Annotated in this window: 56 protein-coding genes, 3 tRNA genes and 2 pseudogenes (2 of these 61 only partly in view); 30 read left to right on the forward strand and 31 right to left on the reverse strand. The window is 71.0% G+C overall.

All coding sequences use genetic code 11. The features are described 5' to 3' along the window. Window positions 1–21, reverse strand: a pseudogene (locus ACSLTV_RS03075) (IS5/IS1182 family transposase) (its annotated part extends 126 nt beyond the left edge of the window); the annotation flags it as partial. A 16-nt stretch (window positions 22–37) separates the two neighbouring features. Further along, window positions 38–907 carry a helix-turn-helix transcriptional regulator gene (locus ACSLTV_RS03080; protein WP_432155438.1) on the reverse strand — a complete coding sequence of 290 codons (870 nt, stop codon included), beginning with the start codon at window positions 905–907 and terminating at the stop codon, window positions 38–40. 77 nt (window positions 908–984) lie between these two features. Between ACSLTV_RS03080 and ACSLTV_RS03085 the strand changes: the two genes are divergently transcribed. The 3 genes from ACSLTV_RS03085 to ACSLTV_RS03095 all read left to right on the forward strand — a co-directional run bounded on the left by ACSLTV_RS03085 (window position 985) and on the right by ACSLTV_RS03095 (window position 2285). Beyond that, a complete protein-coding gene (locus ACSLTV_RS03085; protein ID WP_435611577.1) occupies window positions 985–1746 on the forward strand; it encodes an SDR family oxidoreductase in 762 nt (253 codons plus the stop codon). Further along, window positions 1743–1943: a hypothetical protein gene (locus tag ACSLTV_RS03090; RefSeq protein WP_435611578.1), complete on the forward strand. Its 201-nt coding sequence runs from the start codon at window positions 1743–1745 to the stop codon at window positions 1941–1943. The genes ACSLTV_RS03085 and ACSLTV_RS03090 overlap by 4 nt, the downstream gene beginning before the upstream one ends. A 132-nt stretch (window positions 1944–2075) precedes the next feature. Next, the gene (locus ACSLTV_RS03095; RefSeq protein ID WP_432155441.1) at window positions 2076–2285 is read left to right on the forward strand and encodes a 4-oxalocrotonate tautomerase family protein; all 210 of its coding nucleotides are present in this window, start codon (window positions 2076–2078) and stop codon (window positions 2283–2285) included. A gap of 165 nt (window positions 2286–2450) precedes the next feature. On the opposite strand, the gene ACSLTV_RS03100 is transcribed toward ACSLTV_RS03095, so the two are convergent. The 6 genes and pseudogenes from ACSLTV_RS03100 to ACSLTV_RS03125 all read right to left on the reverse strand — a co-directional run. After that, window positions 2451–3230, reverse strand: a complete 780-nt coding sequence (locus ACSLTV_RS03100) for a hypothetical protein (protein ID WP_435611579.1) — start codon at window positions 3228–3230, stop codon at window positions 2451–2453. 253 nt (window positions 3231–3483) lie between these two features. Then, the gene (gene tuf / locus ACSLTV_RS03105) at window positions 3484–4677 is read right to left on the reverse strand and encodes an elongation factor Tu (RefSeq protein ID WP_432155443.1); all 1194 of its coding nucleotides are present in this window, start codon (window positions 4675–4677) and stop codon (window positions 3484–3486) included. Window positions 4678–4834: 157 nt separating this feature from the next. Continuing rightward, complete coding sequence (gene fusA, locus ACSLTV_RS03110; protein WP_432155444.1) at window positions 4835–6961, reverse strand: elongation factor G; 2127 nt, start codon at window positions 6959–6961, stop codon at window positions 4835–4837. 39 nt (window positions 6962–7000) lie between these two features. Continuing rightward, window positions 7001–7471: a 30S ribosomal protein S7 gene (rpsG, locus tag ACSLTV_RS03115; RefSeq protein ID WP_264924788.1), complete on the reverse strand. Its 471-nt coding sequence runs from the start codon at window positions 7469–7471 to the stop codon at window positions 7001–7003. Window positions 7472–7473: 2 nt separating this feature from the next. After that, window positions 7474–7845, reverse strand: a complete 372-nt coding sequence (gene rpsL, locus ACSLTV_RS03120) for a 30S ribosomal protein S12 (RefSeq protein ID WP_003948652.1) — start codon at window positions 7843–7845, stop codon at window positions 7474–7476. Window positions 7846–8363: 518 nt separating this feature from the next. Next, a pseudogene (locus ACSLTV_RS03125) lies at window positions 8364–9308 on the reverse strand (glycosyltransferase family 2 protein); the annotation flags it as partial. Window positions 9309–9460: 152 nt separating this feature from the next. Between ACSLTV_RS03125 and ACSLTV_RS03130 the strand changes: the two are divergent. Further along, window positions 9461–10759: a glycosyltransferase family 39 protein gene (locus ACSLTV_RS03130; protein WP_432155500.1), complete on the forward strand. Its 1299-nt coding sequence runs from the start codon at window positions 9461–9463 to the stop codon at window positions 10757–10759. Window positions 10760–10861: 102 nt separating this feature from the next. Here ACSLTV_RS03130 and ACSLTV_RS03135 read toward each other — a convergent pair whose 3' ends face one another. From ACSLTV_RS03135 to ACSLTV_RS03145, 3 genes are all read right to left on the reverse strand, one after another. Continuing rightward, the gene (locus ACSLTV_RS03135; protein WP_432155501.1) at window positions 10862–11353 is read right to left on the reverse strand and encodes a DUF1707 and DUF4190 domain-containing protein; all 492 of its coding nucleotides are present in this window, start codon (window positions 11351–11353) and stop codon (window positions 10862–10864) included. Window positions 11354–11803: 450 nt separating this feature from the next. After that, window positions 11804–12478 (reverse strand): hypothetical protein, encoded by a 675-nt coding sequence (locus tag ACSLTV_RS03140; RefSeq protein ID WP_435611580.1) that lies wholly within the window; start codon window positions 12476–12478, stop codon window positions 11804–11806. Then, window positions 12471–12770 (reverse strand): WhiB family transcriptional regulator, encoded by a 300-nt coding sequence (locus ACSLTV_RS03145; RefSeq protein ID WP_432155446.1) that lies wholly within the window; start codon window positions 12768–12770, stop codon window positions 12471–12473. The genes ACSLTV_RS03140 and ACSLTV_RS03145 overlap by 8 nt, the downstream gene beginning before the upstream one ends. A 253-nt stretch (window positions 12771–13023) precedes the next feature. On the opposite strand from ACSLTV_RS03145, the gene ACSLTV_RS03150 reads away from it, so the two are divergent. The 5 genes from ACSLTV_RS03150 (at window position 13024) to ACSLTV_RS03170 (ending at window position 15937) form a co-directional block, all read left to right on the forward strand. Further along, on the forward strand, window positions 13024–13524 hold the full coding sequence (locus tag ACSLTV_RS03150) for a helix-turn-helix domain-containing protein (RefSeq protein WP_435611581.1): 501 nt from the start codon (window positions 13024–13026) through the stop codon (window positions 13522–13524). A 418-nt stretch (window positions 13525–13942) separates the two neighbouring features. Next, window positions 13943–14356 (forward strand): hypothetical protein, encoded by a 414-nt coding sequence (locus ACSLTV_RS03155; RefSeq protein ID WP_435611582.1) that lies wholly within the window; start codon window positions 13943–13945, stop codon window positions 14354–14356. Window positions 14357–14490: 134 nt separating this feature from the next. Then, window positions 14491–15102, forward strand: a complete 612-nt coding sequence (locus ACSLTV_RS03160) for a phage tail protein (RefSeq protein ID WP_432155449.1) — start codon at window positions 14491–14493, stop codon at window positions 15100–15102. Window positions 15103–15191: 89 nt separating this feature from the next. Continuing rightward, the gene (locus ACSLTV_RS03165; protein ID WP_432155450.1) at window positions 15192–15482 is read left to right on the forward strand and encodes a hypothetical protein; all 291 of its coding nucleotides are present in this window, start codon (window positions 15192–15194) and stop codon (window positions 15480–15482) included. A gap of 65 nt (window positions 15483–15547) precedes the next feature. Beyond that, complete coding sequence (locus tag ACSLTV_RS03170) at window positions 15548–15937, forward strand: hypothetical protein (RefSeq protein ID WP_432134404.1); 390 nt, start codon at window positions 15548–15550, stop codon at window positions 15935–15937. Window positions 15938–15991: 54 nt separating this feature from the next. Here the strand turns inward: ACSLTV_RS03170 and ACSLTV_RS03175 are convergent, their stop codons facing one another. Beyond that, the gene (locus tag ACSLTV_RS03175) at window positions 15992–16864 is read right to left on the reverse strand and encodes a hypothetical protein (RefSeq protein WP_435611583.1); all 873 of its coding nucleotides are present in this window, start codon (window positions 16862–16864) and stop codon (window positions 15992–15994) included. A 388-nt stretch (window positions 16865–17252) separates the two neighbouring features. Here ACSLTV_RS03175 and ACSLTV_RS03180 point away from each other — a divergent pair, with 388 nt between their 5' ends. Beyond that, window positions 17253–17462, forward strand: coding sequence for a hypothetical protein (locus ACSLTV_RS03180; protein ID WP_432134196.1), 210 nt, complete (start codon window positions 17253–17255; stop codon window positions 17460–17462). A gap of 86 nt (window positions 17463–17548) precedes the next feature. On the opposite strand, the gene ACSLTV_RS03185 is transcribed toward ACSLTV_RS03180, so the two are convergent. Further along, the gene (locus ACSLTV_RS03185; protein WP_432134197.1) at window positions 17549–18022 is read right to left on the reverse strand and encodes a hypothetical protein; all 474 of its coding nucleotides are present in this window, start codon (window positions 18020–18022) and stop codon (window positions 17549–17551) included. Between the two features lie 20 nt (window positions 18023–18042). On the opposite strand from ACSLTV_RS03185, the gene ACSLTV_RS03190 reads away from it, so the two are divergent. From ACSLTV_RS03190 to ACSLTV_RS03265, 16 genes are all read left to right on the forward strand, one after another. After that, a complete protein-coding gene (locus ACSLTV_RS03190) occupies window positions 18043–18798 on the forward strand; it encodes a hypothetical protein (protein ID WP_432155453.1) in 756 nt (251 codons plus the stop codon). A gap of 44 nt (window positions 18799–18842) precedes the next feature. Beyond that, window positions 18843–20039 (forward strand): phage tail protein, encoded by a 1197-nt coding sequence (locus tag ACSLTV_RS03195; protein WP_435611584.1) that lies wholly within the window; start codon window positions 18843–18845, stop codon window positions 20037–20039. A gap of 11 nt (window positions 20040–20050) precedes the next feature. Continuing rightward, the gene (locus tag ACSLTV_RS03200; RefSeq protein ID WP_432155455.1) at window positions 20051–21313 is read left to right on the forward strand and encodes a tape-measure protein; all 1263 of its coding nucleotides are present in this window, start codon (window positions 20051–20053) and stop codon (window positions 21311–21313) included. Window positions 21314–21439: 126 nt separating this feature from the next. Beyond that, a complete protein-coding gene (locus tag ACSLTV_RS03205; protein ID WP_432134201.1) occupies window positions 21440–22363 on the forward strand; it encodes a phage distal tail protein in 924 nt (307 codons plus the stop codon). Between the two features lie 42 nt (window positions 22364–22405). Continuing rightward, complete coding sequence (locus tag ACSLTV_RS03210) at window positions 22406–23602, forward strand: hypothetical protein (protein WP_432134202.1); 1197 nt, start codon at window positions 22406–22408, stop codon at window positions 23600–23602. Window positions 23603–23642: 40 nt separating this feature from the next. Further along, entirely contained in the window at window positions 23643–24860 is a 1218-nt protein-coding gene (locus ACSLTV_RS03215; RefSeq protein WP_432155458.1) for a hypothetical protein, read from the forward strand. Window positions 24861–24882: 22 nt separating this feature from the next. Continuing rightward, window positions 24883–26076, forward strand: a complete 1194-nt coding sequence (locus ACSLTV_RS03220; RefSeq protein ID WP_435611585.1) for a hypothetical protein — start codon at window positions 24883–24885, stop codon at window positions 26074–26076. Window positions 26077–26111: 35 nt separating this feature from the next. Then, the gene (locus tag ACSLTV_RS03225; protein ID WP_432134205.1) at window positions 26112–27215 is read left to right on the forward strand and encodes a hypothetical protein; all 1104 of its coding nucleotides are present in this window, start codon (window positions 26112–26114) and stop codon (window positions 27213–27215) included. Beyond that, window positions 27212–28345 carry a hypothetical protein gene (locus ACSLTV_RS03230; protein WP_432134206.1) on the forward strand — a complete coding sequence of 378 codons (1134 nt, stop codon included), beginning with the start codon at window positions 27212–27214 and terminating at the stop codon, window positions 28343–28345. Before ACSLTV_RS03225 ends, ACSLTV_RS03230 begins: the two co-directional genes overlap by 4 nt. After that, the gene (locus tag ACSLTV_RS03235) at window positions 28345–29064 is read left to right on the forward strand and encodes a hypothetical protein (RefSeq protein WP_432155460.1); all 720 of its coding nucleotides are present in this window, start codon (window positions 28345–28347) and stop codon (window positions 29062–29064) included. The genes ACSLTV_RS03230 and ACSLTV_RS03235 overlap by 1 nt, the downstream gene beginning before the upstream one ends. Window positions 29065–29080: 16 nt before the next feature. Next, the gene (locus tag ACSLTV_RS03240; RefSeq protein ID WP_432134208.1) at window positions 29081–29470 is read left to right on the forward strand and encodes an ATP-binding protein; all 390 of its coding nucleotides are present in this window, start codon (window positions 29081–29083) and stop codon (window positions 29468–29470) included. Between the two features lie 103 nt (window positions 29471–29573). Then, complete coding sequence (locus ACSLTV_RS03245) at window positions 29574–30467, forward strand: peptidoglycan-binding protein (protein WP_435611586.1); 894 nt, start codon at window positions 29574–29576, stop codon at window positions 30465–30467. A gap of 51 nt (window positions 30468–30518) precedes the next feature. Continuing rightward, window positions 30519–30794 (forward strand): hypothetical protein, encoded by a 276-nt coding sequence (locus ACSLTV_RS03250; RefSeq protein WP_432134210.1) that lies wholly within the window; start codon window positions 30519–30521, stop codon window positions 30792–30794. Further along, complete coding sequence (locus tag ACSLTV_RS03255; protein WP_432134211.1) at window positions 30791–31057, forward strand: hypothetical protein; 267 nt, start codon at window positions 30791–30793, stop codon at window positions 31055–31057. Before ACSLTV_RS03250 ends, ACSLTV_RS03255 begins: the two co-directional genes overlap by 4 nt. A 153-nt stretch (window positions 31058–31210) precedes the next feature. Next, window positions 31211–31477, forward strand: a complete 267-nt coding sequence (locus ACSLTV_RS03260; RefSeq protein WP_432134212.1) for a hypothetical protein — start codon at window positions 31211–31213, stop codon at window positions 31475–31477. 68 nt (window positions 31478–31545) lie between these two features. Next, entirely contained in the window at window positions 31546–32574 is a 1029-nt protein-coding gene (locus ACSLTV_RS03265; RefSeq protein ID WP_435611587.1) for a hypothetical protein, read from the forward strand. A 73-nt stretch (window positions 32575–32647) separates the two neighbouring features. Here ACSLTV_RS03265 and ACSLTV_RS03270 read toward each other — a convergent pair whose 3' ends face one another. The 10 genes from ACSLTV_RS03270 to ACSLTV_RS03315 form a co-directional block, all read right to left on the reverse strand. Continuing rightward, complete coding sequence (locus tag ACSLTV_RS03270; protein ID WP_432134214.1) at window positions 32648–36562, reverse strand: DNA-directed RNA polymerase subunit beta'; 3915 nt, start codon at window positions 36560–36562, stop codon at window positions 32648–32650. 98 nt (window positions 36563–36660) lie between these two features. Beyond that, a complete protein-coding gene (gene rpoB, locus ACSLTV_RS03275) occupies window positions 36661–40146 on the reverse strand; it encodes a DNA-directed RNA polymerase subunit beta (protein ID WP_432134215.1) in 3486 nt (1161 codons plus the stop codon). 542 nt (window positions 40147–40688) lie between these two features. Continuing rightward, on the reverse strand, window positions 40689–41075 hold the full coding sequence (rplL, locus tag ACSLTV_RS03280; protein ID WP_432134405.1) for a 50S ribosomal protein L7/L12: 387 nt from the start codon (window positions 41073–41075) through the stop codon (window positions 40689–40691). Between the two features lie 106 nt (window positions 41076–41181). After that, complete coding sequence (gene rplJ / locus ACSLTV_RS03285) at window positions 41182–41712, reverse strand: 50S ribosomal protein L10 (protein ID WP_432134216.1); 531 nt, start codon at window positions 41710–41712, stop codon at window positions 41182–41184. A gap of 305 nt (window positions 41713–42017) precedes the next feature. Next, window positions 42018–43040, reverse strand: a complete 1023-nt coding sequence (locus ACSLTV_RS03290; RefSeq protein WP_432134217.1) for a hypothetical protein — start codon at window positions 43038–43040, stop codon at window positions 42018–42020. A gap of 270 nt (window positions 43041–43310) precedes the next feature. Continuing rightward, window positions 43311–44036, reverse strand: coding sequence for a 50S ribosomal protein L1 (gene rplA, locus ACSLTV_RS03295; protein ID WP_432134218.1), 726 nt, complete (start codon window positions 44034–44036; stop codon window positions 43311–43313). Between the two features lie 95 nt (window positions 44037–44131). Next, window positions 44132–44566: a 50S ribosomal protein L11 gene (gene rplK, locus ACSLTV_RS03300; RefSeq protein ID WP_055493153.1), complete on the reverse strand. Its 435-nt coding sequence runs from the start codon at window positions 44564–44566 to the stop codon at window positions 44132–44134. A 199-nt stretch (window positions 44567–44765) separates the two neighbouring features. Next, window positions 44766–45626, reverse strand: coding sequence for a transcription termination/antitermination protein NusG (gene nusG / locus ACSLTV_RS03305; RefSeq protein ID WP_432134234.1), 861 nt, complete (start codon window positions 45624–45626; stop codon window positions 44766–44768). A gap of 80 nt (window positions 45627–45706) precedes the next feature. Then, entirely contained in the window at window positions 45707–45994 is a 288-nt protein-coding gene (gene secE / locus ACSLTV_RS03310) for a preprotein translocase subunit SecE (RefSeq protein WP_432134235.1), read from the reverse strand. Window positions 45995–46102: 108 nt separating this feature from the next. Next, window positions 46103–46175: transfer RNA gene (locus ACSLTV_RS03315), tRNA-Trp, on the reverse strand. A gap of 228 nt (window positions 46176–46403) precedes the next feature. On the opposite strand from ACSLTV_RS03315, the gene ACSLTV_RS03320 reads away from it, so the two are divergent. Further along, window positions 46404–47630 (forward strand): pyridoxal phosphate-dependent aminotransferase, encoded by a 1227-nt coding sequence (locus ACSLTV_RS03320; protein WP_432155465.1) that lies wholly within the window; start codon window positions 46404–46406, stop codon window positions 47628–47630. A 139-nt stretch (window positions 47631–47769) separates the two neighbouring features. Beyond that, window positions 47770–48801 carry an adenosine deaminase gene (locus ACSLTV_RS03325; RefSeq protein WP_432134237.1) on the forward strand — a complete coding sequence of 344 codons (1032 nt, stop codon included), beginning with the start codon at window positions 47770–47772 and terminating at the stop codon, window positions 48799–48801. A 10-nt stretch (window positions 48802–48811) separates the two neighbouring features. Here the strand turns inward: ACSLTV_RS03325 and ACSLTV_RS03330 are convergent, their stop codons facing one another. The 7 genes from ACSLTV_RS03330 to ACSLTV_RS03360 form a co-directional block, all read right to left on the reverse strand. Next, on the reverse strand, window positions 48812–49543 hold the full coding sequence (locus ACSLTV_RS03330) for a DsbA family protein (RefSeq protein WP_432134238.1): 732 nt from the start codon (window positions 49541–49543) through the stop codon (window positions 48812–48814). 137 nt (window positions 49544–49680) lie between these two features. Further along, the gene (locus tag ACSLTV_RS03335; protein ID WP_432134239.1) at window positions 49681–50736 is read right to left on the reverse strand and encodes a UDP-N-acetylmuramate dehydrogenase; all 1056 of its coding nucleotides are present in this window, start codon (window positions 50734–50736) and stop codon (window positions 49681–49683) included. A gap of 44 nt (window positions 50737–50780) precedes the next feature. Then, window positions 50781–51209, reverse strand: coding sequence for a MaoC family dehydratase (locus tag ACSLTV_RS03340; RefSeq protein ID WP_432134240.1), 429 nt, complete (start codon window positions 51207–51209; stop codon window positions 50781–50783). Window positions 51210–51214: 5 nt separating this feature from the next. Continuing rightward, window positions 51215–51667 (reverse strand): FAS1-like dehydratase domain-containing protein, encoded by a 453-nt coding sequence (locus ACSLTV_RS03345; protein WP_432134241.1) that lies wholly within the window; start codon window positions 51665–51667, stop codon window positions 51215–51217. Between the two features lie 120 nt (window positions 51668–51787). Next, complete coding sequence (gene rpmG, locus ACSLTV_RS03350; RefSeq protein WP_003948671.1) at window positions 51788–51952, reverse strand: 50S ribosomal protein L33; 165 nt, start codon at window positions 51950–51952, stop codon at window positions 51788–51790. 90 nt (window positions 51953–52042) lie between these two features. Then, window positions 52043–52115, reverse strand: a tRNA-Met gene (locus tag ACSLTV_RS03355). A 46-nt stretch (window positions 52116–52161) separates the two neighbouring features. Next, window positions 52162–52234 (reverse strand) — tRNA-Thr (locus ACSLTV_RS03360). A 353-nt stretch (window positions 52235–52587) separates the two neighbouring features. On the opposite strand from ACSLTV_RS03360, the gene ACSLTV_RS03365 reads away from it, so the two are divergent. Both ACSLTV_RS03365 and ACSLTV_RS03370 read left to right on the forward strand, forming a co-directional pair. Next, entirely contained in the window at window positions 52588–53883 is a 1296-nt protein-coding gene (locus tag ACSLTV_RS03365) for an amidohydrolase family protein (protein ID WP_432134242.1), read from the forward strand. Between the two features lie 97 nt (window positions 53884–53980). Further along, on the forward strand, window positions 53981–54637 hold the full coding sequence (locus ACSLTV_RS03370; RefSeq protein ID WP_432134243.1) for an SDR family oxidoreductase: 657 nt from the start codon (window positions 53981–53983) through the stop codon (window positions 54635–54637). Window positions 54638–54650: 13 nt separating this feature from the next. Here ACSLTV_RS03370 and ACSLTV_RS03375 read toward each other — a convergent pair whose 3' ends face one another. Further along, window positions 54651–54823 carry the 3' portion of a hypothetical protein gene (locus ACSLTV_RS03375; protein WP_432134244.1) on the reverse strand. 40 nt of this gene lie beyond the right edge of the window, so the window shows 173 of its 213 coding nt (coding positions 41–213); its start codon lies beyond the right edge, outside the window — the gene reads right to left on this strand; the stop codon is at window positions 54651–54653.

A 54823-nucleotide genomic window follows, 5' to 3' on the forward strand; every position in this document is an offset into this window, starting at 1 on the left:
TCCGGCGGAGCCGAGGCGCACGGCCGGGCCGAGCCCTTCAGCGAGTCGAGTCGGCGATGTCCTGGGTGCCGATGACCGTGAGCAGGTCGAGCAGGCCGGCGCTGTCCGTGCCCACGGCCGGGGTGAACCAGAGCAGTCGTTGCCGGCCGTCCTCGCTGAAGAGGTTGAGGCAGTTGACCTCGACCAGTCCGAGCGAGGGGTGGTTGAGGCGCTTCCGGTCGTCTCGCCGGAACGCCACGTCGTGGCGGGCCCACAGTGCGGCGAACTCCGAGGAGGCGTCGAGCAGCCCTCTGATCATCGAGCCGGCCTCGACGTCCTTCGCGTCCCGCCTGGCGGCGGCTGCCCGCAGATCGGCGACGAAGGCGCGGGACTGTGCCTCGTGGTCGGCTTCGGGGTAGAGCCGCCGGGCTTCGGGTTCGGTGAACCAGCGGTGGATGAAGCTGGCCCGGACGCCCCGGAAGCCGGACTGGTCTCCGAGCAGGGCCACCGCGAGGGGATTCTGCACGAGGGTGACGTGCAGGTCGGTGATGACCTGCGCCGGTGTCGAGGTGAGGCGTTGGAGGAGGTCGAGCATGCCGGGGTGGACATGGGAGGCGGCCCCGCCGTGCACGGGCACCGGGCGGTCGGCCAGGTGGTAGAGGTGGTCGCGTTCGTCGGCGCTGAGCCGGAGCGCCCTGGCCAGGGCGGCGATCATCTGCTCCGACGGCTGGGATCCGGCTCCGCGCTCCAGCTCGTTGTAGTAGTCCACCGACACCCCGGCGAGCTGGGCGACCTCCTCACGCCGCAGACCGGGGACCCGGCGGCGGGGCCCGGTGGGGAGGCCCACCTCGGCCGGGAGGATGCGTTCGCGCCGCGAACGCAGGAAGGATCCCAGCTCGGTGTATTTCGCAGCACCCATGCTGTCCATTCTGCGTTCGGCCGGGGCACGGACACAGGGGATGAGATCCCCTGGTTGCGCCGGCCGGCAGCAACCACCCTGGTGACATGAACGCAGATCCTTCCCTTCGGCCCCCATCGGCCACGCGGGTCGCCGTCGTCACCGGCGGATCACGCGGCATCGGCCGGGCGATCTCCCGGAAACTGGCGCAGGACGGTCTGGCCGTCGTGGTGAACTACGCCCGCGACGCGGGGGCCGCAGAGGAGACGGTGGCGGCCGTCACCGCCGACGGCGGGCGGGCGATCGCGGTCCAGGGCGATGTGGCCGACGAAGACGCGGTCGCCGCACTGTTCCACCGGGCGGAAGAGGAGTTCGGCGGCGTGGACGCCGTCGTCAACTCCGCGGGCAGACTCGCTCTGTCCCCCATCGCCGAGCTCGATCTGAAGGTCTTCGACGCCGTGCACCGCACCAATGTCCGGGGCGCTTTCGTGGTCGCCCGGCAGGCCGCGCGGCGGCTGCGGACAGGCGGCTCGTTCGTGGCGCTGTCGACCTCCGTGGTCGGTACGCAGTTCCCCTCCTACGGGGCGTACGCGGCGAGCAAGGGCGCTGTCGAGGCGATGACGATGATCCTCGCCCGCGAGCTGCGCGGTCGCGACATCACCGTGAACACCGTCGCCCCCGGACCCACGGCCACGGATCTGTTCCTGGAGGGCAAGACGGACGAGGAGATCGACCGGCTCGCCAAGATCCCGCCGCTGGAGAGACTGGGGAGCCCGGAGGACATCGCCGATGTGGTGGCCTTCCTCACCAGTCCGCAGGGCCACTGGGTGAACGGGCAGATCCTGCGCGCCAACGGCGGCCTGGTGTGACGGCACAGCCGAGCGTCGTCGTGACGGGTGCCTCCGGCGGCTTCGGGAGCGTCACCGTACGGGCCCTCGCCGAGGCCGGCCACACCCCGGCCGGCCGCGTCACCAACCCGTCGGGACAGCACACCTGGACCGGCATGCGCACCACCGCCGGCCGCAACGCCCCCGCCTTCGCGCCGCTCGCCGAGTTCAAGGACTAGCGCGGCGCCGGATCCTCCTCCACCCGCGGGGCCGTCCGCCCTTCCTGGCCTCCCTGCCCTTCCTGGCCTCCCTGGCCTCCCTCGAACAGGCACTTCCGGTCCACGGAAGAAGACAACCCAAGGAGAAGCACCGTGCCTTTCGCTCATTTCAAGGTTCCAGCCGGCACCCTCACCGTCGAGGACAAGAAGAAGATCGTCGAACGCACCACCGACCTGTACGCCGAGATCTACGGCGAGCGGGCCCGCCCCACCACCGTGGTCCTCGTCGACGAGGTCCCCGACGGCGGTTGGGGCGTCGCCGGCAACGTGCTGACCGCCGCCCTGCTCAACGGCGACGCCTGAGTCCCCCCGCCCTCGCTGGCGTTCTCCAACCGGTCCGCCGACTGCGGCCGTTGAGGATGCGGGACGGTGGGCACCTGCGGAGAAGCTCCTGGTGGGCGCGCGGATACCGAGTCCGCGCCGTCCTGCCGGGAGCTTCCGCGTGCCGGTCCGCCCAGCCCGCGAGCCTCAGCCCGGGAACCGCACCGACCCCAGTACCCGCCCCGTCTCCGGATGCCCCGTGTAGTCGAGGAAGAGGACCCGGGAGACCGGCAGGTACCAGGCCTGCGGGGAGAACCGGTAGCCGGAGGCGCAGGTGGCGGTCCAGCGGTCATAGGCCGCCTTGCGGTCGCCGACCGGGCGCAGGCCGGACTCGACGGGCGGGGACGAGGAGCCACCGGTGATGCCGTTCAGGGAGCCGTCCGCGCGGAGCCCGCCGACCGGGCAGGGCTGGACGTCGGTGGCGGCGTACCAGCCGCCGGGCTGCCGGGCCTCGTAGGGGCTGAGTTCGTTGCCGGGGATGGAGCCGGTCAGGACGGCGATCCCCGCGCAGCCGAACACCTTCGGCAGGCCGGCCCGGCTCACCGGCTCGAGGCAGGCGCCGTGTTCGCCGGACCGGGTCAGGGTCCAGCCCGGGGGTGTCTCGAAGGACAGCCGGGCGAAGGTGACCCGCGGCCAGGCCGGGCGGGTGGGAGACGCCGATGCGGGCGCGGACACGGACGGGGACGGCCTGGCCGACGAGGACGGTGCCCCGGACGGGGACGACGAGCCGGGTCGCGACGACGAGCCGGACGGGGACACCGGTGAGGTCGCCTCGGGTGTCGTCGAAGCATCGCCGGCCGCGGCGCTGCTCGGTCGCCCCGCCGCCCCGGTGTCCGCTTCGTCCTCCGGCCCGCAGCCCGCCACCAGCAGCAGGCTCGCCGCCCCCAGCAGTACCGGCACCACACCGCGTCTCAGACGCTTCTTCATGAACGTTCCCCTTCCCCGTCGGGAAGGAGTGTGCCAGCGCCGTGTAACGAAACCGCACCCGGCCGGACACAGACGGACACGGACGGAGACAGGCGGCGACAGGCGGCGACAGGCGGCGACAGGCGGACACCGCCGGAGAGAGACGGACACGGGCGGACACAGACGAAGAGGCCCGTACGACCGAAGTCGTACGGGCCCCTTCAGGTGCTCGCAGCTGGAGCTACCGGGTCAACAGACCCCAAGCAAGCGGAACTTACTTGACGATCTTGGTGACCTGGCCGGCGCCGACGGTCCGGCCACCCTCACGGATGGCGAACTTCAGGCCCTCCTCCATGGCGACGGGCTGGATCAGCTCGACGCGCATCTCGGTGTTGTCGCCCGGCATGACCATCTCGGTGCCCTCGGGGAGGTGCACGACGCCGGTCACGTCCGTGGTGCGGAAGTAGAACTGCGGGCGGTAGTTGTTGAAGAACGGCGTGTGGCGGCCACCCTCGTCCTTGGAGAGGATGTAGGCCTGCGCCTCGAACTCGGTGTGCGGGGTGACCGAGCCCGGCTTGATGATGACCTGGCCGCGCTCGACGTCCTCGCGCTTGATGCCGCGGAGCAGCAGACCGACGTTCTCACCGGCCTGGCCCTCGTCGAGCAGCTTGCGGAACATCTCGATGCCGGTGACCGTGGTGGTGGTCTTCTCGGTCTTGATGCCGATGATGTCGACGGTCTCGTTGACCTTCAGGACACCACGCTCGATACGGCCGGTGACGACCGTACCGCGACCGGTGATCGTGAAGACGTCCTCGATCGGCATGAGGAACGGCTTGTCGACGTCGCGCTCGGGCTCCGGGATCGACTCGTCGACGGCCTTCATCAGGTCGAGGACGGACTGGACGTACTCCGGCTCGCCCTCGAGGGCCTTGAGCGCGGAGACCTTGACGACCGGCAGGTCGTCGCCCGGGAACTCGTACTCGGAGAGCAGCTCGCGGACCTCGAGCTCGACGAGCTCCAGGATCTCCTCGTCGTCCACCATGTCGGCCTTGTTCAGGGCGACGACGATGTACGGAACGCCGACCTGGCGGGCCAGGAGCACGTGCTCCTTGGTCTGCGGCATCGGGCCGTCGGTGGCGGCGACCACGAGGATGGCGCCGTCCATCTGCGCCGCACCCGTGATCATGTTCTTGATGTAGTCCGCGTGACCCGGGCAGTCGACGTGGGCGTAGTGACGCGCCTCGGTCTGGTACTCGACGTGCGCGATGGAGATGGTGATACCGCGCTGGCGCTCCTCGGGCGCCTTGTCGATGTTGTCGAACGGGGTGGCCTCGTTCAGCTCCGGGTACGCGTCGTGCAGCACCTTGGTAATGGCGGCCGTGAGGGTCGTCTTACCGTGGTCGATGTGACCGATGGTGCCGATGTTGACGTGCGGCTTAGTCCGCTCGAACTTCGCCTTCGCCACTGGGGTCCTCCTGTGGAGTGGTTCTGGTACGCCTTACTTCATCGGCGCCAGGTGATCTTTGCTGTTAATGCCCGGAACCTGGGGCAAACGCCGACGATTGCGGACGTTTGCCCCGTGAGGCTCCGGAGTCAAGCCTACGGCGTGAGAACGCGGTGCGTTACTCGCCCTTGGCCTTCGCGATGATCTCCTCGGCGACGTTCCGCGGAACCTCGGCGTAGGAGTCGAACTGCATCGAGTAGCTTGCGCGACCCGACGTCTTGCTGCGGAGGTCGCCGACGTAGCCGAACATCTCCGACAGGGGCACGAGGCCCTTCACGACGCGGGCACCGGCCCGCTCCTCCATGGCCTGGATCTGGCCACGGCGGGAGTTGATGTCGCCGATGACGTCACCCATGTAGTCCTCGGGCGTGGTGACCTCGACGGCCATCATCGGCTCCAGGAGCACGGGCGAAGCCTTGCGCGCGGCCTCCTTGAAGGCCTGCGAACCGGCGATCTTGAAGGCGAGCTCGGAGGAGTCGACCTCGTGGTAGGCACCGTCGAGCAGGGTGACGCGGACGCCGGTCATCTCGTAACCGGCGAGGATGCCGAACTGCATGGCCTCCTGCGCACCGGCGTCCACCGAAGGGATGTACTCCTTCGGGATACGGCCACCGGTCACCTTGTTCACGAACTCGTACGAGGTGTCACCGCTCTCGATCGGCTCGATCGCGATGATGACCCTACCGAACTGACCGGTACCACCCGTCTGCTTCTTGTGGGTGTACTCGACCTTCTCGACGGCCTTGCGGATCGTCTCGCGGTACGCGACCTGCGGCTTGCCGACGTTGGCCTCGACCTTGAACTCGCGCTTCATGCGGTCCACGAGCACCTCGAGGTGAAGCTCGCCCATACCGCCGATGACGGTCTGGCCGGTCTCCTCGTTGGTGTGGACCTGGAAGGACGGGTCCTCCTCGGCCAGGCGCTGGATCGCGACGCCCAGCTTCTCCTGGTCGCCCTTCGACTTCGGCTCGATCGCGACCTCGATGACCGGCGCCGGGAAGTCCATGGACTCCAGGATCACCGGGCTCTTCTCGTCGCAGAGCGTCTCGCCGGTGGTGGTCTGCTTCAGACCCATGACGGCGACGATGTCGCCGGCACCCACCGACTCGATCTCCTCACGCTTGTTGGCGTGCATGCGGTAGATCTTGCCGATGCGCTCCTTGCGGCCCTTGACGGAGTTCAGCACGGCGGTGCCGGACTCCAGGCGGCCGGAGTACACGCGGACGAAGGTGAGCTTGCCGAGGTGCGGGTCGCTCATGATCTTGAACGCCAGCGCCGACAGCGGCTCGTCGTCGGACGGCTTGCGCTTGATGACCGTCTCGCCGTCCTTGACGTCGTGGCCCTCGATGGCCTCGATGTCGACGGGGGACGGCAGGTAGCGCACGACCGCGTCGAGCAGGGGCTGGACGCCCTTGTTCTTGAACGCGGTGCCGCAGAACACCGGGGTCACCGTGGTGCCGGTGCCCTTGCCGGAGGCGATGGTGATACGACGGATCGCGGCGTACAGCTGCTCCACGGTGGGCTCCTGGCCCTCCAGGTACAGCTCCATGATCTCTTCGTCGTTCTCGGCGACGGCCTCGACCAGCTTGCCGCGCCACTCCTCGGCGGCCTCGGCGTGGGTGTCCGGGATGTCGACGGTGTCGTACATCTCGCCCTTGGTGGCCTCGGCGGACCACACGAAGGCCTTCATCGTCACCAGGTCGACGACACCCTTGAAGTCCGCCTCAGCGCCGATCGGCAGCTGCATGACGAGCGGCTGGGCGCCCAGACGGTCGGTGATCATGTCGACGCAGCGGTGGAACTCGGCACCGGTGCGGTCGAGCTTGTTGACGAAGCAGATACGCGGAACGCCGTAGCGGTCCGCCTGACGCCACACCGTCTCGGACTGGGGCTCGACGCCGGCGACGCCGTCGAACACCGTCACGGCACCGTCGAGCACGCGCAGCGAACGCTCCACCTCGACGGTGAAGTCGACGTGGCCCGGCGTGTCGATGATGTTGATGGTGTGGTCGACGTCTTCCAGCGGCCAGTGGCAGGTGGTGGCAGCAGAGGTGATCGTGATGCCACGCTCCTGCTCCTGCTCCATCCAGTCCATGGTGGCAGCGCCGTCGTGGACCTCACCGATCTTGTAGGAAACGCCGGTGTAGAACAGGATCCGCTCGGTGGTGGTCGTCTTGCCCGCGTCGATGTGGGCCATGATGCCGATGTTGCGCACCTTGGCCAGGTCAAGCGAAGTGGTAGCCATAAGGCTTTCGTCTTCTCTCGGTTCTCGATGGGGTAGCGACTACCAGCGGTAGTGCGCGAAGGCCTTGTTGGACTCGGCCATCTTGTGCGTGTCCTCGCGCTTCTTCACAGCGGCGCCGAGGCCGTTGGACGCGTCGAGGAGCTCGTTCAGCAGACGCTCGGTCATCGTCTTCTCGCGACGGGCGCGGGAGTAGCCGACGAGCCAGCGCAGCGCCAGGGTGTTGGCACGGCCGGGCTTGACCTCGACCGGGACCTGGTAGGTGGCGCCACCGACACGGCGGGACTTGACCTCGATGGTCGGCTTGATGTTCTCGAGAGCGCGCTTCAGCGTGATGACCGGGTCGTTGCCGGTCTTCTCGCGCAGGCCCTCCATGGCGCCGTAGACGATGCGCTCGGCGGTGGAGCGCTTGCCGTTCAGCAGCACCTTGTTGATCAGGGAGGTCACCAGAGGAGAACCGTAGACCGGGTCGATGATGACCGGGCGCTTCGGGGCGGGGCCCTTACGAGGCATTCTTACTTCTCCTTCTTGGCGCCGTAACGGCTGCGGGCCTGCTTGCGGTTCTTGACACCCTGGGTGTCGAGGGAGCCACGGATGATCTTGTAGCGAACACCCGGCAGGTCCTTCACACGGCCGCCGCGCACGAGCACGATGGAGTGCTCCTGCAGGTTGTGTCCCTCACCCGGAATGTAAGCGGTGACCTCGATCCCGCTGGTCAGACGCACACGCGCGACCTTACGCAGGGCCGAGTTCGGCTTCTTCGGGGTGGTCGTGAACACACGCGTGCAGACGCCGCGACGCTGAGGGGAACCCTCGAGTGCGGGCGTCTTGTTCTTCTCGACCTTGTCCTGCCGGCCCTTGCGGACCAGCTGCTGGATCGTAGGCACTACTTCTCCGGTTTCTGTGTGCCGATGGGTACAGCTAACCTGGAACTTTGCCGACCCACGCGGTCGGGTGTGTCGAATCCGGCGCACTCCCGCCGCCAGGCGAAAGGGAACGCGGATTACGGTGGCCACTGCCGACTCGCCGTGCGGTCGAAGGCACGCACGGAAGCCAGGGCACACCCCAGGCACAAGGTCTGAGCGTAACCGGCCCACAGACTCCGGTCAAAACAAAAGCGACGCGCCCGGCCTCCTCCCGGGGCCCACTACCACACCGAACGGGGTTCCGCATCCGCCGGCGCCGCGTCCCCGGGCCGCTCCGTCCGGTCGGCCGCGGCCGCCGGAACCGCCGCCTCCGTGAGGGGCGCGGGGCCGGCCGGGGCGTCCGGGATCGCCGGGTCTGCCGGGGCGTCCGGGATCGCCGGGCCGGCCGGAGCCGCCGGTCCATCCGGGGCGGCCCGACCCGCCGCGCCCCCGCCGTCCGCCGCGCCCGGCCGAGTCGCCGCGTCCTCCCGAGTCGCCGTGCCTGCCCGGTCCGCCGAGTCGTGCCCGACGAAGTACGTCGGCCGGTTCTGTACCGCCGTGTAGATCCGCGCCACGTACTCCCCCAGCAGCCCGACGCAGATCAGCTGCACCGCCCCGATGAACAGCACCCCGGTGAACAGCGACGTCCACCCGGGGACCGTGCGGTCGAAGGCGTAGGCGCCCAGCGTGTACGCCATCAGCCCCAGGCACACCAGGAACGCGAAGCCGCCCAGCCAGGTGGCCAGCCGCAGCGGCGCCGCCGAGAAGCCGGTGATGCTGTCGACGGCGAGGCGGATCATCCGGCCGAGCGGGTACTTGCTGCGGCCGGCGGTGCGCGGAGCGCGCTCGTAGGTGACCCGGCCGCTCGGGAAGCCCAGCCACGGCACCAGCAGCCGGTAGACCCGCTGCTGGTCCGGCAGGGCCTTCAGCGCGTCGACGGCGGCCCGGCTGAGCAGCCGGAAGTCCCCCGCCTGAGCGGGCACCGACGGCCCGGCGAGCCGTCGTACGAGCCGGTAGTAGACACCGGCGGTCCACCGCTTGAACCCGGTGTCGCTGGCCCGGTCCGCCCGGATCCCGTACACGATGTCGAGCCCCTCGCCGCGCGCCAGCGTCAGCATGTCGGGGATCTTCTCCGGCGGATCCTGGAGGTCGGCGTCCAGGCTGACGACGTACTCGCCGACCGAGCGGTCGAGGCCGGCGGTCAGCGCGGCCTGGTGTCCGGAGTTGCGGCGCAGGCCGATGACGCGCAGTTCGGGCCAGCCGAGCCGGAAGGCGGCGAGCAGCTCGGCGGTACGGTCGGTGCTTCCGTCGTCGACGGCGATCAGCTCGTACGGCACGCCGAGGTCCGCGAGGACCGGACGCACGCGGCTGAGCAGAGCGGGCAGGGCCTCTTCCTCGTTGTACATCGGTATGACGACGGACAGCACGGTCACCGGTTCGGACACCCGGTCCTCCCCTCTTCGACGGCTGCGTGCGAGTCTGGCGCCGCACACGTGCGACCCTGATGCGATCTTATGACTGACACTTCACGACTATCCGGACAGCGGTACGTCCCCTGCCCCCGGCGGTCGGCCGAGGGGGGACGGCGGGCTTGAGCATGGCTTCCGAGGACACGGCATCGAACGGCGCCCCGGCCGAGGGCCCCGCGGGTTCCGTCCTGCCCGGCGCGCGCGCCGGCCGCTCCGGCCGGGGACGACGGATCACCGTGCCGCCCGCGGCGCGGCCGTACGTCCCGCCGCTGGTGCTGTACGGCGTCACCAAGCTCGTCGGCCTCACCATCTTCGCCATCCTGCTGGAGTACGCCGGCGACTACCGGAAGAAGCAGCCGCGGTTCGGGGGCGGCGCCCACTGGTGGGACGTCCTGTCGACCTGGGACGGCTGGTGGTACCTCCAGGTCGCCGAGAAAGGGTACGACCCCAAGCCGCTGCAGCGGCTCCCGTCGGGCGGTCTGTTCACGGTCAAGCAGGACTCGGTCGCCTTCTTCCCGCTCTACCCCGGCCTGATCCGCGGCGTGTCGGAGGTGACCGGCCTCGGCCTGTTCGGCTCCGGCATCCTGGTCTCCGTCCTCGCCTCGTTCGTGGCGGCTGCCGGGATCTACGCCGTCGTGGCCGCCCTCGCCGGCGTGCGGGCCGGCACGATCGCCGCCGGGCTGTGGGCCGTGGCGCCCGGTGCGGGCGTGGAGTGGGCGGTGTACTCGGAGTCGCTGTTCGTCGCCGTCGCCGCCTGGACCTGCTACTGCGTGATGCGGCGGCGCTGGGTGGCGGCGGGCCTGCTGGCCTTCCTGGCGGGGCTGAACCGCCCGACCTCGGCCGCGCTCATCGGCGCGGTGGGGCTCGCGGCACTCGTCACGGTCCTGCGCCGGGACAGCCGGCGCGAGCAGGGGGTGGCGGGGCCGGTGTACGCGATGGTCGCGGCGCCGCTCGGCCTGCTGACGTACATCGGCTGGGTCAGCTACCGCATGGGGGACGCGACCGCCTACTTCACCCTTCAGCGCGAGGGGTGGGCGCACTACTTCGACTGGGGTTCCTACACCCTGGACGTGCTGCGCAACGTCGCCGTCGGGCACGACGACTACCTGTTCGCCTTCTCCACGCCGGATCTGCTCGCGGTGCAGCTGGTGATCGCGCTGCCCTTCCTGGTCGCGCTGATGCTGCGCAGGCGTCCGCCCCTGGTGCTGGTGGCGTACACGCTGGCGAGCATCGTGACGGTGCTCGGGACCCAGCAGATGTTCGGCAACACCTCGCGTTATCTGCTGCCGGCCTTCCCGCTGCTGCTGGCGCCCGCGGCCGCCATGAGCCGGCTGAAGTGGCCGAGCCTGACGGTGTTCTTCACGACGGCCGCGGTGGCCTCCGGGTGGTACGCGCACTATGTGATCTTCGAGTTGGGGATTCCGTAGGCCGGACCGGGCCGACCGGGGCTGCCTCGGACGGAGGGTCCGGGGCGGGCGGTCCGGGGCGGGCGGTCCGGGGCGGGCGCCGGGTCGGGTACCGGGGGCGGGTCACCCGCCGGACGACACCCCGATGACCATCATGAGCAGGAAGAACGCCGCCCAGCCGGCCACCGAGAGCCAGCCGAGGATCAGTCCGGCGAGGGCGAACCCGTCCCCGCCCTGGCCGGTGCGGCGGATCTCGGCGCGTGCCGAGTGCCCGAGGATGACGGCGGGGAGGCCGGTGATCCCCAGGGTCATGGTGGTGAGGACCCCGCAGATCATGGAGCCGACCGCCTTGCTGTTGGTGGGCGGCGGCGGGGCCGTCGGCAGGAAGGTGCGTGGGACGGGCGCGCCGAAGCCCTGCACCGGCGGGACGGCCGGCTGGACCGACAGGGGCCCGACCGGCAGATCGGCCACGAGCATGGACAACTCGGCGACGGTCCGCGCCTCGTACGCCCGGGCCACCCGCTTCTCGAACTCGCTCTGTTGCAGGCGCCCCTCGCTGAAGCCCGCTCTGAGCACGTCGACGGCGCGCTCGCGATCGGCGTGGGAGGCGAGCATCGACGGGCTGCTCTGCCCCTGCCACGGCTGCCATGGCGACGGATACGACACGGACCCACCTCCCCCGGACGACTGACTGCCTCCATCATTCCCCAACGCGCCCCGGCCGCCGACGGTTCCCCCGCTGAACCGCCGGACCGCCGTCAACCCGCCGTTCTCCGGCGATCCGCCGGTTCTCCGTGATCCGCCCCTTCTCGGCGTTCCGCCCGTTCTCTCCGTGATCCTCGGCTTCTCCGCGCTGAGGCGCGTCTCCCCGCCGCGACCGGTGGCCCGGGCCATGTGCCGCACGTTCGGCAGCGAAGACGTCCTCCAGGCGGAACAGCTGGGCCCGGCCCGCCTTGCCGGCCGGTGTCAGACGGCCGAGCTGGACCCATTTGCGGATGGTCGCGGGCGCGACGCCGGCCTCCCGGGCGGCGAGCGGGCCGGGGATCAGGGTGGGCGTCCGGGGGGTCACCGGCCTGCCTCCCCGGTGGCCGACGCGCGTTCCCACTCGCCCTCGGCCCAGGTGTGACGGTAGGCCGGGTCGTCGTGGCAGCCGCACAGCGGGTCCGTGCAGCGGCACGCGGGGTTGACGCACAGCACCGCGCCGCGGTCGGGGAAGGCGCGCAGCGACACCGAGTCGCACCAGGGGCAGCGCCCGGACACCCGTACGACCGTCTCGGTGTCACCGAGCGCGCGGGCGCAGCGGCGGGCCATCCGGCGGGTCTCGTCGCGGACGTGGGCGGCCAGCACCGGGTCGGCGGCGATGCCGTCGAGCAGGGCGGCGATCCGGCGCAGCCGCTCGGCGACGGGCGCGCGGCGCACCCGGGGCAGCCCGAGCCGGTCGCGGACGGCCTCCTCCAGTTCGGTCACCCCGTCAGTGATGTCGCGGATGGTGTCGGAGATGTGCAGCCGCAGCGGGGCGGCGCTGTGGCCGGGGACGGCCAGGCCGTGGCGCTGCTGCATCAGCAGCGCCTCCGCGCGTTCCTCGCGGAGCCGGCCGGCGAGGTCCGCGGGGGGCGGTGCGGCCGGGCGGTGGACGGCGGAGGCGCGGCCCGGGGCGAGTTCGGCGGACAGCTCCGGGAACTGCTGCAGGAGGGTGGAGATCCAGAGGGCGGCGTGGGCGGTGGCGCTCTGCTCAGGCACCGGCGCCTCCCTGGCGGGGCAGGTACCGCAGGGCGGTCGGCAGCAGTGCGTCCGGAACCGGGACGGGACGGCCGGAGCGCCACAGGCGGCCGCCGCAGACACCGTCGAACCCGTTCTCGGCCGGGGCCACGACCTGCTCGCAGGCGTGCCGCACGGTGCAGCGGGCGCAGGCGCGCAGGGCGGGCGCGGCGGCCTTGGGCTTCTTGGCGAAGACGATCCCCGGTGGCAGTCCGGCGCAGGCCGCGGCGGACTGCCAGGGATCAGGAGGTGGGCAGGAACCGGCTGCGGACATGGGGGCCTCCCTGATGTCGCGTGGACGCGTGAACGGGGCGCGCGAAGTGAACGCGCCCCTCAGCCTTACAGATTGCGTGCGCGCTCGCAATGAGTTTCGATCACTTGCCGCCGGGCAGGCGCCCGACCAGTGGGACTCGGTCACGGATTCTCCGCGAATCCCACGAATTTTCCCCAGTCGTTGCACGAGAGCGCGTAATACCGCGCGCGCAAGCAAGCTAAACTTGCCCTCTCCTAGGGAAGCGAGCACAGAGATGACCAGCCAGGATCTGGACGCGTTCGCGGCATGGGTCGAAGACCTGATGCGCGACCGCGGGTACGACATCGACAGTCCACGCGGCGGCGGCAAGTCGCGCATCGCCGACGAGGCGGGGGTGCACCGCGCCGCGGTGACCCGGCTGCTGCAGCGCCAGAGCATGCCCGACCTGGAGACCACGCGTCGGCTCGCGCGCGTGCTCGGCGTCCCGGTGCGCGACATGCTGATCCGCTCCGGCCGCCTCACCGCCGAGGAACTGGCCGATCCGCACGCGCACCTGGCCGGCCCGGGCCCCGGGGCCGAGTCCGTCCGCCGTCCCACGCTGGAGGAGGTCGCGGACCTGCTGGGGGTGCCGGCCGACCGGCGGGAGATGTTCGTCCGGGTGGTGGAGCAGTTCCTGCCCAACGAGGCCCGGCCGGAGGGGGAGGCCGGGGCGGCGGTGCAGGCCGACGACCGCGTCCTCGCCGAGGCGGCGGCCGACACCCCCGGCGTCGGCTGACCTCGCCGCCTCGCCCCTGACGGGCACCCGTGGGCCGACGGGTGCGCCCGCCCGCGGGCGGCACGAGGGCGCGACCGCGCCGCCCGGCCGGTCGGTCACGCGTCACCACCCCGGGCGTGCGGGACGGTCCCGGATCCCGGAAGCCGCCTCGGCGCACCCAGCACCCTCCTCCGCGCCAGCGGCCTCCCCTCCCCCTTCACCCCCTGCGGCAACGGAAATCTCCATCGCCTCCCGGATTGAGTTGCGTGCGCGCACGCTCGCATGTCACAGTTGGTGCAGCGGCGGAGCTGTGCCCGCGAGACGGGCCAGGCCACCTCGCCGTAAGCCGGGCCGTGGCGCCGCGGCCCCTGCTCGCCTTCCCCGCGCGGCGCCCGCCCGGCGTCCCTCACCCCGCCCAGTCGACCCGAGGTGACCCGGCATGACCACACCCACCCCACCGAGCGCCTTCCCCGACGTCGAGGCCCTGGTCGTCGACATCCTGGAGGCCGACTCGGCCCTGTCCACGGCGCTCGTCACCGTCCAGCCGCCGACGGACTTCAACGGCACCAGCGCCGCCGTCCTCGTCAACCGGCGCGGCGGCGCCTGGATCGGCGATCTCCACGTCGACCAGCCGCTGATCGAGCTGGAGGTGTACGGCCCGACCAAGCAGCAGGCGCACGTCCTGGCCAACTCGGCCCGCCGCGCCCTGATGGCCGCCGCCGGCAACCGCTACGGCAGGAACCTCATCACCGAGGTGGAGGAGCAGGACGGCCCGCGCTGGCTGCCCGACTACCTGTACGCCGCCGCCCACCGCTACGTGTGCGTGCTCAAGGTGTTCCTGGACGTGTACTGACACCGGTGCGCCCGTAGCCGCACCCCACAGGCCGAAGGCCCCGCCGTCCCCGGCGGGGCCTTCGCCGTACCCGGGCCTTCCCGGGAACGGCAGCACCACCCCTTTCCTCACCCTCTCTTCAAGGAGACCCAGCAATGGCAGGAACCAACTCCTCCGAGATCCGCATCGCCGGAGTCGGCCGGCTCTACTACGCCGCCGCCGGCACCGAGCTGCCGACCGCCTTCACCGGCACCCCGGCCACCGACTGGACCGGCTGGACGGACCTCGGCTTCACCTCCGGCGACGGCGTCACCTTCAGCAAGAAGGACAAGCTGGAGCCGATCGACGTGTGGCAGGCGGTCAGCCCGGTGCACTTCGTGTACTCGGACCGCGACCTGACGCTGAAGTTCTCGCTGATGCAGTTCAACGAGGACACGCTGCCCCTGTTCATGGGCGGCGGTGACGTCACCGCGCTGGACACCACCAACAACCCGGGCGTCTACAAGTACGACGTGGCCGACCGGCCGTACGCCGACGCGCACGCCCTCGGCCTGGAGTTCACCGACGTCCGCGCGGACGCCGCCGCCGACGAGGCCGTGACCTACCGCTTCGGCATCCCGCGCGGCCAGGTCACCGCCGTGGACGACATCAAGCTGGGCCGCAAGGCCGCCGCGCAGCTCGGCATCACCTTCACGGCGATGGCCACCCCGGGCAAGTCGGCGCTGGCCAGCTTCCTGATGAAGGACGTCTCGTACGCCGCGTCCTGACCCACCGGGCGGGGCGGCCGGCACCCGCCGCCCGCCCCGCCCGCCCTTCACCGCTCTCCCCGCACGCCTGAAAAGGAGTACGCGTCACCATGGCCTCTTTCGATGTCAACGCCGCCCGCGCCCAGCGCCTTGAAGCCCTCGGCCGGGCCTGGTCGTTCGAGCTCGACGGCGAGACCTTCACCCTGCCCACCGAGCTGACCCGGGCCACCGCGCGGGCACTGCGGGGGCTCGACGACAACGACGTCGACGGGCTCCTCGGCCTCCTCATGGGCGAGCAGCAGTTCGCCCGCTTCGAGCGGCACGAGGTCACCATGCAGGACATCGCCGCCGTCCTGGAGGCCTACGGCAAGGAGACCGGGCTCGGCCTGGGGGAAGACTGAGCCTCGTCGGGTTCGTCGACGAACACGCCGAGGCACTCGAAGCGGACCTGCTCCGCTACTACGGCATCGACCTGCTCGACTGGCACCGCGAGCGGCTGTCCGAGCGGCGGCTCACGGTGCTCGTCAAGCACCTGCCGCGGGACAGCGCGCTCAACCGGGAACTGCACGGGGAGGCCGCCGACTGGTCGGTGACCGACCATCTGCTGGCCGCCGCCGTGGACCATCTGGCGGCCGCCAACTGGATGTTCGCCTGCGTCAACTCGGCGGAGGACGGCGACCAGCCGGAACCGCCGGTCCCGGTGCCGCGGCCGACCGGGCCGGCGGAGGAGGCGTACGACCCGGCGGAGCACCCGTCCGGGGACACCGGGCCGGAGTCCGGCCCGGCCGGCCCGGACTCCGGCGGCCGGGACCCGTCGGCGCCGTCACCGGCCCAGCTGGCGAGGTTCTTCGCCTGAGTTCCGGTTCTTCGCCTGGGTCGCGGGTGCGGCAGCCCCGGGCGGGCGGTTCGCTCAGTGGCCGCCGCCCGGCTGTTCGTCGTCCCGGCGGCGGACGGCCGCCCGGCCCTCCAGCTCCTCCGCGAGGGCCCGGGCCCTGTCCGAGAGTCGGGGGCGTTCCTCGCCCCTGGGCACGGGAGGCGGCGGGTCGACCGGGTCCTGCGCGGGCGGCTGTCCGACCGGCCCGTGCGGGGATCGCTGCTCGACCGGCCCGTGCGGGGACCGCTGTTCGAGGGGCTCGCGGCGTCCCCGGTCGCGGGCGGCTCCGGTGTCACCGGGCAGCGCGAGCGGGGGCACGCTCGGCCGGCCGTTGCGGCGTACGACCGTGCGCCGCTCGGAGGGCGCCGTCCGCTTCTCCCGCGGCTCGCGCCCGGGAAGCCGCACGTCGGCCGCCGGACCGGAGACCGGCTCCTCGCCGGCCCGTCCGTCCCTCTCGTACTCGGCGTCATCCTCGTCACCGTCCGCCGGGGGCGGCACCGGCACCACCGACCCGTCCGCCACCGACCGCTCCCGTTCCCCCCGCCGCTCCACGCGCGTCACCTCGGAAGGGGGCCGCAGCAGTTCCACGTACGGCAGCGGGATCACCTCACCGCCCCGCTCCCCCTCGGCCCGGCGGGCCCGGCGCGGCCGGCGTCCCGTCCGGGCGTCCTCCTGGCCCTGCACGTAGGCCGCCGTGATCCGCTCCTCGTAGGCCCGCCGTATCGCCGGCAGTTGCTCGGCGACCACGTCGGCCCAGCCCGCGCTGTACGCGGCCAGCTCACGCCGGTCGAGTTCCGCCCGGGGGAGGACGACCAGGTCCTCCGGCGCGTGTCCCAGACGGAGGACGAGCTCGGAGACACGGGCGATGAGATGTGGCAGATCGGAGGCTTGTTCGAGCCAGTCGATCACATGCTGATGCCGCGCGTTGCTCGCGTCCCCGTCCACCCCGTTGGCCTTGCTCTCGTCCCTGCCCCATCGCGCCCCCCGCGCGAGGACGGCTGCCCGGCCGCCGTCCACCGTCGTCTGACGCGCTCTCAGTTCCCCGCTGCGAGCGCTGTGTTCACTGTCTCTTCACCGACGGGAGGACGGCCGGATCCTACTCCACGGACCTGACGCGACCTCCACCGCACCCCGCATCACCGCAGGTCCGGACGGCGCCACCGGGTGGTTCCTCGGCAAACACGGAACGGCACCACGGGATTACTCGTACACTAGTTCGAACAGACGCTTCGAACACCCCCAGAGGCGCCACCTGTACCACCAGCCCAGCGGACAGACCGGAAAGCAGGCAGCAGACATGGCGACTGGCACCAGCGACTCCCGACAGCAGCCGATCGACACCTACACCCGCCTCGCCCACCTCCTGCACACCCCCACCGGCGACCGCGAGGCCCTGCTCGACCGCGTCTACGAGGAGCTGCTGGCCCGGGAGTCGCGCGCGTACGCCGCCGGCTGGTCGGACGCGCTGACGGCGGCCCGCCGCAACACCCCTCCCAAGCGGCCCTGACGGAAGCAGGCCCGCCCCCCAGAGCGGACAGATGTGGGGCGTCCGCGCGCCGGGGGTCCGACTGCCTGCGGACACCCGAATCCGCCTCAGGTGGCGAGAGCCTCCCAGAGAAGCCTCGCGATGAGCGCCGCCGCCCCGAAGGCCACGGCCGCCAGGAAGGGCAACGCGAGGCAGCCCCAGGACACGTTGTCAGCGGCCGCCTTCCGCGGTGTGATCCGCGCGACCGCCGGCCGGTCCGGCAGATAGACGACCCCCACAGACTCCCCGACCTGTGGAATCAGTGCCTCCGTCAGCACTTTGCTCTGAAAAGTGTGCTCGTCGCCCGAATCGTCGAGGAACAGAACCATCAGCCGAACTCCACGCCGGGCCGGTATCAGACCGACGCATTCTCCGTCCGTCCGTTCGCCCACCCTTCCCAACAGCCGTTCATCCGAGAGCAGTCGGATGACAAACCGCATCGCCCGCAGGGAGAAATAGAGCCCCAGCGCCGGTAGCGAAGAAACGATGAGGGCGGCAACTAGGGAAACGAGCACGGAATCACGGACCCCTTCGTAGGACATCGGAATCCAAAGGAGGTCTTATGACCGTCCCACCCAACCCGGCATTCCGCGAACTGAGCAACTTCGTGAACGGCATGATAGACCAGATCAATCACTACATCGAGGTGGCCTACAGCTCCGTGGGCAGCGCCTTCGAAGCACCGGCCAACTGGCTGAAGCACATGGATCCGGACGGCAGCTCGATCAATGCGTCGAGTCAGAGCCTGTACTGGAGCGAGCAGTTGGCCAAGTTCGACGTCAGCGCCGTGACGGCGTCGTTCGACGGCTTCAAAGTGGATGAGTCCGGCGTGTACCTCATGGGCGCGAAGATCTACGAATTCCCCTGGGTCAGCGCGCTGGAGAACGGACGCGGAACCGCGTCCGCCGCAGCTCGGACGGTCACGGCCCTCGAAGGACGGGTGGACGATCTGGCCCAGTCGAGGACCCGCGTCGACGGTCGACTCGCGGACCTCCGCACCGATGTCGACCGGGCGCGGACCATCGCGCGATCCGCGCACGACGGCGCCGTCGATCTCGTCGCGGATCTCGAACAGGACATGAGGCGACGGTTCGGCAGGGTCGACGGCGACATCAAGGTCGTGGAGGGGTCGGCCAAGCGGGCCCACAGGCGCCTCGACGCCGTCGACCGCGTCAGGCGACGGCAGGGCGAGGCCATCCGTGCCGCCGCCGGCGCCCCCAGTGTGACAAGCCAGGACCCCAAGCGCCTCAAGGACGCGGCCGCACAGGTTCGCGCTCTCGAATCCCGGGTCACCGACCTGCTCCGCGCCCTGGGCTAAGGCTGTCCACGCAACCGGACCCGCTCCCCTGAAAAGAGGTTTCCGTGTCGCTCGTTTCAAGTCTGCGAAAATCCTCCACAGCGTTGCAATCATTCAGAACGAAGGCCTCCGGCGCCGCCGAAGCGGCGAAGGCCGTAGGTAGCCAGGCCAAGGCCGGGGAATCAGGAATTCGGAAGCTGAAGTCCTCCGCGCAGGCTTCCACCACCCAGCTCAAGCAGCTCAAGACCGCCGCCGACCGCACCGAGAAATCCCTCGCCAGAGCCGGCCGGACCGGATCCTCCGCCGGTAGGAACCTCGGCAAGTACGAGGCGGGCGCCAAGAAGGCGGCCAAGGGGCAGGACAAGATGAACAAGTCGATGAAGGGCAACTTCTTCGGCATGCTCATGGACCTGCTGATGCCGCTCATCGAGAAGGTCGTCGAGATGGCGACCAGGTCGAAGACCATGCAGAAGGTGCTCAAGACGGCCTTCGGGGTCATCAAGTCGGTGATCAGCAAGGTCATGAAGGCCATCGGGCCGATCATGAAGAAGGCCGCCAAGCTGATCAAATCGGTGTGGAGCGGCATCAAGAAGGCGATCACCGCCGTGGTCAAGGCGGTAGCCAAGGTCATCAAGACCTACGTCGGCGTCTGGAAGAAGGTCATCGGCACCGCGCTCAAGGCGATCAAGTCGGTCGTCTCCGGCGTGTGGCGGGGCATCAAGGCCGTCATCTCACCGGTCGTCCGCTGGATCAGGTCGGCCGTCCCGAACGCCTTCCGCGCCGTGAAGAACAAGCTGTCCAGCATCTGGGGCGGCCTGAAGGGCATCGCGGGCCGCGCCTTCAACGGCATCAAGAGCGCCGTCAAGGGCCCGATCAACGCCGTCATCGGCATCATCAACCGCGCGATCGGCGCCCTGAACCGCATCAAGGTGTCGATCCCCGGCTGGGTGCCCGGCGTCGGCGGCAAGACCTTCGGCGTCCACCTGCCGAGGATCCCCGCCCTGGCCGCCGGCGGCGTCGTGATGCCCCGCTCCGGCGGTGTCCCCGCGATCCTCGCCGAGGCCGGCGAGGCCGAGGCCGTCCTGCCGCTCAGCAAGCTCGACCGGCTGCTGCGCCGCGCCGCCGCGCACGGCATGCCGTACGCCGGTGCCTCCGCCGCCGACGGCGCCGCCCTGCACATCGAGCACTACTACGCGGCCGAGACCAGCAGCCCCCAGCGCACCGCCGACGCGCTGATGTTCCTGGCCAAGGCACGCGGATGAGCGCCGCGGCCATGAGCGTGCCGGTCAACCCCCTCGCCGGGGTGGCACCGGCCCTGCGCGCCTTCCGTACGGGCGTCGACCGCGGCGGCGGTGCCCTGCGCGGCCTCACCGGACGGATCCGCTCCGCCGCCGGCGCCGCCGACCGCATCCGCTCTGCCGCCGACGGGGCCGCCGACGCCGTACGCCGTACCAAGGCGGACGCCGACGCCGCCGCCCGCACCCTCACCAGGACCGGCCGGAGCGCCGGCACCACCGCGGCCGGCGTCAGGACGCTCAGCGGCCGGGCCAAGAACGTCACCCGGGCCCTCGGCAGGCTCGGGTCGGCCGGCGGTCTGCTCGCCCTGATCGGCTCCCTCGCCGGCGCCGCCGGCGGCCTCGGCAGCCTGCTCGGCGCGTTCGGCACCGCCACCACCATCGGCTCCGCCGTGATGACGGCGCTCAACCTCGTCACCCGCGCCAACCCCATCGGCTTCGTCACCGGCCTGCTCCTGCCGGTCGCCGGCTGGCTGCTGGACCTGGCGATGAACTCACGGACCGGGCAGCGTCTGATGCAGCAGACGGCGACGGTGGTCATGAAGTACGTCCGGCTGTACCTGGCGATCCTGGCGCCGCTGCTGAAAGCGATCGGGAAGGCGGTGACCACGTACGTCACCGTCTACCTGACCGTCATCACCACCGCGCTCAGGGTCGTCGGCAAGCTCGTCGGCACCGGCTTCGCCGTCCTGAAGGCCCTCACCACCGGCGACACCCGTGCCCTGCGCGGCAAGGTGTCGGCGATCTGGCGCGGGTTCAGGAACGCGGTCAAGCCGGTCCTGACATGGATCACCAGGGACATTCCCCGGATGTTCGGCCGGGTGAAGCAGGCGACCGCCGGCACGCTCGGCGCGATCGGCAGGTTCGTCACCACGGGCGCCCAGACCGTCGCGGGCGTCGTCAAAGGGCCGGTCCAGGGCCTGATCGCGTTCGCCAACTGGGTCATCGACGGGCTCAACAGCCTCAGCTTCAGCATCCTCGGCAAGAAGTTCGGCATCGACATCGACAAGATCCCCATGCTCGCCGAGGGCGGTGTCGCGGTGCCCGGCGCCGCCCCTCGGACCGGCCGCGTCCTGCCGCTGCACGCGCTGCGCCCGCACCGGGCCCTCGCCCGCCGGGACCGGCCGGCCACCGCCCGCCGCGGCCACCGCGTCCGGGAGTTCCACGAGAGCCCCGCCGCCGGCCCGCACGGCATCGCCGAGGACCTGCTCTTCCTGGCGGCCGCGCACGCCCACGCGTAAGCGCACCCCGCGCAGGAGCCCCGCGCGCAAGAGCCCCATGCGCAAGAACCGCATGCGCAAGAGCCCCGCGCGCAGGAGCCCCGCGCCCAAGAGCCATGACACCCCTGACAGTGAGGTGACGGCCCCATGGCCGAGACGACCACAACCGCATACGCCCCCACGGACGACGTACCCCCCGGCTCACTCATCACCCAGGACGGGCAGATGCAGTGGGCCGGACTGCTGCTCGGCCCGGGCACCCCCTACGAGATCGACCGCGGCGGCCTGACCGGCTGGGAGGACCTGCCGGAGTACGACTCCAGCGACGCCGACCACCCCACCGCGCACGGCGCCTGGCCCGGCGCCCGCTACGCCCGCCCCCGCAGGATCGGCGGCTCGGTGTGGACCGTACCGGCGCCGGACGACGCCGCCTCGCTGGAGGCGATCCGCGCCCTGCGCCAGGCGCTGCTGCTCGGCGACACCGAGCGCTGGCTGGCGGTGCGGCTGCACGGCGAGACGCTGGCCGTGCGCGCCCGGGTCAGCCAGCGGGTGCTGGCCGCCGACCGGACGTACACCACCCAGGGCGTCTCCCGGGCGAGCGTGCAGTGGTACGCCACCGACCCGCGCCGTTACTCCGTCACCGAGCGGACCGCCGTCACCGGCGCCCCGCAGCCGGAGAGCGGCCTGACCTGGCCGCTGACCTGGCCGCTGTACTGGGGCCAGGCGGCCTCCACCGGCGACGTCACCGTGGACAACGGCGGCTCCGCGCCCACCCACCCGGTGCTCACCTTCACCGGTCCGTGCGGCAACCCGACCGTCACCGACCGCAACTCGGGCCGCCGGCTGCGCTACTCCATCGTCCTGGCGGCCGGCGACGAACTGGTCGTGGACACCGCGGCGGGCACGGTCACCCTCAACGGCACCGCCTCCCGCCGGCACACGGCGGCCGCCGACAGCAGCCCCGAGGAACTGTTCGCGTTCGCCCCGGGCCGCGCCCAACTCGCGTTCCGCCCCGACACCTTCGGCCCCGGCGCCCGCATGTCGGTGCGCTGGCGCGCGGCGGAGTGGTGACCCCGTGACCGCCGCGAAGGCCGGACGAGGAGAGACGACCCCATGACCGTACGATCAGCCTGGCTCACCGAGTTCGGGCAGACCCGCGAGGACACCCGCGTCACCCTCTCCGGGCTGCTCACCCCGGACGCCTCCACCCCGCAGGACACCCCGCTCAGGGCCCGCGGCGGCATCGTCCCCGGCGGCTTCGCGCTCACCGGCACCGCGGGCGCCATGACCTGCGTCATCGGCGCGGGCCGCGCCTTCGTCCCGGGCGGCCGGACGGCCCAGGGCACCTATCCGGTCGCGGTGACCGAACCGGAGACCCTGACGATCGCCGACGGCGACGCCCAGTACGACCGGATCGACCTCGTCGAACTCGCCGTCCAGGACGGCGTGTACGACGGCACCGCCGAGACCCGGGCACTGGTCCGCCTGGTCCCGGGCACGCCGGCCGCCACCCCCGTGGTCCCGAACACACCCGACGGCAGTGCCCTGCCGCTGTACCGCATCCTGGTGCCCGCCCGGGTGTCGGCCGGCACCGGCGGGCTGGACTGGGGCAGCGCCGTCACCGGCCTGCGCCGCCCGACCGTGGCCGTCGGCGGGATCGTCCCCGCCTCCGGCTTCACCGGCGCGTACGCCGGCCAGTACCGGGACACCCCGGGCGGGCTGGAGCGCTGGGACGGCTCCGCCTGGGTCGGCTACCCGAAGGCGGTCGGCGGCATCGCCCCGGCCGGCGCGCTGACCGACGGCTCCTACGTCGGCCAGCACCGGGAGGACGACGCCGGCCGGCTGCAGCGCTGGGACGGCTCCACGTGGCAGTTCGTCCAGGGGCGTACGTCGGTCCTCTACAGCGCCTCGCAGACCAGCAAGCAGTCGGTGCCGAGCAACGTGTGGACGCTGATCGCCCTGCAGACCGCCGACGTGGACGACGCCGCGGGGCACGACGGCTTCGGCGTCTACACCGTGCCGCGGGCCGGCTGGTGGCGGGTGACCGCCAACATCACCTGGACCGGCGACAACCCGTCGGCCGGCTCCCGCGGCGCGCGGGTCTACGTCAACGGCAGCGGGGTCCCGAGGGGCACCTGGCTCGTCGGCGCCGGCCCGGCCGCGACCAGCGTCGGCGGCGGCTGCCTGGTGCGGCTGGCGGCCGGCGACCGGCTCGCCCTGTACGGGCTGCAGAACTCGGGCTCCACCGTCACCACGCTGGGCGGCTCCGGCTACTACACGAACCTCGCCGCCGAGTGGATCAAGTCCTGACGAACCGTCACCGCCTTTCGCCGACCAGGGAGACCAGCGAATGAACCTGCGCAGCTCATGGGTGGCCGAGACCGGCCAGACCCGCGAGGACACCCGGCTGACCCAGCTGGGCGCGACCACCCCGACCAACCCGATCCAGGTCCGCTCCGGCGTCCTGCCCGGCTCCTACGACGGCCTGTACCGCCTCGCCGGCTTCTGGCTGGACGGCGGGGCGGGCACCATGACCGCCACCGTCCACGAGGGCCGGGCGGTGATCCAGGCCGAGAGCGGGCAGGGCGCCTACCCGGTCGCCCTGGCCCACCAGACCCCCCTGACGTTCGCCGACGGCGACGCCCAGGGCGACCGGATCGACCTCGTCGTCCTGCGGATCTACGACAACGTGTACGACGCCTCCGGCCGCACCGAGGCCGCCCTGGAGATCGTCCGGGGCGAACCCGGCGCGAACCCGCAGGCGCCGGCGCCGCCGCCGATCGCCCTGCCGATCTACCGGGTCACCGTCCGGGCCGGGGCCGGCGCCGGCAACGGCGGCGTCAACTGGAACGCCGACGTGGAGGACCTGCGCACCCCGACCGTCGCGATCGGGGGCATCCTGCCGGCCGTAGGCGAGACCGGGGGCGGCGCCTACCCCGGCCAGTACCGCGACTCCGGCGGCGCGCTGCAGCGCTGGGACGGCTCGGCCTGGGTGCCGTACCCGAGCGCCCTGGGCGGCATCGCCCCGGCCGGCGCGGTCACCACCGCCAGCTACACCGGCCAGTACCGCGACAGCTCCTCCGGCGTCCTGCAGCGCTGGAACGGCTCCTCCTGGGTGTCGTACCAGCCGGTGCCCGCCTGGACCGACTACACGCCGGTGTGGGGCGCCGAGAACGGCACCGCCCCGAGCATCGGCAACGGCGTCCTCGCGGGGTCGTACGCCAAGCTCGGCACGGTCGTGCACGTGCGGATCTACCTGAGGATCGGCTCGACGACCAACCTCGCCGCCCAGGACCCCAACGGCAACTGGACGTTCAGGCTCCCGGTCGCGCCGGTGTCGACGAGCTGGAAGCTGGACGGCCGGGTACTGACCGCCGTCGGCTTCGACGCCTCCGAGAACCGCATGTGGCAGGGCAGCGGTCTGCTCTCCGCCGGCAACGGCGGCTCCGTCCGCTCGCTGCGCGACACCCTGCACAACACCGGCGACATCTGGGACAAGGGCTACCCCTTCGACTGGGGCACCGGCGACGTCCTGTCGATCCACGGCACCTACGAATCCGCCTCCTGACCCGTCCGCGAAAGGACTGTAGATGAACGCCCGTTCCGCCTGGCTGTCCCCGGCCGGCCAGACCCGCGAGGACACCCGCGTCGCCGCGCTCGGCGCCCACACCCCGGTCTCCCCCGTCGCCACCCGCTCGGGCGTCCTGCCCGGCTCCTACACCGGTGAGCACACCGTGTCCGGCTTCTGGCTGGCCGGCGCCGCCGGCGCCATGACCGCCGAGGTCAGCACGGGCCGGGCGGTGATCCAGGCCGAGGAGTCGCGCGGCGCCTACCCGGTGTCCCTCACCGAGGGAGTGCCGCTCACCTTCGCCGACGGCGACGCCCAGTACGACCGCGTCGACCTCGTCGTCCTGCGGATCTACGACGACGCCTACGACGGCTCCGGGCGCACCGAGGCCGTCGTCGAGATCGTCCCCGGCACCCCGGCCGCCGTGCCGTCCGCGCCCGCCGCGCCCGGCCTGTCGCTGCCGCTGTTCCAGGTGCTCGTGACGGCCACCGCGAGCAACGGCAACGGCGGCATCAACTGGGGCACGGCCCTCACCGACCTGCGCCCCACCACGGTCGCCCTCGGCGGCATCGCACCCACCAAGCCCGACGACACCGTCAAGGGCGCCTACCCGGGCCAGTACCGCGACGTCAACGACGCCCTGCAGCGCTGGAACGGCACCGCCTGGGTGCCCTACCCGAGGGACATCGGCGGTATCGCCCCGGCCGGCGCCGTCACCACCGGCGGCTACCCCGGCCAGTACCGCGACTCGGCGGGCGGCGTCCTGCAGCGCTGGAACGGCTCGGCGTGGCTGCCGGCGGTCACCCCGTCCGCGTTCACCGCGTCCCTGGACGCCGGGACCACCGCGTCGACGACGTACACCGCCGCCCTCGACAACACGGCCGTCTCCGCGCTGACCCTCGACTTCACCGCCCCGGGCACCGGAGCGGTGCTGCTCCACTTCGGCGCCCGCATGGTGACCCAGGGCAGCACCACCACCGCCGCGTTCATGGCCCCGCGCATCACCCGGGGCGCCACGGTCGTCTGGGAACCGTCGAACGACGAGTACTCCGCCATGTACGGCGGCACCGTCTCCTGCTCGGTCTCCACGATGTGGCGGCTGTACGGGCTGACGCCCGGCACGGTCTACACGATGACCGCCCTGCACCGCTCCGGCAGCGCCTCGGTCACCTGCGGCTTCGACAACATCTTCCTGCGCGTCGACCCCGCCAACTGACCCCCCTCCGCCTCGACTTCCCCCAAGGAGGGAACATGCCCGTACGTTCCGGCTGGCTCTCCCCGGACGGCCAGACCCGCGAGGACACCCGTCTCGCGGCGCTCGGCGCGCTCACCCCGACCTCTCCCGTCACCACCCGCTCCGGCATCCTGCCGGGCTCCGCCGACGGCCAGTGGCGGATCTCCGGGTTCACCGTGCAGGGCGACCCCGGCACGATGTCCGCCCTCGTGTACCCCGGCCGGGCCGTCATCCAGGGCACGGACACCCGGGGCGCCTACCCGGTGGCGCTGACCGAGACCCTGCCGCTGACCTTCGCCGACGGCGACCCCCAGTACGGCCGGGTCGACCTGGTCGTGCTGCGCGTCCACGACGACCCGTACGACGGCTCCGGGCGCACCGAGGCCGTCGTCGAGATCCTCCCCGGCACCCCGGCCGCCCTGCCGGCCGCGCCCGCGGCCCCCGATCTCGCGCTCCCGCTGTACGAGGTCGCCGTACCGGCCGGGGCGAGCACCGGCTCCGGCGGCCTCGACTGGGGCACCGCGCTCACCGGCCGCCGTACCGCCACGGTCGCCGTCGGCGGCATCCTGCCGGTCACCAGCGACACCTCGATCGGCGCCTACCCGGGCCAGTACCGCGACGCGGGCGGCCGCCTCCAGCGCTGGACCGGCTCGGCGTGGACCGACTACCCGGTGCCGCCGGCCTGGCAGAGCTGGACCCCGGCCTGGACCACCAACTCCGGCAACGCCACCCCGTCCTACGGCAACGCCGACGTCAACTGCCGCTACCTCAAGTCCGGTACGACGGTGCACCTGAACTTCGTGATCCAGTTCGGCACCACCACCGACTTCGGCGCGAACCCCACCTCGGCCGACAACTGGCGCTTCTCGCTGCCGGTGCCGGCGTCCGCCGCCCACCCGGTCGTCGGCTTCGCCGAACTGGGCGCGTCCAACTCCGCCCGCGTCATGAGCCGGATCCACCTGCCCCACACCACCGCCTTCGAGCTGGGCGTCTCCTCCGGCCGGCCCGACGCCTCGGCGATCGGCGGCGCCGGCCAGGGCACCGTCGACGCCCTGTCGCCCTGGACCTGGAGCCCGCCCCACGCCATCCGGGGCACCGCCACCTACGAGGCCGCCTCATGAGCACCGACACCCCGTACCGCGCGATCTTCTGCGACCTGCGCGACGACACCACCATCGACATCCTGCCGCTGCGGGACGTCACCGTCGACGACTACCTCGGCAAGGCCGGCTCGCTGTCCGGGACCGTCCCGGTGCCCGACGCCCAGATGGCCGCCCGGGTCCGCCGCATCGAGGAGGGCCGCACCGCCGTCTACCTCCAGCGCGGCAACGACCTGTGGTGGGGCGGCATCATCTGGACGGCCACGCTGCAGAGCTCCGACCGGGGCGTGCTCAGCCTCGGCATCCAGGCGGCCACCTTCGAGTCGTACGCCGGCCGCCGCCGCATCCGCGCCGACCTGTCCTTCACCGACGTGGACCAGCTGGTCGTGGCGCGCCGGCTGTGGGAGCACCTGCAGCTCGGCCGGTTCGCCGACGAGGCGGACAAGCCGACCGTGATCGGCGGGAACATCGGCGTCACCTACGGCTACGAGACCTCCGGGCAGATGCGCTCGGCCCGCTACCGGGACGGCGACGAGACCGTCTATCTGGAGGCGATCGACGCGCTCGCCGCCCTGGACGACGGCTTCGAGCACCACATCGCCGTCTACCGCGACCCGGCCACCGGCGCCCGGGTCCGCCGGCTGCGCCTGGGCAGCCCGAAGATCCGCACCGGGACCACCGACCTGGTGATGGACCGCCCGGGCACCATCCTGTCGTACGCCTTCCCGCGCGACGCCACCCGCGGCGGCACCACCGCCCGGGCGCGCGGCGGCAGCGACAACACCAACCAGGCCGCCGAGTCGCGCCCAGTGTTCGCCGACGCCGACGAGGCGGCCGCGCTGATCGCGGCCGGCTACCCGCGCATCGACCTGTCCTCCGACCACAACGAGACGACCAGCGCAGCCGTCCTGAAGTCCCTGGCCACCGCCGAACTCGCGCAGGCCACCGGGGCGGTGGTGATCCCCGCGGTCAGCGTCCGCCTCGACGACCTGGTGCCGCCCGCGCTGCTCGGGCGGACCGTGCGCATCCGGATCACCGACGAGTGGTGGACCGAGGGCCTGGACGCCCGCTACCGGGTCATCGGCGTCAAGGTCAGCCCGGCGCAGCGCGGCCGCCCCGACACCGCCGAGCTCTACCTGGAGGAGGCCTGATGCCCCAGCTGCCCGAAGACATCATCGACCGGCTGACCCAGATGGAACGCCGCATCCAGCAGCTGTCCACCGCCGTCAACAGCCGGCCGGCGCTCAACCGGATCTCCGGTGGCGGCGTGGAGATCACCGACGGCGGCTATCTCGCCGTACGCCCGCCGGGCGGCGGTCCGGCGGTGTTCGCGGTGGGCGCGTGGAGCGGCGCCGAGTACGGCATGGCGGTGCGCCGCCAGACCGGCTCGCTCGCCATGAGCCTGCACAACGGCGACGGCTCCAGCACCTCGCTGCAACCGCTGCGCGTCTACGACAACGACGGGCGGGAGCTGTTCGCCGACGACGTCAACAACGGCGGACTGGCCCGGCCCTGGCTGAACATGCTGCCGCCGCAGGACACCGCGGTCGCCCGCTGGCCGCAGACCACCGCGACCTCCTGGGCGACGATCGCCATGTCGTACAACGTGGTCTGGCAGCCCAAGCTGCGGCTCCTGCTGCAGACCCGGGCCTCCTCCGGCGCCGCCGGCAGCGTCCGGGTGCTGCTCAACGGCGCCCCGTGGGGCGACACGGTCGGTGCCGGCGCGGACTTCGACCACACCGCCCTGGTCGCCGCCGACTTCGCCACGGTGTACGGCACGCTGCTCAAGGTCGAGGTCCAAGCCCAGGTCACCAGCGCCTCCGGCACCGTCTACGCCCACCCGGTCCTGATGTACGGCCGCCAGTCCTGACCGCCCGGAGGAACCCATGGACATCGACCCCACCCAGCCCTGGGGCGTCGCGATCGACTACGCCGGCCGCGCCACCCTCGCCGAGTCCGGCCACACCATCCACGTCAACGTCTCCGACACCAGCCTGAGCAGCGTCATCGCGCCCGACTCGATCACCGGCACCTACTCCCCGGTCACCGTCACCGCCCAGTTCACGGAGACCGGGGAGAACGGCGCGGTGCTGCGCGGCACCGGCCGGGTGACCGTCCTCCCGGTCGGCACGGCCCCGGTCGTTCCCGACCGGACAGCCGTCCAGCGGGCCGTCACGGCCGCCCTGGACGACTTCACCGCCCACACGGCGGCGTACCTGGCGCTGTGCCGGACCTGGGCCACGACGGCACCGCCCGCGGAACCCGACCCGACGTAGTCCCCGGGCCCCGCGCCCCCACACCCGCACCTCCCGGACCCCGAGCCGCCCCACCGGCCGGGGTCTTCCCATGCCCGCACCCAGACCCGTCAGGCAGGCACCCATGGCACATCCCCTCAGCGCGGACGCCCTCGTCGCCGCGCTGCGCAAGGAAGGCGTCACCGTCACCGAACACCCCGGCTGGCGCACCCACAACCGCAACCACAAGGGCAGTTGGGGTCCGGTCAACGGCGTGGTCGTCCACCACACCGTCACCAGCGGCACCGCCCCCAGCGTCGCCCTCTGCTTCAACGGCCACTCGGCCCTCCCCGGCCCCCTCTGCCACGGCGTGATCGCCAAGGACGGCACCGTCCACCTCGTGGGCAACGGCCGCACCAACCACGCCGGGCGCGGCGACGGCGACGTCCTGCGCGCGGTCGTCGCCGAGCGCGCCGTCCTCCCCCCGCCGCGCCGCAACGACACCGACGGCAACGTCCACTTCTACGGCTTCGAGTGCGTCAACCTCGGCAACGGCAAGGACCCGTGGCCCGAGGCCCAGCTGGAGGCCGTCGTCCGCGCCGCCGCGGCGATCTGCCGCGCCCACGGCTGGACCGCCCGCTCGGTGATCGGCCACAAGGAGTGGACCGACACCAAGGTCGACCCGCGCGGCTTCGCGATGACGGACCTGCGCGCCCGCATCGCCACACGGCTCGCCGACAAGCCCGCCCCGCAGGGCCACCGGCCGGCCCCGGCCGGTACCGCCCCGGCGTACCAGCCCTACCCCGGCGCCGCCTGGTTCCGCACCCACCCCCACTCCCCGATCGTCACGGCGATGGGCCGCCGCCTGGTCGCGGTCGGCTGCTCGGCGTACGCCAAGGGGCCCGGCCCCCAGTGGACGGAGGCCGACCGTCGCTCCTACGCCAAGTGGCAGCGCAGGCTCGGCTTCACCGGCGCCGACGCCGACGGCTGGCCGGGCGCCCGGTCCTGGGCGGCCCTGAAAGTCCCGTACAGCTCCTGAGGAACGAGCCGCTCCGCAAGACGAGCCGCTCCTTCCGGAAACGAGGTTCCCGTGTCCGAGGCCGCCAAGCGAACCCTCCGCACCGTAGTCCAGACCGCTGTCGGCCTGTGCGTCCTGCTGCCGACGGTCGTCGACGCCGCCGGCTTCCCCGAGACGCTCCCGTGGGCGGCGGCCGCGCTGACCGCCGCCGCGGCCGTGACCCGGGTGATGGCCCTGCCCGGCGTCCAGGCGCTGCTGCCGTCCTGGCTCCGCACGGACGTCCACCCCGACGACGCCGCCCTGCCGGCCCTGCGGGACGACCCGAGCACCCGCCGGGGGGACGCGTGAACGAACCCCACCCGCTGTCCGACCCCACCGCCGTAGCCGTCGAACTGGAACGCCTGCGCGGCACCGTGGAGGCCGGGTTCGCCCGGGTCGACGGCTCCCTCGCCCTGCTGGTGCAGCGCAGCGACCAGACCGACAAGCAGCTCGCCGACCACGAGCAGCGGCTGGACGCCCTGGAGCGCTCCCGCTGGCCGCTCGCCAGCATCGGCGCCCTCGCCGCGGTCTCCACGGCGGCGATCGCCGTCTGGGAACTCGCACTGCGCTGACCCGGCTCCTTGCCGGGCCCCGGCAGAGTCCGCCGTCGGTACACATCCGACCGCACCCCCTGCCCGCCCGCCCCCCGGTCCCGCACCATCGACCCGTACGGCCGCCTCTCGCGGCCGAACGGGGAATCAGGGACGAGGACCGGGGGGCCCGCCATGCCGCACGACCCGCACACGCTGACCGGACAGCTCGACGCGCTCGGCGTCGACGTCCGCCTGGCCGTCATCGAGTACGGCGACTGCCTCGCCGAGTACGGCCCGCGCGCCGACGACCCGGACGTCCCGCGCGCCGCGCTCGACGACTACGCGCTCGCCCTCGACCTCGCGTCCCTGGCCCGCCGGGCCCCCGCCGAGGACGTGCCCGCCCTGCTCACCGTGGGCACCAAGGCGCTGCTCCGCTTCCACCGCGCCGTGCGCGGCTGACCGGCTCCGACACGACGTAGCTGCCGGAGCCCGGCAGCTACCGCACCACCGACCGGGGAGGTGGCACCATGCGGCACACCCTCAGCACACGCAGGCCGAAAGCCCTGCTGCACGGCTGGCTCATCGGCAACATCGGCTTCTTCGTCCTGATGGCGGTCGTCGGGGGGCTCTCCCTCGACGGCGCCGCCGTCGGCCTGGCGCTCTACGGCGCGCTCGTGCTGCCCCCGATGGCAGCCGGCCTGCGCCTGACCGGGAAGACCCCGCCGGACGAGCCCGCCCGCGCCCTGCGCCCGGCCGGCCGCACCACCGGCACCGGGACGACACCGGACGACGGGACGGCCACCGACACCGAGCAGGCCATCACCCGCTACGGCGAACTCCTGCGCACCCACCCCTACGTCCCCGGCGCCACCGCCGACGCGGAGGAACTGGCGGACTACCGCACCGCCCTCGACGTCTACGAGCAGGCCAAGCGCGCCCCCGCCGCCCAGGTGCCGGCGCTGCTGGCCCGCGGCGGTTCCGCGCTGGCCCGGCTGAACGGCGACGACCGCCCGACCGCCGACGTCGTCTGGAACCACGGCAGCGGCTCCATGAAGCTGCGCCTTCCCCGCCCCGCCACCGACGGGCCCGCGGTGCTGGCGTTCGAGACGCAGACCGCGCAGCGCTTCAGCGTGCACACCCGCACCGGCCACCCGGCCCGGCGTCAGCTGCTCCTCGACGGCGGCCCGGAGCCCACCGCCGCCCACATCACCGTGCCCCCGCAGGACGGCGACACCCTGCACGTCGAGGTGACCGCCCGCGGCCCCTGGCGGCTGGCCCTGCGCCCGATCAGCGAGGCGCGACGGCTCCCCGGCGGCGGCCGGATCCGCGGTCGGGGCACCGAGACCGTGCTGAAGAGCGGCGGTCCCCGCGTCCTGGACTTCGAGCACCACGACGACACACCGTTCGTCGTACGGCGGCTCACCCGCTCCCTGCGCACCGCCGAGGTGCTGGCCGAGGGCCGCGGCCACGCCCGGCTCAGCCTCGCGGTGACCGACCGCTGCGCCGTCCGCGTCGACAGCGGCGGGACCTGGACGCTGCGGGCCCCGAAGTGCTGACCACCGTGAGAACGCCGAAGGGCGGTCACCCCGTGCCGTACGGGGTGACCGCCCTTCAACTCAGTTCAACCACTCACTGGTTGTACGGACCGTAGTCGTAGTCCTCCAGCGGAACGGCCTGGCCGGAGCCGGTGCCGAACGGCGAGTAGTCGATGTCGTCGTAGCCGACGGCCGAGTACATCGCGGCCTTGGCCTCCTCGGTCGGCTCCACCCGGATGTTGCGGTAGCGGGACAGACCCGTACCGGCCGGGATGAGCTTACCGATGATGACGTTCTCCTTGAGGCCGATGAGGCTGTCGGACTTGGCGTTGATCGCCGCGTCCGTCAGGACTCGGGTCGTCTCCTGGAAGGAGGCGGCCGACAGCCAGGACTCCGTCGCCAGCGAGGCCTTGGTGATACCCATCAGCTGCGGACGACCCGAGGCCGGGTGACCGCCTTCCTGGACCACACGACGGTTCTCGGTCTCGAACTTCGAGCGCTCGACCAGCTCACCGGGCAGCAGCTCGGCGTCGCCGGACTCGATGATCGTCACGCGGCGCAGCATCTGCCGGATGATGATCTCGATGTGCTTGTCGTGGATCGACACACCCTGCGAGTTGTAGACCTTCTGGACCTCGCCGACCAGGTGGACCTGGACGGCACGCTGGCCCAGGATGCGCAGCACGTCGTGCGGGTTGGTGGCACCCACGGTGAGCTTCTGGCCCACCTCGACGTGCTCGCCCTCGCTGACCAGGAGTCGGGCACGCTTCGAGATCGGGTACGCCGTCTCGTCGCTGCCGTCGTCCGGGGTGACGACGATCTTCTTGGTCTTCTCGGTCTCCTCGATCCGCACGCGGCCGGAGGCCTCGGAGATCGGGGCGACACCCTTCGGGGTACGGGCCTCGAAGAGCTCGACGACACGCGGCAGACCCTGGGTGATGTCGTCACCGGCCACACCACCGGTGTGGAAGGTACGCATCGTCAGCTGGGTGCCGGGCTCACCGATGGACTGGGCGGCGATGATGCCGACCGCCTCACCGATGTCCACCAGCTTGCCGGTGGCCAGCGAGCGGCCGTAGCACATGGCGCAGGTGCCGACGGCGGACTCGCAGGTCAGGACCGAGCGGGTCTTGACCTCCGCGACACCGTGCTTGACCAGCTCGTCGATGAGCACGTCACCGAGGTCGGTGCCGGCCGGGGCCAGCACACGGCCGTCGACCACGATGTCCTCGGCGAGGCAGCGCGCGTACACGGACGTCTCGACGTCGTCCGCCTTGCGCAGCACGCCGTCGGCGCCGACCTCCGCGATCTGGAGGCGCAGACCGCGCTCGGTGCCGCAGTCCTCCTCGCGGATGATGACGTCCTGGGAGACGTCGACCAGACGACGGGTGAGGTAACCCGAGTCGGCGGTCCGCAGAGCGGTGTCCGCCAGACCCTTACGGGCACCGTGCGTGGAGATGAAGTACTCCAGCACGGACAGGCCCTCACGGAACGACGCCTTGATCGGACGCGGGATCGTCTCGTTCTTCGCGTTCGACACCAGACCACGCATACCGGCGATCTGACGCATCTGCATCATGTTGCCTCGTGCGCCCGAGTTCACCATCATGAAGATCGGGTTGGTCTTCGGGAAGTTGTCGTTCATCGCCTCGGCGACCTCGTTGGTCGCCTTGGTCCAGATCGCGATGAGTTCCTGCGTGCGCTCGTCCTTGGTGATCAGACCGCGCTCGTACTGCTTCTGGACCTTCTCGTCCTGCGCCTCGTAGCCGCGGACGATCTCCTTCTTCGCCTCGGGGACGACGACGTCGGAGATGGCGACGGTGACACCGGAACGGGTGGCCCAGTAGAAGCCGGCCGCCTTCAGGTTGTCGAGCGTCGCCGCCACGATGACCTTCGGGTAGCGCTCGGCGAGGTCGTTGACGATCTCGGAGAGCTGCTTCTTGCCGACCTCGTAGTCGACGAACGGGTAGTCCTCGGGCAGCAGCTCGTTGAAGAGCGCACGGCCCAGCGTGGTCTTCAGCCGGAAGCTGTCACCCAGCTGCCACTCCCCCGCCGCGACCCGGTCGTCGCCTTCCTCTCCGGCCGGCGGCGTCCAGCCGCGCGGCGGGATGGTGCCCACCGGGAAGCGGATGTCGATCGGCGCCTGCAGCGACAGCTCGCCCGCGTCGAACGCCATGATCGCCTCGGCGACGGACGCGAAGGACCGGCCCTCGCCCTTGATGTCGCGCATCTCGCCGTCGGTGGTGAGGAAGAACAGACCGAGGACCATGTCCTGGGTCGGCATCGTCACCGGACGGCCGTCGGCCGGCTTGAGGATGTTGTTCGAGGACAGCATCAGGATGCGGGCCTCGGCCTGCGCCTCCGCGGACAGCGGCAGGTGCACGGCCATCTGGTCACCGTCGAAGTCCGCGTTGAACGCGGTGCAGACGAGCGGGTGGATCTGGATGGCCTTGCCCTCGACCAGCTGCGGCTCGAAGGCCTGGATGCCGAGGCGGTGCAGCGTGGGCGCACGGTTCAGCAGAACCGGGTGCTCCGCGATGACCTCTTCCAGCACGTCGTACACGACCGTGCGGCCGCGCTCGACCATGCGCTTGGCGCTCTTGATGTTCTGCGCGTGGTTCAGGTCGACCAGGCGCTTCATCACGAACGGCTTGAACAGCTCCAGCGCCATCGCCTTCGGCAGACCGCACTGGTGCAGCTTCAGCTGCGGGCCGACGACGATCACGGAACGCGCCGAGTAGTCGACGCGCTTGCCGAGCAGGTTCTGACGGAAGCGGCCCTGCTTGCCCTTCAGCATGTCGCTGAGGGACTTCAGCGGGCGGTTGCCGGGACCGGTGACCGGGCGACCACGGCGGCCGTTGTCGAACAGCGCGTCGACGGCCTCCTGAAGCATGCGCTTCTCGTTGTTCACGATGATCTCGGGCGCACCGAGGTCGAGCAGCCGCTTCAGACGGTTGTTCCGGTTGATCACACGGCGGTACAGGTCGTTCAGGTCGGAGGTCGCGAAGCGGCCACCGTCCAGCTGCACCATCGGACGCAGGTCCGGCGGGATGACCGGCACGCAGTCGAGCACCATGCCCTTGGGGCTGTTGCTGGTCTGCAGGAACGCCGAGACGACCTTCAGGCGCTTGAGCGCACGGGTCTTCTTCTGGCCCTTGCCGGTACGGATGATCTCGCGGAGGCGCTCGGCCTCCTCGTCGAGGTCGAAGGACTCCAGGCGCTTCTGCAGCGCCGCGGCACCCATCGAACCGTCGAAGTACGTGCCGAAGCGGTCACGCAGCTCGCGGTAGAGGAGCTCGTCGCCCTCCAGGTCCTGGACCTTGAGGTTCTTGAAGCGGGTCCACACCTCGTCGAGGCGGTCGATCTCGCGCTGCGCGCGGTCGCGCAGCTGCTTCATCTCGCGCTCGGCGCCCTCGCGCACCTTGCGGCGCACGTCGGCCTTGGCGCCCTCGGCCTCCAGCTCGGCCAGGTCGGTCTCGAGCTTCTTGGCCCGGGCCTCCAGGTCGGCGTCCCGGCGGTTCTCGATCTGCTGCCGCTCGACCGAGACGTGCGCCTCCAGGGAGGGCAGGTCGCGGGTGCGGCGCTCCTCGTCGACGTACGTGATCATGTACGCCGCGAAGTAGATGACCTTCTCCAGGTCCTTCGGGGCGAGGTCGAGCAGGTAGCCCAGCCGCGACGGAACGCCCTTGAAGTACCAGATGTGCGTGACGGGCGCGGCCAGCTCGATGTGGCCCATCCGCTCACGGCGCACCTTGGCGCGGGTGACCTCGACGCCACAGCGCTCGCAGATGATGCCCTTGAAGCGGACGCGCTTGTACTTGCCGCAGTAGCACTCCCAGTCCCGGGTCGGACCGAAGATCTTCTCGCAGAAGAGTCCGTCCTTCTCGGGCTTGAGCGTGCGGTAGTTGATGGTCTCCGGCTTCTTGACCTCGCCGTGGCTCCACTGACGGATGTCGTCAGCGGTGGCCAGACCGATCCGGAGCTCGTCGAAGAAGTTGACGTCGAGCACTATGCGTCAATCCCTCTCAGGGTTGTGAAGTCTGTGGTCTGAAACGGGGGCCTGGGGGTCGGCGGGCCCTGGTGGGTGCAGGGCCCGCCGGACTCCCGTCAGACCTCTTCGACGCTGCTCGGCTCGCGCCGGGACAGGTCGATGCCGAGCTCCTCCGCAGCGCGGAAGACGTCCTCGTCGGTGTCACGCATCTCGATGGACATACCGTCGCTGGACAGCACCTCCACGTTCAGGCAGAGCGACTGCATCTCCTTGATGAGCACCTTGAAGGACTCGGGGATGCCGGGCTCGGGGATGTTCTCGCCCTTGACGATGGCCTCGTAGACCTTCACGCGGCCCGTGACGTCGTCGGACTTGATGGTCAGGAGCTCCTGCAGGGCGTAGGCGGCGCCGTACGCCTCCAGCGCCCACACCTCCATCTCACCGAAGCGCTGGCCACCGAACTGGGCCTTACCACCCAGCGGCTGCTGGGTGATCATGGAGTACGGGCCGGTCGAACGGGCGTGCAGCTTGTCGTCGACCAGGTGGTGCAGCTTCAGGATGTACATGAAGCCGACCGAGATCGGGTCCGGGAACGGCTCACCGGAGCGGCCGTCGAACAGCCGCGCCTTGCCGGACGGGAGCACCATGCGCTCGCCGTCGCGGTTCGGGATGGTGTGCTGCAGCAGACCCGCCAGCTCGTCCTCGCGCGCACCGTCGAAGACCGGGGTGGCCACGTTGGTGCCCGGGGCGACCGAGTCGGCGCCGATGACCTGGAGGCGCTGCGCCCACTCGTCGGCGAGGCCGGAGACGTCCCAGCCGCGGCTGGCGAGCCAGCCGAGGTGGATCTCCAGGACCTGTCCCGGGTTCATTCGGGACGGCACGCCCAGCGGGTTGAGGATGATGTCGACCGGGGTGCCGTCCTCCAGGAACGGCATGTCCTCGATCGGCAGGATCTTGGAGATGACGCCCTTGTTGCCGTGGCGGCCGGCGAGCTTGTCACCGTCGGTGATCTTGCGCTTCTGCGCGACGTAGACGCGCACCAGCTGGTTGACACCGGGGGGAAGCTCGTCGCCCTCCTCGCGGTCGAAGACGCGCACGCCGATGACCTTGCCGGTCTCGCCGTGCGGCACCTTCAGCGAGGTGTCGCGGACCTCGCGGGCCTTCTCACCGAAGATCGCGCGGAGCAGGCGCTCCTCGGGGGTCAGCTCGGTCTCGCCCTTGGGCGTGACCTTGCCGACGAGGATGTCGCCGGCGATGACCTCGGCACCGATGCGGATGATGCCGCGCTCGTCGAGGTCGGCGAGGACCTCCTCGGAGACGTTCGGGATGTCCCGGGTGATCTCCTCCGGGCCGAGCTTGGTGTCACGGGCGTCGACCTCGTGCTCCTCGATGTGGATCGAGGAGAGGACGTCGTCCTGCACGAGGCGCTGCGACAGGATGATCGCGTCCTCGTAGTTGTGACCCTCCCACGGCATGAACGCGACCAGCAGGTTCTTGCCGAGCGCCATCTCGCCGTTCTCGGTGGCCGGACCGTCGGCCAGCACCTGGCCGGTGATGATCCGGTCACCCTCGTTGACGATGACCTTCTGGTTGACCGAGGTGCCCTGGTTGGACCGGGAGAACTTGGCCAGGCGGTACGTGATGTACGTGCCGTCGTCGTTGGCGGTGGTGATGTAGTCCGCGGAGACCTCCTGGACCACACCGTCCTTCTCGGCCTTGACCACGTCGCCGGCGTCGACCGCGGAGCGGTACTCCATGCCGGTGCCGACGAGCGGCGCCTCGGACTTGATGAGCGGAACGGCCTGGCGCATCATGTTCGCGCCCATGAGGGCGCGGTTGGCGTCGTCGTGCTCCAGGAAGGGGATCATGGCGGTCGCGACCGACACCATCTGGCGCGGCGAGACGTCCATGTAGTCCACGTCCTCGGGGGCGACGTAGTCGACCTCGCCGCCGCGGCGGCGGACCAGGACGCGGGCCTCCTCGAAGCGCATGTCGGCCGTGAGCGGCGCGTTGGCCTGCGCGATGACGAAGCGGTCCTCCTCGTCGGCGGTCAGGTAGTTCACCTCGTCGGTGACCTGGCCGTCGACGACCTTGCGGTACGGGGTCTCGACGAAACCGAACGCGTTGACCCGGCCGTAGGTGGCGAGCGAGCCGATCAGACCGATGTTCGGGCCTTCGGGGGTCTCGATCGGGCACATGCGGCCGTAGTGCGAGGGGTGCACGTCGCGGACCTCGAAGCCGGCCCGCTCACGGGACAGACCACCCGGGCCGAGCGCGGACAGACGACGCTTGTGCGTCAGCCCGGACAGCGGGTTGTTCTGGTCCATGAACTGCGACAGCTGGCTGGTGCCGAAGAACTCCTTGATGGAGGCGACGACCGGCCGGATGTTGATCAGGGTCTGCGGCGTGATCGCCTCGACGTCCTGGGTCGTCATCCGCTCGCGGACGACACGCTCCATACGCGCCAGACCCGTGCGGACCTGGTTCTGGATGAGCTCGCCGACGCTGCGCAGACGGCGGTTGCCGAAGTGGTCGATGTCGTCGGTCTCGACGACGATGTTCGTACCGCTGTCGCCGACCGTCTCGGTCTCGCCCGCGTGCAGCTTCACCAGGTACTTGATCGTCGAGATGATGTCCTCGACGGTCAGGATGCCGGCGTCCAGCGGGGCGTCCGCGCCCAGCTTCTTGTTGACCTTGTAGCGGCCGACCTTGGCCAGGTCGTAGCGCTTGGGGTTGAAGTAGAGGTTCTCCAGCAGCGTCTGCGCGGCCTCACGGGTGGGGGGCTCGCCCGGACGCAGCTTGCGGTAGATGTCGAGCAGCGCGTCGTCCTGGCCCTGGGTGTGGTCCTTCTCCAGGGTGGCGCGCATGGACTCGTACTCGCCGAACTCCTCCAGGATCTGCTCGGTGGTCCAGCCGAGCGCCTTCAGGAGGACGGTGACGGACTGCTTGCGCTTGCGGTCGATGCGGACACCGACCATGTCGCGCTTGTCGATCTCCATCTCCAGCCAGGCACCCCGGGACGGGATGATCTTGGCGGAGAAGATGTCCTTGTCGGAGGTCTTGTCGATGGAGGAGTCGAAGTAGACACCCGGCGAACGGACCAGCTGGGACACGACGACACGCTCGGTGCCGTTGATGACGAAGGTGCCCTTGTTGGTCATGAGCGGGAAGTCGCCCATGAAGACCGTCTGGGACTTGATCTCGCCGGTCTCGTTGTTCGTGAACTCGGCCGTGACGAAGAGCGGAGCCGCGTACGTGAAGTCGCGCTCCTTGCACTCGTCGATGCTGTTCTTCGGGGGCTCGAAGCGGTGGTCGCGGAACGTCAGCGACATCGACCCGGAGAAGTCCTCGATCGGGGAGATCTCCTCGAAGATCTCCTCCAGACCGGACTTGGTGGGGACGTCCTGACCGGACTCCAGAGCCGCCTCGACCCGACTCTGCCAGGCGGTGTTGCCGAGCAGCCAGTCGAAGCTCTCGGTCTGCAGCGCGAGCAGGTTCGGAACCTCGAGAGGCTCCTTGATCTTTGCAAAGGAGATGCGCAGCGGGGCGGTGCTGGCGCCGTTGTTCGTATTCGCGGTCGAGGCGGTGCGCGAGGCGGCCAAGAGGGGGTCCTTCCGAGGGCTCGGACTCACTACGCGCTCCCCGGCCCCTCACCGGTGCACAGAGACAGAGATCCCAGGTGAGGGAGTTTCCATCGTCGATGCTGAAGTGAGGGCAGACCCCTGGTGACGGGCAGGGGACAGCTAACAGGCAGCGCAAAGGGTCAGTGTAGCCACTTGGCACACTGATGTCCAGTGCGGGTTTTCGAGACCCTCGTCGGCCCTCATTGTTCTTCTCTCAACATCTGCGACAAGGCGCTGCCCTCAACGCACGTTGATACTGCCCTCTTCGCCGTCGATCCATGCCTCGGATTCGGACCGTTGTGACGACGCGTCCTGAGAATTGCGCGCTGCGTGCGGTTCGTCAAGGCCCCCCGGCCCCTGCCAGGGGCGTCCGGAGACACGACGAAGATCACCATACCCCCGGCCGACCCGGACGCAAGGAAACCGAGGCCGCACCCCCGGCAACGCCGAAGAGCGACCACCCAGATGGATGATCGCTCTTCAGCGCTACAGCGTTACAGCCTCAGGGGCTGTTTGAGGTCTTACTTGACCTCGACGGAGGCGCCGGCGCCCTTGAGGGCCTCGGCGGCCTTGTCGGCGGCCTCCTTGTTGACCTTCTCGAGGACCGGCTTCGGGGTGCCGTCCACCAGGTCCTTGGCCTCCTTCAGGCCCAGGGAGGTCAGCTCACGCACGACCTTGATGACCTGGATCTTCTTCTCGCCGGCGCCGGTGAGGACGACGTCGAACTCGTCCTTCTCCTCCGGGGCCTCGGCGGCAGCGCCGCCGCCCTGGCCGGCGACGACGACCGGCGCGGCAGCGGCGGCGGTGACGTCGAACTTCTCCTCGAACGCCTTCACGAACTCGGAGAGCTGGATGAGGGTCATGCCCTCGAACTCGGCGAGCAGTTCGTCCTGGGTGAGAGCCACGATGGCTTTCCTTCCACTAATTCGGCAGGTGCCGGATGTACATGAGTGGCGGGCGTACGTTGGCCCGCTACGACCGCCGCCTCAGGCGATGGTCATGATGCGAGCCGAATTACTCGGCACCGCCCTGCTCGTCCTGCTTGGCGCGAAGCGCGTCCACGGTGCGGACGAGCTTCGACGGGAGCGCCTGGAGGACCTGAGCAGCCTGCGTCTGCTTGCCCTTCATGGCGCCCGCCAGCTTGGCGAGCAGAACCTCGCGGGACTCGAGGTCCGCAAGCTTCTTGATCTCGTCGGCGGACAGCGCCTTGCCGTCAAGGAAACCGCCCTTGATGACGAGATTCGGGTTGTCCTTGGCGAAGTCACGGAGACCCTTCGCCGCCTCGACCGGGTCACCGGTCACGAAGGCGACGGCCGACGAACCCGTGAAGAGGTCGTCGATCGTGGTGATCCCGGCCTCATTGGCCGCAATCTTGGTCAGCGTGTTCTTCGCCACACGGTACTGAGCGTTCTCACCGAGTGAACGACGCAGCTTCTGGAGCTGCGCAACGGTGAGACCGGTGTACGCGGTAATGACGGCGCCGTTGGAGGTGCGGAACTTGTCCGTCATCTCCTCGACGGCATCGACCTTGTCAGGCCTCGCCATGAGCCTCGGCCTCCTTCCGGGTGATTCGGACCGCGCGGACCCGAAGGAGGACTGGGGAAACGAAACGCCCCGGCGCAGGCGCACGGGGCGGACTCGACCGGCCGTACACACGCCAGGGCGTGCACTCCGGGAGTTCTTCCACTGTCACCTGCGCGGGTCGCCCACTTTTCAGCGGATCCTTCGGCCACCGCGCCCTCGTACGAGCACGCGGCAACGACCAGCGGTCTTTGGCTTCTGTAGGAGATTAAAGGACCGGGCCGCAGTCAGGCAAATCGGCCGCCGGGCCCGGCGGCCGACGCCGGCCGCTAGCCCAGGATCGCCTCGTCGGACGCGGACTCGTCGAAGGCCGCGTCACCCGGCTCCGGGTCCCCCAGGTCGTCCATGTTCTCCAGGTTCTCCAGGTCGATGTCCGGCTCGCCCAGCTCCCCCTCGTCCATGCCCTCGCCGCTCATCGCGGCCTGCATGTCCTCCATCATCTTCATGAAGTCGACGGTCTCACCGGCCGGCGGAACGGTGACCTCGGCCTTCGCACCGTAGTCGGAGAACCGCATGCTCATGGTGACGGTGCCCTCGGGGCTGTCGATGCCGACGTCCATGCGCACCGGCAGGTCGTCCTCGTTGACCCAGACGTCGGTGTCGTAGCCCTTGATGCCGGACTTCTCGACGTTGGCGAGCAGTTCCTTGCGGTCGTCGGCGTCGAGGACGTCGAGCGACTTGTTGGCGTTCAGCATCTCCTTGACGGACAGCGTGCCCTTGTAGTGGTCGGCCGTCACGCCGTCGATCTTCTCGCTGCCGACGTGCTTGAGGTTCGGCGACTCCAGGAGCAGGGCCAGCTGCTTTGCCGGGTCCTGGTTCATCTCGCCCATGCCGCCGCTCATGGCCTTGGCGAGCTTCTCGTTGCCGGACTTCTCGGCGATGGCGCCGAAGTCCATCTTCAGCCAGTGCTTGCCGTCCATGTCCAGCTCCTGGGCGGCGGCGTCCCCCAGGTCCATGTACATGACGTCGTCCCGCATGATCATGCGGACCTTCTCCGGGCCGCCCGGCTCGCTCGCCAGGCCGGAGCCCTCCATGGTCACGTCCATGACCGACGGGTCCCAGCCCATGACCCCGGTCATGGTCACCTCGCCGCCGTCCTCCATGGACTTCGGCATGGACATCGTCATCGAGATCTTGGCGGACTTGGCGTCGCTGGTCTTCTCGAAGGCCGCGGTGAGGGCCTGCGCGGCGGTCCGCTGCCCGCCCTCGGCCTTCTCGCTGCCGCACGCCACCGCGCCGGTGAGCAGCAGGACCGTCCCGGCCGCCGCGCCGATCCTGGTCGCTCTGTTCATGTGGGTTCCCCCCGCTGTGTCACGCCTGTATGAGGCTCTGTCCGGCCCGGCTTCCGGGCCGTGGGTGTCGGCTGCGCGAAGTCCGCCGTGTCCCCCACCCGGGCGGCGCGGAGACGACCACGTACCCGACGTGGTCGCCGACGAGCGCGCTGAAGTGTACGCGCCAGTAAAGTGTGGCGTCTTTCCACGTTCTTGACCACCCGAATTGTGGACAGCGAAACGGGCCCCACACCTGAAGCCAGGTGTGGGGCCCGTTCACCGATCGGGGTCTCAGACCGCGGCCGGGTCCTCCTCGACGAGGAGGTTGCGGGTGCGGTTGGGGTCCAGCTGGATGCCGGGGCCCATCGTGGTGGAGATGGCGGCCTTCTTGATGTAGCGGCCCTTGGCGGCGGACGGCTTCAGACGGAGGATCTCCTCCAGCGCGGCGCCGTAGTTCTCCACCAGCTTGGTGTCGTCGAACGACACCTTGCCGATGATGAAGTGCAGGTTCGAGTGCTTGTCGACGCGGAACTCGATCTTGCCGCCCTTGATGTCGGTGACGGCCTTGGCGACGTCGGGGGTGACGGTGCCGGTCTTCGGGTTCGGCATCAGACCACGCGGGCCGAGGACGCGGCCGAGGCGGCCGACCTTGCCCATGAGGTCCGGGGTGGCGACGACGGCGTCGAAGTCCAGACGGCCCTTCGACACCTCGTCGATCAGTTCGTCGGCGCCGACGATGTCGGCGCCCGCGGCACGCGCGGCCTCGGCACGGTCACCGGTCGCGAAGACCAGGACCCGGGCGGTCTTACCGGTGCCGTGCGGGAGGTTCACGGTGCCACGGACCATCTGGTCGGCCTTACGCGGGTCGACACCCAGACGGAAGGCGACCTCGACGGTGCCGTCGAACTTGGTCGTGGAGGTCTCCTTGGCGAGACGGACGGCCTCGAGCGGGGCGTAGAGCTTCTCCCGGTCGACCTTGGCGTCCGCAGCGCGGAGAGACTTGCTGCGCTTGCTCACTACTGCTCCTGTTGTCTTCTTAGGAGTTGTGGTCCGGGCCGAGCAGGCCCTTCCACACATCTGCTTGGTGTACGGAGGCTCCCGTGGGAACCAGGTCAGCCCTCGACCGTGACGCCCATGGAGCGCGCGGTACCGGCGATGATCTTCGCGGCGGCGTCCAGGTCGTTGGCGTTGAGGTCGGGCATCTTGGTCTGGGCGATCTCGCGGACCTGCGCCTCGGTGATCTTGGCGACCTTGGTCTTGTGCGGCTCGCCGGAGCCCTTCTCCACGCCCGCGGCCTTGAGGATCATCTTCGCGGCCGGCGGCGTCTTGGTGATGAAGGTGAAGGAGCGGTCCTCGTAGACCGTGATCTCCACCGGGATGACCCAGCCGCGCTGCGACTCGGTCGCGGCGTTGTAGGCCTTGCAGAACTCCATGATGTTCACGCCGTGCTGACCCAGCGCGGGGCCGACCGGCGGGGCCGGGTTGGCGGCACCGGCCTGGATCTGGAGCTTGATGAGCCCCGTGACCTTCTTCTTCTTGGGAGGCATGTCGGGTCCTCTCCCGTTTCTTGTCGATTTCCTGGTGCCCGGAGGCAACATGCGCGCCCGGAGGCGACGCGCCCGCAGGCAACGTGCCCGAAGGCAACCGCACAACCCTAACGGGTAGGTTCGCGCGGCCAAAAACCGAGCAGGTCAGACGGCTGCGAGAGCCTGTCTGACCTGACCGGTGGCTTCAGTGGCCGAGGCGTCAGTTCTTCTGGATCTGGTCGAACGACAGCTCGACCGGCGTCTCGCGCCCGAAGATCTCCACCAGACCCTTGACCTTCTTGGAGTCGGCGTTGATCTCGTTGATCGTGGCCTGCAGCGTGGCGAACGGACCGTCGGTGACGGTGACCGAGTCGCCGACCTCGAAGTCCAGCACCTGGACCTCGACCTTGCGCTGCGGGGCGGGCTTGCCCTCGGCCTCGGCCGCCTCGCGGGCGGCCTTCTCCTCGGCCTCCGGGGCGAGCATCTTGACGATCTCGTCCAGGGTCAGCGGGTAGGGGTCGTAGGCGTTGCCCACGAAGCCGGTGACACCCGGGGTGTTGCGGACGACGCCCCAGGACTCGTTGGTCAGGTCCATGCGGACGAGGACGTAGCCCGGCAGCTTGTTCTGCTTGATCGTCTTGCGGTCGCCGTTCTTGATCTGGACGACCTCTTCCTGCGGCACCTCGGCCTGGAAGATGTAGTCCTCGACGTTCAGCGAGACGGCGCGCTGCTCCAGGTTGGTCTTCACGCGGTTCTCGTAGCCGGCGTAGGTGTGGATGACGTACCACTCGCCGGGCAGGGTGCGCAGTTCCTCGCGCAGGGCCGCCACGGGGTCGACGGGCTCGGCCGGCTCCTCCTCGGCGACGGTCTCGGACTCGTCGGTCTCTTCGGCGGAGGCCTCGGCCTCGTCGTCCGCGACCTCGGTGACCTCGGTGACCTCGTCGGCGTCGTCGGAGGCCTCGGCCTCGACGTCGGCAGCCTCGACCTCGTCCAGTTCCTCGTCCGCACCCTCGACGGTGTCGAGCTCGTCGGCGACGGGCTCGTCGGGCTCGATGGCGTCGTTCAGGTTCTGGTCAGACACGGTGGCTGCTTCTTCCTGGATACATAGGGGTGGAACACGCGAAACGGGCGCCGGATACCTCGGCGCCCTTCGCTCTCGACTCAGCCGAAGACGTACTTGGCGGCGTGGCTGAGCCCATAGTCAATCACGGTCACCAGGCCGATCATGATCACCACGAAGATGATGACCACCGTGGTGTATGTCGTCAGCTGGTTGCGCGACGGCCAGACGACCTTGCGGAGCTCCGCGACGATCTGGCGGTAGAAGAGAGCGAGGCGCTTCAGCGGGCCCTTCTTGGCGCGCTTGCCGCCCTTGCGGGTCTTCTTCTTGCTCTCGGGCGCTTCGTCCTGGGCATCAGGCGTGTCGAGCGAGCCCACGGCGTCCGCCATTCGTCCTCACCTGGTCCCGGGTCGTGGCCGTGCCGCGCCCGGTCTGAGCCGCACGGCGGTGCATTGCTGTACGTACATGCGCACACATCCTGGCGAAGGTGTGTGTAGCAGGGCCGGAGGGACTTGAACCCCCAACCGCCGGTTTTGGAGACCGGTGCTCTACCAATTGAGCTACGACCCTTTGTGTGTCCCCCAACCTACCGCATCCGAGCGGATGCTCGGAGTGCACCGACGGTGCCGCGGTCGCTGAAGGCCAACGACGTAGGAGTGTACGTGGTCCTGGGCGCCCCGTCGAACGGAAAGTGCGTCGGCGCCTCGTCACCGTGGCGACCACCGGGGTGTCCACCGTCATGCCCAGTCAGTGAAACCGGCGTGCCGGGCGCGTTTCGGGTCTGAAAACATGGGGTGCATGAGCGCTGCAACCCCTCCCTCCGAGCGCCGGGTCTCGGCCCGCATCGGCTCGATCTCCGAGTCCGCCACCCTCGCCGTGGACGCCAAGGCCAAGGCCCTGAAGGCCGCCGGACGTCCGGTGATCGGCTTCGGTGCCGGTGAGCCGGACTTCCCGACCCCGGACTACATCGTCGAGGCGGCCGTCGAGGCCTGCAGGAACCCCAAGTACCACCGCTACACGCCGGCCGGCGGCCTGCCCGAGCTGAAGGCCGCGATCGCCGCCAAGACGCTGCGCGACTCGGGCTACGAGGTCGACCCGGCGCAGATCCTCGTCACCAACGGCGGCAAGCAGGCCATCTACGAGGCGTTCGCCGCGATCCTCGACCCGGGCGACGAGGTCATCGTCCCGGCGCCGTACTGGACGACGTACCCGGAGTCGATCCGGCTGGCCGGCGGTGTCCCGGTCGAGGTCGTCGCCGACGAGACCACCGGCTACCGGGTGAGCGTGGAGCAGCTGGAGGCCGCGCGCACCGAGAACACCAAGGTCCTGCTGTTCGTGTCGCCGTCGAACCCGACCGGCGCCGTCTACAGCCGCGAGCAGATCGAGGAGATCGGCCGCTGGGCCGCCGAGAAGGGCCTGTGGGTCCTCACCGACGAGATCTACGAGCACCTGGTCTACGGCGACGCCGAGTTCCACTCGCTGCCTGTCGTGGTGCCCGAGCTGGCCGACAAGTGCATCGTGGTCAACGGTGTCGCCAAGACGTACGCCATGACCGGCTGGCGCGTGGGCTGGGTCATCGGCCCGAAGGACGTCGTCAAGGCGGCCACCAACCTCCAGTCGCACGCCACGTCCAACGTCTCGAACGTCGCGCAGGCCGCCGCCCTGGCCGCGGTCTCCGGCGACCTGGACGCCGTGGCGAAGATGCGGGAGGCGTTCGACCGCCGCCGCCGGACCATCGTGCGGATGCTGAACGAGATCGACGGCGTCCTCTGCCCGGAGCCGGAGGGCGCGTTCTACGCCTACCCGTCCGTGAAGGGCCTGCTCGGCAAGGAGATCCGCGGCAAGCGCCCGCAGGACACCGTGGAGCTGGCCGCGCTGATCCTGGAGGAGGTCGAGGTCGCGGTCGTCCCCGGCGAGGCGTTCGGCACCCCCGGCTACCTGCGGCTGTCGTACGCGCTGGGTGACGAGGACCTCGTCGAGGGCGTCTCGCGGGTCCAGAAGCTGCTGGCCGAGGCCAGGGACTGACCTGCTCACGTGAGTAGGTTGCGGGCCGTCTCCCTGCGGGGAGGCGGCCCGCTTCTCGTGGCCCGCTTCTTCGTACGGGCAGGACCACGTTCGGGGAATCCGCTTCCGGGAGATCGCGGCCGTGCGGCAGGATCTGGGAATGGAGCGCGTACGTGATCTCTCTGAACTGCCGAAAGCCCATCTGCACCTGCACTTCACCGGCTCGATGCGGCCCTCGACCGTGCTGGAACTGGCCGACAAGTACGGCGTGCGCCTGCCCGAGGCGCTGTCCGAGGCCCTGACCAGCGGGGAGCCGCCGCAGCTGCGGGCCACGGACGAGCGCGGCTGGTTCCGCTTCCAGCGCCTGTACGACGCGGCGCGCTCGTGCCTCCGGGAGCCGGAGGACATCCGGCGGCTGGTGCGGGAGGCGGCGGAGGAGGACGTCCGGGACGGCTCCGGGTGGCTGGAGATCCAGGTCGACCCGACGTCGTACGCGCCGCGGCTGGGAGGTCTGATCCCGACGCTGGAGATCATCCTGGACGCGGTGGAGTCGGCGTCCCGGGAGACCGGCCTGGGCATGCGGGTGCTGGTGGCCGCGAACCGGATGAGGCATCCGCTGGACGCCCGCACGCTGGCCCGGCTGGCGGTGCGCTACGCCGACCGGGGCGTGGTGGGCTTCGGCCTGTCCAACGACGAGCGGCGGGGCATGGCGCGCGACTTCGACCGCGCCTTCCACATCGCCCGTGAGGGTGGTCTGCTGTCGGCGCCGCACGGCGGCGAGCTGACCGGCCCGGCGTCGGTGCGCGACTGCCTCGACGACCTGTACGCGAGCCGGATCGGGCACGGGGTGCGCGCCGCGGAGGACCCGCGGCTGCTGAGGCGGCTGGCCGAGCGCGGGGTCACCTGCGAGGTGTGCCCGGCGTCGAACGTCGCCCTCGGCGTCTACGAGAAGCCCGAGGACGTCCCCCTGCGCACCCTGTACGAGGCGGGCGTCCCGCTGGCGCTGGGCGCCGACGACCCGCTGCTGTTCGGCTCCCGGCTGGCGGACCAGTACGAGATCGCCCGCCGGCACCACGGCTTCACGGACGAGGAGCTGGCCGAGCTGGCCCGCCAGTCGGTACGGGGCTCGGCGGCCCCCGAGGACGTGCGGGCGAAGCTGCTGGCGGGTGTCGACGACTGGCTGGCCGGCTGACCCCGGCCGCTCAGGACGCGGCCATCGCGCCGATCACCATGGGCAGCGTGGCCTTGTCGAAGATGCCGCCGTACATGCCCTGCCCGACGATCTTGCCGTTGACCGCCATCGTGGGCGTGCCGGGGGCGCCGGACGCCTCGTAGGCGGCCTGGGAGGCGGTCACGAAGTCGCCGTGGCGCATGGTCCGCACCGCGGTGTCGAACGTCTCGCCGCGCAGGCCGTCCACCTGGGAAGCCACCTCCAGCAGGAACGCGTCGGTGTACCCGTCGACGCTCTCCTCGGGCTGGTGGGCGAAGAGCGCGTCGTGGTACTCGACGAACCGGCCCGCGTCGAGGGCGGCCCGCAGCGCGTTGGCGGCCTTCCTGGAGCCCTGGCCGCCGACCCGGTCGTCGAGGAACGAGGCCAGCGTGTACTCGGCCCGGACCTTCCCCGAGAGGATCAGCCCGCGCAGGCTCTCGCCGCCGCCCTGGGTCTCGAACTGCCCGCAGACCGGACACCGCATGTCCTCGTACACGTGCACGACGATGTCGGCCTTCGGGGAGCCGACGCGGATGGTCGTCCCGTCCGGCGCGACGGACTCCGCGATGTCCTGCACGCGCGCGTACGCCGGCGTGTCCGGCGTGCCGTCCTTCGTCGCGTCCGTGTCGGCGGACCCCTGCCCGCATCCCGCCACGACCACGCCCGCCAGCACCACGGCCACCGCGGCGGCCGTCCGGCGGCCCCGCCTTCCTCTGCCCCGCATGACTTCCTTCCCCCGGCCGTCCACCGGCTGTCCTCCGGCCGTCCTCCGGCCGTCCTCCGGCCGGAGAGACCTTAGACGATCTTCGGACGCGCGCTCCAGCCGTTTCCGCCCGGCTCCCTCCCGGGGCCCGCCACGGGTCAGAGGCTGACGCCCACCGTCACCGGTTCGTTGACCAGGGTGATCCCGAAGGCATCGCGGACCCCGGCGACGACCTCGCGGGCCAGCGCCAGCAGGTCGTCGGTGGTGGCCTCGCCCCGGTTGGTCAGCGCGAGGGTGTGCTTGGTGGAGATCCGGGCGGGCCCGCTGCCGTAGCCCTTGGTGAAGCCGGCCCGGTCGATCAGCCAGGCGGCGGACGTCTTGGTGTGGCCCGCCCCCGCCGGGTAGGCGGGCGGCTCGGCGTCCGCGCCCAGCCGCTCCTTCACGCGCGCGTGGAACACGGCGAAGTCGGCGTCGGTGAGGATCGGGTTGGTGAAGAAGGACCCGGCGGACCACGTGTCGTGGTCCTCGGGGTCGAGCACCATGCCCTTCCCGGAGCGCAGCTTGAGCACGGTCTCGCGCGCGTGGGCCAGCGCCACCCGCTCGCCCTGCCCGACGCCGAGCGCCCGGGCGGTCTCGGCGTACTTCACGGGCGCGGACAGCCCGCCCGCGTCCTCCAGCCGGAAGCGGACGCGCAGGACCACGTACCGCTCGGGGTCGTCCTTGAAGCGGCTGTGCCGGTAGGAGAAGGCGCACTCCTCGTTGCCGAGGGTGACCGTGGCGCCGGCGCGGCGGTCGTAGGCGACCACCTCGGTGAGGGTGGTGGCGACCTCCTGGCCGTACGCCCCCACGTTCTGGATCGGGGTGGCTCCGGCGGAACCGGGGATGCCGGCCAGGCACTCGATGCCGGCGAGCCCGGCCTCGACGGTGCGGGCGACGGCGTCGCTCCACACCTCGCCGGCGGCCAGTTCCAGCGTCGTGCCGCTCAGCTCGACACCGCGGGTCGCGATCCGCAGGGCGGTGCCGTCGAATCCCTTGTCGCCGATGACCAGGTTGGAGCCGCCGCCGATGACCAGCAGGGGGGTCCCGGTGGCGTCGGCCTCGCGCACGACGTCGATCACCTCGGCGTCGGTGGTGGCGGTCACCAGCCGGGTCGCGGGACCGCCCAGCCGGAAGGTGGTCAGCGGGGCGAGGGGGGCGTCGTGAAGTACCTGCACGGGGGCAAGCCTACGAGACCCCGCCGTCGGCCCCGCCCGGCCGCTCAGGCCAGCCGCACGACGGCGCGCGACATGCCGAGCACCTTCTGCCCGGCGCTCGTCGCGGTGAGGTCCACCCGTACGGTGTTGTCGTCGAGCTTGGCCGCGACCTTGCCGCTGACCTCGATGACGGCGCCCTGGTCGTCGTTGGGCACGACGACGGGCTTGGTGAAGCGCACCCCGTACTCGACGACCGCGCCCGGGTCCCCGGTCCAGTCGGTGACCACGCGGATCGCCTCGGCCATGGTGAACATGCCGTGCGCGATGACGTCCGGCAGTCCGACCTCCTTGGCGAACTTCTCGTTCCAGTGGATGGGGTTGAAGTCCCCGGAGGCGCCCGCGTACTGCACGAGTGTGGCGCGGGTCACGGGGAAGCGGCCGGCGGGCAGCTCGGTGCCGACCTCGACGTCGGCGTAAGCAATCTTCGCGGTCATGTCCGTCAGTCCTCCTCCGCCGCGCGGGCGACGAGCTTGGTCCAGGCGGTCACGACGTGCTCTCCGGCCTCGTCGTGGACCTCGCCGCGGACGTCCAGGATGTCGTTGCCCGCCATGGACTTCACGGCCTCGATGGTCGAGGTCACGGTGAGCCGGTCACCGGCGCGCACGGGCCGGGTGTAGGCGAACTTCTGGTCGCCGTGCACCACCCGGCTGTAGTCCAGCCCCAGCTGGGGGTCCTGGATGACCTGCTGCGCGGCCTTGAACGTGATGGCGAACACAAAGGTCGGCGGTGCGATCACGTCGGGGTGGCCGAATTCCTTCGCGGCCTGCGGGTCCGTGTAGACGGGGTTGGGGTCCGCCACCGCCTCGGCGAACTCACGGATCTTCTCCCGGCCCACCTCGTAGGGCTCGGTGGGCGGGTACGTCCGCCCCACGAAGGACTGGTCGAGCGCCATGGCCCGGCACCTCCTGGTGTCAGTTGCGGTTGACCGACGGGTGACCGATGGGTAGCAGCCGTCGAAACGACTTGAGGCCGCCCCCCGAAGGTGGGGGACGGCCTCAAGTGCGAGCCTGAATTATCGCGTTTCGCGGTGCGCGGTGTGCGCGTTGCAACGCGGGCAGTGCTTCTTCATCTCCAGTCGGTCCGGGTTGTTACGCCGGTTCTTCTTGGTGATGTAGTTCCGCTCCTTGCACTCCACGCAGGCCAGCGTGATCTTCGGGCGGACGTCGGTGGCAGCCACGTGAGTGCTCCTTGACGAACGGGTGGGATTGGTTCAACGCAAGAAAGAGTAGCCGATCGACGGACCGACCCGGCAATCGGCTACTGAGAGTAGCGGTGACCGGACTTGAACCGGTGACACAGCGATTATGAGCCGCTTGCTCTACCGACTGAGCTACACCGCTGCGGTGGGATCGGTTCCCGCCTCTCGACGGGAACCTCTCTCACCAGAGCCCCAAAACGGAATCGAACCGTTGACCTTCTCCTTACCATGGAGACGCTCTGCCGACTGAGCTATTGGGGCGAGCGATGAAGACATTACACGGTCCGTGGCCGTTCACCCAAATCCATTGGCCGCCGCCCACCGGGGCCCGTTTCCCGGCCGTCCCGACGCCCTCGTACACCGCCGCACGCCCCTGGCGGCCCGGCGGACCGCACCGGATCACCCCAGGCCGGCGGGGGACCCGCACCGGGCCGGACGGGACCCCACCGGACCACGGGGCCTCCCGCCGGACCACGCCGGTACGACTATTGCGCTCCTCCCCGACACGGCCGTGCGCCCGTCCTAGGCTCGACTCACTCTGCGTGATCTTGCCCCGAGCCCACCGCAACCCGAGCCACCGTCACCGCCGAGTCCTGCCGAGCCTCTGGAGCGCGATGCCCGACAGCCAGCCGCAGCCGTCCCCGCAGCCGTCCTCCCCGGGCCCCTCCGGGCGGCACGAGCAGACCACCCTGCTGCTGTGCGGGGCCCGGCTCACCGACGGCCGCACCGTGGACGTACGGCTGGGCGGCGGGCGCATCGAGGCGGTCGGCACCACCGGCAGCCTGACCCCGGGCCCGGCCCCCTCACCACCCCCCGGCCGCGCCGCCCCCGGCGCGCGCGTCACCCGCGTCGACCTCACCGGCTACCTCCTGCTGCCCGCCCCTGCCGAACCGCACGCCCACGCCGACACCGCCCTGTCCGCCGACACCGACGGCCCGGCGTCGCACGCCCCCGAGGACGTCCAGCGCCGCGCCACCGAGGCGGCCCTCCTCCAGCTCGGCCACGGCGCGACCGCGCTCCGCGCCCACGTACGCGTCGGCGACGTCCAGGGCCTGGGCGCCCTCGCCGCCGTCCTGCAGGCACGGCGCTCGCTGCGCGGCCTCACCGAACTGGCACCGGTCGCGATGCCCCGGCTGCTGACCGGCGCCGCCGGGGCGGAGGGACTGGCCGTGCTGCGGGACGCACTGAAGATGGGCGCCTCGGTGGTGGGCGGCTGCCCCGACCTCGACCCCGACCCCACCGGCTACGTGGAGGCCCTCCTGGACGTCGCCTCCGAGCACGGCTGCCCCGTCGACCTGCACACCGACGCCGCCGACCCGGCCCGCCTGGCCCGGCTCGCCGCGATGGCCGGCGGGCTGCGCCCCGGCGTCACCCTGAGCCCTTGCGGCGGCCTGGACCGCCTGCCCGCCGACACCGCCGCACGCACCGCCGACCAGCTCGCCGCGGCGGGCGTGTCGGTGGTGTGCCTGCCGCAGGGCGGCTGCGGGGGCGCACAGGACCGCTCGACGGCGCCCGTACGGCTGCTGCGCGCGGCCGGAGTGCGGGTCGCGGCCGGCAGCGGCGCCCTGCGCGACGTGTCCAACCCGGTGGGCCGCGGCGACCCGCTGGAGGCCGCCTACCTGCTGGCCTCCCGGCACGGACTGCGCCCCGAGGACGCCTACGACGCCGTCAGCGCGGCCGCGCGGTCCGTGCTGGGCCTGCCCGAGGTCCGCGTGGAGGCCGGCTTCCCGGCCGATCTGCTGGCGGTGCGCGGCGACCGCCTGGCCGGGGCGCTGTCCCTCGCGTACAGCAGGATCGTCATCCACCGGGGCCGGGTGGTGGCCCGCACCAGCGCCGTCCGGGAGTACTGCAACTCGGCGGCGGCAGCGGAGTTGGGGCTGCCGAGGCAGGGGCGTACGGAGCTGTCGTAGGGGCGCACGGGGTTGTCGCGGGGGGCGCTCGCACCGTTCGGGGGACGGCCCCCTCGATCGTGGGCGCCGTCGGCCCCGCGGGCGTACGGTCGAAGACATGCGCATTGTCATCGCTGGTGGTCATGGTCAGATCGCGCTGCGGCTGGAGCGGCTGCTCGCCGCGCGCGGGGAACAGGTCGCGGGCATCATCCGCAAGGCGGAACAGGGTGACGACCTGCGGGAGGCCGGCGCCGAACCGGTGCTGCTGGACCTGGAGTCGGCGTCGCTGGAAGAAGTGGCGGCGCATCTGCAGGGCGCGGACGCGGCGGTGTTCGCGGCGGGTGCCGGCCCGGGCAGCGGCGTGGCCCGCAAGGACACGGTTGACCGGGGGGCGGCGGTGCTGTTCGCCGACGCGTCGGTCCGCGCGGGCGTCCGCCGCTTCCTGGTCGTGTCGTCGATGGGCGCGGACCCCGCCCGGGCGGGCGACGAGGTCTTCGACGCCTACCTGCGCGCCAAGGGCGAGGCCGACGCCCATGTGCGGAGCCTGGACGCCCTGGACTGGACGATCCTGCGCCCCGGCGCGCTCACGGACGACCCGGGTACGGGGCTGGTGCGGCTGGAGGCCCACACCGGCCGGGGCCCGGTCCCCCGCGCCGACGTGGCCGCCGTCCTGGCCGAGTTGCTGGACACCCCGGCGACCGCGGGCCTGACCCTGGAACTCGTCGGCGGTTCGACCCCGGTGTCCGTGGCGGTCAAGTCGGTCGCGGGCAACTGATCCTGACCGGCGGTCAGAACAACGCCATCTGCCCGGGGATCTCGGGGACGACGTACCCGTCCAGGGACGGCTGCACCGCCCCGAGTCGGGCAGCGCGCCGGGACCCGGGGCAGGAGACCAGCGCGCCGCTCTCCCGCGCGCCGGGCGGATCGTGCCGAGCGAACCGCCCGGCGACGACGGCGATCT

This window comes from Streptomyces sp. bgisy159 (assembly GCF_965341775.1).
Lineage (GTDB): Bacteria > Actinomycetota > Actinomycetes > Streptomycetales > Streptomycetaceae > Streptomyces.

What these genes read in the sequence shown, in the direction of transcription:
- ACSLTV_RS03130 (WP_432155500.1), top strand. Translation starts at nt 9,461, where the DNA reads ATGGCTTCCGAGGACACGGCATCGAACGGCGCCCCGGCCGAGGGCCCC.
- ACSLTV_RS03245 (WP_435611586.1), top strand. Translation starts at nt 29,574, where the DNA reads ATGGCACATCCCCTCAGCGCGGACGCCCTCGTCGCCGCGCTGCGCAAG.
- secE (WP_432134235.1), bottom strand. Translation starts at nt 45,994, where the DNA reads ATGGCGGACGCCGTGGGCTCGCTCGACACGCCTGATGCCCAGGACGAA.
- ACSLTV_RS03145 (WP_432155446.1), bottom strand. Translation starts at nt 12,770, where the DNA reads ATGTCCGCAGCCGGTTCCTGCCCACCTCCTGATCCCTGGCAGTCCGCC.
- ACSLTV_RS03210 (WP_432134202.1), top strand. Translation starts at nt 22,406, where the DNA reads ATGACCGTACGATCAGCCTGGCTCACCGAGTTCGGGCAGACCCGCGAG.
- ACSLTV_RS03220 (WP_435611585.1), top strand. Translation starts at nt 24,883, where the DNA reads ATGAACGCCCGTTCCGCCTGGCTGTCCCCGGCCGGCCAGACCCGCGAG.
- ACSLTV_RS03235 (WP_432155460.1), top strand. Translation starts at nt 28,345, where the DNA reads ATGCCCCAGCTGCCCGAAGACATCATCGACCGGCTGACCCAGATGGAA.
- ACSLTV_RS03085 (WP_435611577.1), top strand. Translation starts at nt 985, where the DNA reads ATGAACGCAGATCCTTCCCTTCGGCCCCCATCGGCCACGCGGGTCGCC.
- ACSLTV_RS03135 (WP_432155501.1), bottom strand. Translation starts at nt 11,353, where the DNA reads ATGCTCGCCTCCCACGCCGATCGCGAGCGCGCCGTCGACGTGCTCAGA.
- ACSLTV_RS03215 (WP_432155458.1), top strand. Translation starts at nt 23,643, where the DNA reads ATGAACCTGCGCAGCTCATGGGTGGCCGAGACCGGCCAGACCCGCGAG.
- ACSLTV_RS03240 (WP_432134208.1), top strand. Translation starts at nt 29,081, where the DNA reads ATGGACATCGACCCCACCCAGCCCTGGGGCGTCGCGATCGACTACGCC.
- ACSLTV_RS03080 (WP_432155438.1), bottom strand. Translation starts at nt 907, where the DNA reads ATGGACAGCATGGGTGCTGCGAAATACACCGAGCTGGGATCCTTCCTG.
- ACSLTV_RS03290 (WP_432134217.1), bottom strand. Translation starts at nt 43,040, where the DNA reads ATGAACAGAGCGACCAGGATCGGCGCGGCGGCCGGGACGGTCCTGCTG.
- ACSLTV_RS03345 (WP_432134241.1), bottom strand. Translation starts at nt 51,667, where the DNA reads ATGGCGCTCGACCAGTCCTTCGTGGGGCGGACGTACCCGCCCACCGAG.
- ACSLTV_RS03230 (WP_432134206.1), top strand. Translation starts at nt 27,212, where the DNA reads ATGAGCACCGACACCCCGTACCGCGCGATCTTCTGCGACCTGCGCGAC.
- ACSLTV_RS03200 (WP_432155455.1), top strand. Translation starts at nt 20,051, where the DNA reads ATGAGCGTGCCGGTCAACCCCCTCGCCGGGGTGGCACCGGCCCTGCGC.
- rpsG (WP_264924788.1), bottom strand. Translation starts at nt 7,471, where the DNA reads ATGCCTCGTAAGGGCCCCGCCCCGAAGCGCCCGGTCATCATCGACCCG.
- ACSLTV_RS03205 (WP_432134201.1), top strand. Translation starts at nt 21,440, where the DNA reads ATGGCCGAGACGACCACAACCGCATACGCCCCCACGGACGACGTACCC.
- rplJ (WP_432134216.1), bottom strand. Translation starts at nt 41,712, where the DNA reads ATGGCGAGGCCTGACAAGGTCGATGCCGTCGAGGAGATGACGGACAAG.
- ACSLTV_RS03325 (WP_432134237.1), top strand. Translation starts at nt 47,770, where the DNA reads ATGGAGCGCGTACGTGATCTCTCTGAACTGCCGAAAGCCCATCTGCAC.
- ACSLTV_RS03265 (WP_435611587.1), top strand. Translation starts at nt 31,546, where the DNA reads ATGCGGCACACCCTCAGCACACGCAGGCCGAAAGCCCTGCTGCACGGC.
- ACSLTV_RS03180 (WP_432134196.1), top strand. Translation starts at nt 17,253, where the DNA reads ATGGCGACTGGCACCAGCGACTCCCGACAGCAGCCGATCGACACCTAC.
- ACSLTV_RS03185 (WP_432134197.1), bottom strand. Translation starts at nt 18,022, where the DNA reads ATGTCCTACGAAGGGGTCCGTGATTCCGTGCTCGTTTCCCTAGTTGCC.
- ACSLTV_RS03160 (WP_432155449.1), top strand. Translation starts at nt 14,491, where the DNA reads ATGGCAGGAACCAACTCCTCCGAGATCCGCATCGCCGGAGTCGGCCGG.
- ACSLTV_RS03365 (WP_432134242.1), top strand. Translation starts at nt 52,588, where the DNA reads ATGCCCGACAGCCAGCCGCAGCCGTCCCCGCAGCCGTCCTCCCCGGGC.
- rplK (WP_055493153.1), bottom strand. Translation starts at nt 44,566, where the DNA reads ATGCCTCCCAAGAAGAAGAAGGTCACGGGGCTCATCAAGCTCCAGATC.
- ACSLTV_RS03370 (WP_432134243.1), top strand. Translation starts at nt 53,981, where the DNA reads ATGCGCATTGTCATCGCTGGTGGTCATGGTCAGATCGCGCTGCGGCTG.
- ACSLTV_RS03320 (WP_432155465.1), top strand. Translation starts at nt 46,404, where the DNA reads ATGAGCGCTGCAACCCCTCCCTCCGAGCGCCGGGTCTCGGCCCGCATC.
- ACSLTV_RS03330 (WP_432134238.1), bottom strand. Translation starts at nt 49,543, where the DNA reads ATGCGGGGCAGAGGAAGGCGGGGCCGCCGGACGGCCGCCGCGGTGGCC.
- ACSLTV_RS03225 (WP_432134205.1), top strand. Translation starts at nt 26,112, where the DNA reads ATGCCCGTACGTTCCGGCTGGCTCTCCCCGGACGGCCAGACCCGCGAG.
- ACSLTV_RS03100 (WP_435611579.1), bottom strand. Translation starts at nt 3,230, where the DNA reads ATGAAGAAGCGTCTGAGACGCGGTGTGGTGCCGGTACTGCTGGGGGCG.
- ACSLTV_RS03190 (WP_432155453.1), top strand. Translation starts at nt 18,043, where the DNA reads ATGACCGTCCCACCCAACCCGGCATTCCGCGAACTGAGCAACTTCGTG.
- ACSLTV_RS03155 (WP_435611582.1), top strand. Translation starts at nt 13,943, where the DNA reads ATGACCACACCCACCCCACCGAGCGCCTTCCCCGACGTCGAGGCCCTG.
- ACSLTV_RS03150 (WP_435611581.1), top strand. Translation starts at nt 13,024, where the DNA reads ATGACCAGCCAGGATCTGGACGCGTTCGCGGCATGGGTCGAAGACCTG.
- ACSLTV_RS03340 (WP_432134240.1), bottom strand. Translation starts at nt 51,209, where the DNA reads ATGACCGCGAAGATTGCTTACGCCGACGTCGAGGTCGGCACCGAGCTG.
- fusA (WP_432155444.1), bottom strand. Translation starts at nt 6,961, where the DNA reads ATGGCTACCACTTCGCTTGACCTGGCCAAGGTGCGCAACATCGGCATC.
- ACSLTV_RS03260 (WP_432134212.1), top strand. Translation starts at nt 31,211, where the DNA reads ATGCCGCACGACCCGCACACGCTGACCGGACAGCTCGACGCGCTCGGC.
- ACSLTV_RS03165 (WP_432155450.1), top strand. Translation starts at nt 15,192, where the DNA reads ATGGCCTCTTTCGATGTCAACGCCGCCCGCGCCCAGCGCCTTGAAGCC.